The organism is Sphingomonas faeni (assembly GCF_003053745.1).
Classification (GTDB): domain Bacteria; phylum Pseudomonadota; class Alphaproteobacteria; order Sphingomonadales; family Sphingomonadaceae; genus Sphingomonas; species Sphingomonas faeni.
Genome location: NZ_QAYE01000011.1, coordinates 3,389 through 61,059 on the forward strand (window position 1 = coordinate 3,389; position 57,671 = coordinate 61,059).

Below are 57,671 nucleotides of genomic sequence, written 5' to 3' on the forward strand. Positions count from 1 at the left end.
CCTGCCTTCGAGCGCGAAGGATAGCGATCAAGCATTTCAGTCGGCATGATGACAGGAATGTAACGCAGGAGAAGCTCAACAGCGGCGAAGCGAGAGTCTCTCAATTGATGATTCAATAAAGGTTCGATTACACGTCGCACCGCCTCGCTCGCTTGATCGGCTGGTCCGTAAATCTCGCTCGACGCCCAAAATTCCACGACCGACTCCTGCAAAGCTTCCTTACCTTGTGGAAATACCCGGATGTACGCAATTGGGCGTTCCGGTATGATCCGGCTTTCTCGCGAGGGATGCTTAACTGGGAATCACCGCTTGGCAGCGGTCGCCGCATGCGGCGATAGGATGCTGTCATGATCGTCGTCGTCGAAGGTATCAGCGCGAGCGGTAAAAGCACCTGGTGCGCCCGGCATGGCGGTTCGCATGTCGTTCCAGAGAACGGCAGACTTGCCGCAGCGCCAGATCGTGTCGCCGATCCAGCAGGGGCGGCTGCATTCTGGGCTGAGCGCAATATCGATCGATGGCAGGCGGCCTTGGCTGTGGAGCATTCAACGGGCCACGCGCTATGCGATACCGACCCGCTCAAGCTGCATTATGTCTGGTGCCTATGGCGGATCGGCGAGGCGTCCGAACGCGACTGGTCGCTCGAACTCGCCGCAACTCGCCAAACGATCGCCGATGGCCGGATCGGTTTCGCTGATCGCTATCTCGTCGCAGATACCGATGTAGAGGCGGCACGGCGACAGGCGATTGCCGATCCAAGGCGGCGCAGGCGCAATTTCGATATTCATGCGCGGCTGCGTCCCGCGCTGCTCGAATGGTACGCGGCGCTCGACGTGGTGCTGCCCGGGCGCGTCCAGTTTGGTCTGCCAGCGAATCTGTCTGTCGGGAGGACAGCCGGGCAACGCTATGACATTGCCACCTTCGATGAGATAATCGCACGCCTGCCACAGTCAAAATAATTCACGGCGCCGCACGATAGCCGACTTTCCCAAAAGGATCGATTCCGGGAACGCCCGCGCTGTCTCGCCTGCCGTTCGGTTTTGGGAAGGAGAGAGCGACGGCGCATACCGACAGACAATGCTGACGCCTTGTTACTCGGCTCCCGCCGTTGCATCATCCTTCAATGATGACGTTTGGCTTTTCTACGCTACTCGACCTTTTGAGTTGGATCGTAGCCGTAACGCTGGGTACGAAAGTTCTGGCAACGATCATACTGCTCAACTTCGACAAGAGCGTCTGGGATCGGCCAGGGTGGGGGGCGATCCTTTGGTGGTCTACCAAGATTACACCGATAATCGCAGTACCTTGCGTCATTTGCATCGCGTGGTTGCAAGGCATGACCGATCAGATTTGGATTTTTGTAGGATTGATGGTGTTTGTAATGGTCGCGGTGCCGTGGAAAATCCGCCAGCGCCGAGCGCGGATAACCGATCGGGCAACCATTAAATCAAGCTCGTAGTATCAAACCATTGGAATGCTCACCGCCGCTGAACAGTCCCAAAATTCGATCGAATTTTGGGACTGGCTACGATTTCTCAAATTGCGAAGGCGGCTGCGGTTGTGGACAGATTACCGATCAGGACGTCTCGTAAAAGCGCGCTATCGGGCTATTGCTCGTTAACTGGCGGTCGCCAACGCCGACCGCCATGCCGAGGAAAAGTCTGATGCTCACCAAATCGCGCACGCTGCTTACCCTTGTGATGATTGCGTTGCCGCTTAGCGCGTCAGCAGCGCCCCCGGCGGTGACCTCGCCGAGATTGACCTTGGCCCAAGGTGCCGCCAGCCTTAACGGCAAGCGTCAGTGCGTCGCCTTCTCCTGGCTCGCGAACGACAAGGGGTCTCCACGCGGTGGCATCAGCGTACCGGTACGCATCAACGGCCGGTCCATTCCTCTGCAACTCGACACCGGCGCCAACGTGACCAGCCTCTACGGCGCTTTCCCGATCAAAGCCGGATGGGCAGCAAAAGGTAGCGAGACGTTCCGCGCCAAAGCCTTCGAGCTTGCCGGTGCGACGCTCGACCGGCCTGAAGTCTATGTTAACCCCGACATGGAGGAGGATGCTAGCTTGCGCGGGACGCTCGGGCTGCCGGCGCTGATGGGCCGGGTCGCCGTTATCGATTACCCGGGCCAGCGCTTTTGTCTGTTTGCCGAGGGCGACCTGCCCGCGCCGCTGCAAAAGGCAACGTTCGTCCGTGCAATGCTCCGTAACGCCAAGTTCCATGTGCCGATCAGGACCGGTGCGTTTACGAGCGACACAATCGTATTCGATACCGGGTCAAGCGAGATGCCACTCCACGTCGACCTCGCTGCTTGGAAGCGCATTACCGGGCGCACGACCACTGCCGCTGCACCCTCTACGATTCAAGGAACAGCTTGGGGCAAGCCTTTCACACTCGCCGGCGCTCCTGCCGCGTCGCCTGTGACAATGGGAGATTTGCCGCTCGGAGCGATCACTGTCTTTACTAACCCGGATGCCCCGAAAAGTTTTGCAGATTGGCCAGTCCCGACCGATGGAGTGCTTGGCAACGCGCCTCTATGGGACGGAATTGTGATCCTCGATCTAACCGCTCGCGTCCGATTTGGCGTGATTAGGTGAGCGCCGGCGATACCAGTCGACTTATCTAGTTTTCCCGAAAGCATCCCTCGCGAGAATGCCGGCTCGGGCAAGAACGCCCAAAAGTTGCCGTCAAGAACCGGGAAGCGCTTGCCCAAAAGCAGTAGTTCGTTCAGCGTCTTCGCATGACGGATCGAGACCCATTCGATGCCTTGATGCACGAGGTTTGCGTCGAGCGTGGTTGGTGCGGATCGGTCCTCGATGAACGCCGAATGCACGTTACCGATTTCCTACCGGCGAATGGAAGCGTAACAGCCGACCAATTCGTCGGCTGGCTATTCGCGGCCGATGGTGTCGATCCGAACGACGACCTTCCCAAATGGCAGCCGCATATTGATGCGTTACGAGACTCGTTCATTCGCCACATGGGCAGCCCCTCCGTTAATGTTGAGCGTCTTGGGTGGCTCGACAGTTAACGATCAAAAAGGATCGAAGCGTGGATGTATCGGTAGGATCAGCCAACGAATGGGATCGGCTAATTGCCGAAGGCGATCTTGACAGGAAAATTGGCTTTATCGTGAGCGATGAAAGTGCAGGCGATTTTTGCGTATCGTTGTTCAACTTGTTGGACGAAGAAGGCGCGTTTTCCAAAGCACGAGAAGATTTCGCGTATTACCGCAATCAGCCGTTTCGGACTGTCCGATTGGACGATCTTATAAAAGCGCTTTGCGATGCTCGGGACCGCCTCGTCCGCTTGTAAACCCAATTTCACACCGCGACAGCAACGATCGCTTTCCCGAAGGTCGCACCCGAAAGCAGCCAGTCCGCTTTCCTTCCCATTCCCGTCATTCGCTTACGCCCAAACCCGGACATTCCGACAAGCAATGAGGGTTTCCGATAACGGTCATTCGTTAAGCGCCCCCGTTTCTGGCTGTCCGTCTCCAAAAGTCCATTTCAAGAAGACGAATTGGGGACGAATTTTGGGAAAGGAGACGCCCCGGACGGCTTTCGGTGCGATCGTCCGAGCAACTGTCCCGCGATAGATTTGTCGCGAGCAGCAAGAGTTAGTCATATCGCATGTTAATTCCGTGCTTTAATAATCCGCATTAACTCCGGCTTCGATAGGGCAAAAGGCAATTGAGAAGACGTAGCTTTCTCGTAGGTGCAGCGGGGGTCGCTTTGTCAGGCGCGGTGCGTGGGGCAGGCGCCACGCCCAGTGGAGCCGTGGGCGTGACATGCTCGGAAGCTGGCGTGTCGGGAATTATCTCACAGGGCGAAGATGGTGCAGTTCTCGACCCGTCGTTCCGCTGGCACATCGGCTCCAATACAAAGGCGATGACGGCCGCATTATACGCTCGCATGGTTGATGTCGGGCGGTGTCGATGGGGCGCAAGCGTAGCTAGTCTCTTTCCGGCAATCGCATCGCATCCGGCATGGGCCGACATACGTGTCGAGGAACTATTGAGTCATTCAGCAGGGTTAACCGACACTTTCGTTGATGGCCGGTGGTTGGATGCGCGGCGCGCCGATGGGAAACCTGCTCGTGAACAACGGCGCGATTTGGTCAAGCGCATCCTTAGCGGTGCTCCGCCGGAAAGGCGGGGTGTCTACCGCTACGGCAATCTGAACTACGTATTGGTGGGTGCGGCTGTTGAGGAGACGGCCAACGTTAGTTGGGAGGAGGCGATGCAGGCCGAAGTCTTCGCAACATTGCGTATTGCCGAAGCGGGTTTTGGGCCCCCCCCACGAACGGGACCGTGGGGGCGGGAAGCTAAAGGTAGCATATTAAAACCCATTGACCCGTCTCTTGGTGAGGCCGACAATCCGTCGGTGCTATGGCCATCCGGCGGCGTGCACATAAGCGCCTCGGGTTACGCGCAATTTCTGGCGAATTACTTAGGTGACCGACCGCCTCTTTTTCGTTCAACGACCCTAAACCATTTACTTACCCCAGCCGCGCCGGACTTAAGTTATGCTGGAGGCTGGAGCCTTGACGGACCACCCGAGTCTCTGGCCAGTAGACTAAGTCACGATGGGTCGAACACCCTATGGTTTGCGAGCGCGGTTATCGACCGGAAATTCGGTCGTGGGTACGCGGCGCTTACGAATTGCGGCGGCGAACGCGGAGGTGCAATCACAACGCGCATCCTCGAGCGCATCTCTCTCAGATCGCCAAGCACCTAACGGCCCCCTTTCTCCTGTGACTCGCGCACGCGCAGCTAGCGCCAGCAGTGCGGCGCGCTGCCGCTCGGTCATTGGAATGCGTGCGGGCATGTTTGATCCTTCAAAAACCTCTTGCCTTTTACTCGCTTAATGAAAGAGGATTGTGAAAGGCGGAAGGCGGCGGAAACCCGTCACTCCTGTTTCTGCCTCCGGATACGGCCGTTTGTGAAAGACGCAGGATGACCCGCGAACCCTATCTTATCGGCTATGCCCGTGTGTCGAAGGGCGACGACCAATCGAATACGGCCCAGCGACGCGCTCTCGATGCGGCCGGCTGCAAGCGGGTGTTCGAAGAAACCGCCAGCGGCGGGCGGTGGGATCGACCGAAACTTCTGGAGATGATCGGCCAGTTGCGGGACGGCGACGTGGTGGTTGTCTGGAAGCTGGACCGGTTGTCGCGCAGCCTGAAGGACATGCTGCACATCATGGAGCGGATCGAAATTGCAGGCGCGGGCTTCCGCTCGTTAACCGAAGCGATCGACACCACCACGGCCGCGGGGCGCATGATGATGCAGATGGTCGGCAGCTTTGCAGAGTTCGAGCGCGCCATGATCCGCGAGCGCACCAGCGCCGGTCTTGCCCAGGCCCGTGCGGAGGGGAGGATCGGCGGGCGCCGGCGCAAGCTTGCCGACAAACAGCGTCGCGAGATCGCCGAGTCTGTGGTTTCCGGCCGCAAATCCGGCGCTGAGATGGCAAGGCTCTACGGCGTCAGCGAACCCACTGTCTCGCGCATCGTCGCTGCATACCGTCAGCAAGCCGTTCAGCCATGAGGCGCGGCCATGACGTGTCCGGCGTCTTGAAGGTCGCCTCCTGGCCCAGACGGATGGGCCGCGCAGTCGCTTTGCTGCTCCTTGCAAGCGCAGTCGGGGCAATTGCGCAGGATAGTCCACCTCGACCGCCCGATTTCGTCGCTCCTTCGCCGCTGCCCGACGCCCCGGCATCCGTCACGGCAGCGACAAAGCTACCGGTTGGTTATCTTGATGAGATAGGAAGGCGGCTCGGCCTCAATCCTTGCGATTATAGTGTCTCACGTACTGCCGGCAGACCGGTCAACGCTGTCGCGCTGGTCGAGGCGCCTGGGGCCGGCTGCGTGGTATGGGACAGCGCATCTGCGGTCGGGATTCACAGCTTTCTCGGGTCAATGAACGTTGACGGCAATCGCATCCCCGTAATCGGCTACGCAAAGAGGCTATCCGCGCCGATCACACCGCCTGTGCTGGTTCTCGACCTTGTTGGAGGGCCGGCCGGTGACATATCCCCCGGTTTGAACGACTCTATCCAAGAAGCCTTAGTTCAACGTGGTGCGATAGTAGTGAAGCCCGCTTATTCGGGTACGAGGCATCGATCGAGCTACCCCGCCCCAGATCTTGATCACGCCGTAAGAGAAATCGTCGAGATCGTCGCGAAGCTGCGCCGAGCAAGTCCGCACTCCAAGCTTATTGTAATGGGCGAGAGCTTGGGCGGGTACATCGCTGCAAAGGCAATTTTCGGGAAAGACACTATTAGTGTGAATGGATTAGCGCTGATCGTCCCATTAGTTTATAGCCCAGACCACGCAGTTCAGAATTTTAGGCGTCTCGCTCGCACTTCCGGGCAACAATTTACTCCTCTTTGGATACGTCCGGGCCGCTCATCTACAGCCGCGGGGCCGGTCAAGGACTCGCCCCACCAGCCTGTTGGCAAGTATACGGCGGTTTCGAGTATGGACCTGTTCGAGGCATATTTCCCGGCCGAAGCTCGTACAAAAAGCCTGCTTACCTACCTGACCGGAAAAAACCTCACGCCAACGCTGATCGCTTATGGCGCGACCGATCAACGTGTCGGCATCGAGGTTCTTCAGACCGCACCGTCGCTTCCCAGCAATGTCCACCTTCTCAAGCTCGACCGCAGCGGACACGCGATCGATGCTGCCGCTGCCGAGCGTGTGGCAACCATGATGTGGTCGACTTTCTCACTAGTCGGTCACGAGGGGCGGAGCAAATAAATGTCCGGGTCGGGAAGGAAAGCCGACCGTCCGCTTTGGAGGCCACACCCCAAGAAATCGGCCACTGAACGGGTATTCTAGATGCATCAATATTTTGTATCGCTGGGCCCCTGGGTTTCCTGCTGTTTTGCGTTGATGCGAAATCCGTGAGTTTTGCATCAGATGGCTGGGCCCGGCGGCTAACCGCCGCCCTCGCTCGCAGGCGTTAGCCGTTCCTTCGCATGAAAGATCAGCCATTCGACTAGAGGCAGCGGCAGGTCGGCGCGGTAGCCGGTGAACGTCATTCTATTGTCGCGGTCGCTATAGAACACCTCGGCGAGGACCGCTTTCGCAGCGTCCTCAACCTCTAAATACATGCCGTCGCGCTGGATATCGCTGCCGACTGTGATTGCGTAGCTCTGTCCCAAAATCTCGACCATGTTAGATTTGCTCAGCCCATCGGCGAAAAACACCTATGGCTGCTGACAAGTCGAGCGGACCGCAAGAGGCCTCGAATGCGCTACCTTGCACGGACGCCACCCACCAACTTCCCGTGCGTCGCCACTCCTCCAAGTCGCCGCTCGGCTCACCGTGCATCACGCGCTCAAAGGCTTGGCCGTCTAGCGCGGTGTCGGTTAGGTCGATCTTTAGCGTCCAGCCGGGATTATCGAGTGTGTCGATCTTCACACCGTAAGAGTGCTCCCAATCGTCGTCACATTGAGTCAGATACCATTGGGCCAACCAGCTGAAATTGTCGTCGCTCATAGGGCATCATCGACCAGCTAAGTTGCATCCGCAATCGGGTTGAGCCGTGCCTCGATTGATGCAAAACTTTCGATTTTTGCATCAACGAATGTCCGGGATGGGAAGGAAGCGGACCGGCTGATTCGAAAGGCTGCCCTAGCAAAGCAGACATTGCGGCAATCGTGTTTGCGATCCATCATACCCAATATGAAGCTTCGCTTAGCTCTCGTCCTAACAGTCCTGATGATTCCGGCGCTGTCGACGGCAGCCCCCACAAACCTTTCCAAAATCGACGTCTGTCGCGTTGCAGCAAACCCGACCGTATGGATCGGAAAACAACTACGCGTAGAAGGATTTATTATCGATCTTAGTAGCCATGGCGTCGTCATGGCAAGCAGCCGTAAATGTAAGACCCGTGGGCAGGTTCAATTATATGTCCAGTCTGTCTTTCGTACAACTGCGTGGAATAACGTATTCACTGCAACCGCCGGTCCCAGAAAAGCCGTCTTGATTGGCACGTTAACTTGGCAGGGAGGCGGACGGTCTCCAGCACTTGAGGTTTCCCGGGTCGAGAGTATTTCCGCAAGAGATGCGCATTGGGACGAGCTTTCATAGCCCGCTAAACGATAGGATGAAGAATATGCCCACGAATCTTTAACGTCTGAGGTTGGGCAGCATAAGAGGAATGGCTGGAATGGGAAGGAAAGCGGAACGGCAGCTTTCGGGAAGGCGGGTGGCAATAGCCGACATTGCGGGGCTGTCACTTTCTCGAAAAGGATCCAATTTCGGGAATGTCTGGGTTGGGAGGAAAGCGGTCATACCTTCATGGATTTTGCCGTAGTTGCCACCGCTGCGAGCAAATGTTCAAATTCCTCGATTTCAACAGGTGAGACGCCAAACTTCGTCAATAAGGAAGATGTGGTTCGTATGCCGCCTACGTACGCATCCACTTGGTCACCGAACTCTCCGCTGACGAATGTTTCATAATGGAGTTGCGGGGAGCAATCTAAAACTCGCTGTTTGATTCGTGCCTTCGAGCGCGAAGGATAGCGATCAAGCATTTCAGTCGGCATGATGACAGGAATGTAACGCAGGAGAAGCTCAACAGCGGCGAAGCGAGAGTTTCTCAATTGATGATTCAATAAGGGTTCGATTACACGTCGCACCGCCTCGCTCGCTTGATCGGCTGGTCCGTAAATCTCGCTCGACGCCCAAAATTCCACGACCGACTCCTGCAAAGCTTCCTCACCTTGTAGAAAACCGCGGATGTCCACAATTGGGCGTTCCGGTACGATCCGACTTTCTCGCGAGGGATCGAATTTCGGAATGTCCGGATTGGGAAGGTAAGTAGTCTGGCAGCTTTCGGGCGAGCAGGAGGTAATAACAGACATTGGCATGATTTGACGAAGCGGCTTAACACCGGGAATGGCAAAATCCGCAAACCAACCTCCCCGAAGTTTGGGCCTCGGTGGCGACGGCGACGAGATTGCCGCTATTGCGGAAGTCGAACGGCAGTTCGCAGTGAAGCTGGATTACACCGGATCGGCGCACTGGGTCACAGTTGGCGACGTTTACGCAGCACTCCAAACGGCGTTGCCACTTGATCACGGGGCTTCGCGCAATGTGTGGCCCATGTTCGCAAAAGCTATTTCTCAAGGAACTGGCGTCGATGGCAACGCGGTCACCCCAGACACCCTGCTGCTTGGTGAAGGGCGGTTCGATCGACGGGTCGCGATTGGTGTTGCTTGCATAGCTGGTGTTGCGTTTGCGGTGGCTCGCCATTGGTGGCCAGGGTAGATGAGGCGGCTTCGATGGGCGATTTACATGTTGGCGGCTATTCTCGGCATCGCTGGTGCGGCTTTGGGACTGAGCAAAGGGGTCACGCTATTGATAATCGGATCCGTTGTGGTTCCGATCGAGCTTTTCTTGCACCCTCGCCCAGACTGAACAAACGATCGCTTTGGGCATCGATTAGACACAGCCTTAATGGCTGACTCTGGGCGAGAGCGGAATGGGCAGCGAATCGGAGTGGGGAGGATTAAGGCAATTAAATGGCATATAGCCGGTTGTTGCCGCTAGGTAATTTAAGTCCGTATTAACATAGGATATATAATTGGTTTTGAATTTTGTTATTCTTTCAGAATGAAGCCCAGTAAGGTTCAAGCCTACTTCGAACGAATCTTAGCCCGGCCGCTAACCTTGGTTGAGCTTGAAGCTATGAACGGTGCCAGGGCTTCAGCTGAGGGAAAACGTGACGCGGTAAAAGCCATGCGATCGGCAATAAATTCCGCGATTAGCTACCAGATACGCGAATTAAATCCTTGAATTGCAGCTGCTCCAAGACGTCCCGATTCTGGTCCAATATCTCGATCGACGTCGATAGGCACAACTTGCCGAGTAAGATATCAGCTGCCATCATTTCGCGGGCGCCAGCGACTGCCATTTGCCGAGCGACCTCCAGTCCCGAAGCAAGAAATCCGTCATCGTCTGTGATCCGGAGACCGTGTTCGATCAGGTTTACGAAATAGCGCTGCATCGCCCGGTTATGTCGAAACGCCAACGGGCGGTCATTTACCCGTGATATTACGCCGCATCGCAACCTGTGTAAGGCTACCCATACGATGTCGGTTAGCCATCGAGCGCAGACTCTCAGAAACTCCGTATGCGATTCGTACCGATCAAGTTGAACGAAGGGTAACTATCGGGCGACCTGCATCGACATGCGAACGGCCGAAGGTGGGCGTTCCTGTCGAACTTCTGGCCTGGGAGCACTACCGTGAATCTGTGTCCGAATAATGCACAGAAGCCAAAAAGGGGAATGCCCGCCCATTCGCCAGACAACGCTTTCAGGACGAGCGGTAGCGCCAGATCTTGATCGCGCCTTGCAATACCGACGAGCGTCTCTGCTCTCACGACGTCGTTTTTGTCGTTCGCGGCCGATAGCAATGCCTCGCGAATTTCTGGTGTATCTGCGCCCTCCGACGCAAGAAGCATCGTCGCCCAATCGCGGTTAGATGGGTCATCGTCCACGTCATTGTGATGAGTTGCCGCATGTCGCGTCAGCAAAGTCCGAGCCTGAAAGCGGCACTTCATCGGCGACTACCGCCTTCAAAAAGTCGGAAACGGGCTCATAACGGTCGGTCATCGACTCAGCACATCACTAACGACGAACGGCAGCTAACCTCTTCTTCCGGCCATTCCGCTTATCGCCCATTCGTAGCCATTAGGCTTCGGTGTGCGCATTCCAGATTGCGGGCATCACTCGGCACGCTACGATCAGTGCAGCACGACAGCCGGATAAGTCCGCATCGCTAGATGGTTCCGGTTTCGGCACTGGACGGTGATGGTAGCTTATTGCCTATCTGTTCCCAAAGCCGCCGTTCGGCTTTCAAGGCATATGGCCAACATGTCGACTATTCGACATGTTAGAAAGTCGACGTCAAGCACTTTGGTTTAGTGGGCACTCGTAGGTTTGTGGAAAACACCTTAACCGTGCCGAATGTCAGGGAGCGGCACGTTCAATCACGTGATCGCGCATCACTGCGAATTGTATGACCGCCAAACCCTTTTAGCTTGCCCGCGTCGCCGGGGTTTGGCATCGGAGATCCACCCGAGAGGGGGCGATTAGCTCAGTTGGTAGAGCGTCTCGTTTACACCGAGAATGTCGGCGGTTCGAGCCCGTCATCGCCCACCACCCATTCCTGGCCTTATCAACACGCTAGCGACATTGGCGAGGTAGCGTTCGCGTGTTTAGGCAGGACCTAGGCGTCCTTGCTGATTTAGGAGCCTCATGGCCCGTTTGGTTTCGACGAATGCGTGGTCGAAAGCCTCATGGCACGTTTGGCCCCGACGAGCGCGTGGATCGCGGTTTCTAGGTCGCAAGGCCGAGCGCTTTTATATAGGCTTGATCGTCTGTCGCCTGATTTTGCGGCACGCTGGCAGATGCTGGGGGGCTTCCGACCACAGCGGTGGGCGGGCTAGGGGGCCCAGACGACGAACCGGCTAGAATCTCTTGCCAGTTCATGAGCTCCGCATTTTCTGCACGAGTCACGAGATCCAGAGCGCCAAGACGTGCGAGCAACTGCAGTTCGAGGAACGTCAGGGTAGCGCCGGTGCCGTTCTTCAGTGCGCGCCGATACTTGTGCGCTATCGTCGAGGCGGTTGTCTGGCTGGACGCCGGACCGACGGACGCTTGCGGCGTACCGACCTCTGGACTTCCCGAGTGTTTTAGCGGTCGCGTTTTCATACCAGTTCCTCTGCGCCTCAGCAGGTGCACCCTTCTACGGGACACTGAACGAAAGTGAAGGTTACGTATTCGACTGCTTCGCCTGAGCACGGGTGTCGGTGAGCGGCGTGTCAACACAGGTAGGAATCCTTCTGGAACGTCGATCACCACCTTCGTTGCTGGTGCGCCGATGTCCGTACTGCTTTCCAAGCTGCAGTCACCGGACTGCGCTTGCGGCGCTGACACCGAACCGCCGCCTGCCGACGCGATACACCACTCTCTATTGCCGCAACTACCCTGTCCGAAGATCCACCGACAATGCCCGCGCCATGCATCCCGGCCTCCAGCACCGGCATGGGGGCTGCATCAGAAAACCGCGGCGACAGGAATTCCCTTATGATTCAGCCCGGCGAGAAACCGCTCTAGTGACGCGGAGGCATCGCTCAAGCGCCGCACGCTGGCCCTTCACCGGCATAATCCGGTGGGTAGTGCTCCAGCGAGTCCTCCGATTGCTTACAGAGCGACCGCGAACTGGCGGGGGGCGTGAGAGTGCTTAGCCCCGCAGCGGTACGAACCGAGGGGTAACCGTTGCCAACTCGCTATACCGCTCTGCCTCAGGCCCCGACCTCTTGCCCGTCTTCGTCCGGATGAAGCGCGTAAGCCAAGCTACAGGCTAGCGCACAAAAAAGGGCGACCGAAGTCGCCCGAAGGTACGCTGTCGAAAGGGGGCTAACGACGTGCAGATAATAGGTTAGGTTGGCTGTCCAATCAAGGCGTCTTCGCTAGGTTTCAAACTCGGACTTCTTCGTCTGGTACAAGGCGTGCAGGTCGTAGTTGCTGTGCCGCCGGCATTTGTCGGGGAAGGGCGCGTTTTGGAACATCAGTAATCGGGTTAGGGTCGGTACCCGCTCAGAACCGGATCCGGATACAGGCTCCGTTCTCGTTCATCATCTGGAGGACCGCGATCGATCGACGCTGAGTTAATCGTCGCCCATGAACCAGATGCGTATCCGGCGACTGGTCTTCACCCCGAGAAACGACATGGCGAAAATCAGGAGGGACGCCGCCCAACACGCGAGGCTGCCGAAGATTACCGTGTGCACACAAAACGCCTTAGCCGCTCGACCTCACCAGCAGTGAAGCCGATTTGGTGTCTGCCTGACAAGTGGCAATGTCAGCCCAACTGCTGGAGAGCGGGCAAACTAAGCGATCAGCGCCATAGCTGATCAGCCGGGATTTTTGGTCACGCAACGAACGTGTTGGTCGATTCAACGATTGTGGTCACGGACTTTATGTTCGCGACCCTCATATGATCAGCATACTCAATAAGCACCGGGAGATGGATGGCGCTGTCCTGCTCTTGCAGTTATTCGGTCATAACCTCCACGATTACCTTCCGCGCGTGCTGATACGCTGCCCGAACATTGGAAAGATCCCACCTTTCCTTGTCCGCGGTCGTCTTAACGTCATTCAAGACGTTAAAGATGAATTTAACCATCCGGCATACCGGCAAAATGTTGTTCTTGATCGAAAACATCCATCAAAAATCAATTAGGTCATGCACGTCGATAGATGTCACGGCCACTGCGGGACCTGGCGCGGACGGGGCCCAAGCGTTTCACCGATCCGCGCTAGAGGGTGTGATATCCCGCTACTCCCCTGCCCTGTTGCCTAATCTTCAGGCTACACGGAGATAGTGCTCGAAAGCGGTTGGTTCAGAACTGCCGATCGTAGCCGCGCTTATGGCCGATGCTCTGGCTGCAATGCCCGAGGGCGATCGGTCGTTCGCAGCGGGCTTTCGTCCCCGCGCGGCCTCCGAATGCCTGCGTGACATCAAGTCTTCTTATGGGACAGATGTAAGGAAGCAATCCTCGCCGGACGTGACGTGAAGCCTATACGCGGTACGGAATCTGCTGATTTGGGGCGTTGCATGTTTGAGTTCCTGGCGATCGTTCCTGCGGTGGCGGCGATGTCGATCGGCGCACGGTCAATCTCAAAATCGCGCGCACGTCGACAAAGGTCCGAACGCCGCCAGCAGCGCCACAAGCGAGAAGCAGGTATTTGGTGGGCAACGATGTGGCTGTCGAAGGACAAGCGTCGGAAAAAGCTCACATACCGGCAGGACTGAAGACTGGGGTGGCCAACGCGATGAAAATACTGTGTGCGCTTATTGGCCATCGCCAGCGGAAGGCCAAAATCTGGCACGACACCGCGGATTGGCGAGCCGAGTGCTCAAGGTGCGGCATCGCAATGATACGGGATCACCGCACTAGAAAATGGCGTTCGTTTCGGGTGAGCGATGCGTCTTCCAACTGCAAGGGTGCTCCTCTTTCGGGCACCGGGCGTAATGGGGATCGACCCAAATAGGGCGGGTGATATGAACCGGGAGACATTATTGACGGATGCGTGTACCTGACCTTCTATCGGCTTTGAGTAGCCGATTTACAGGCGCGTAGGCGCCGCTTTCAAGGGTCGAGAAACATGTTCAAAAAGATCATTCTTGGAGCGGCGATCGCTAGCCAGGCGTTTATTGGTGCGGCGTATGCAGCTCCGGCACGTCCACAAGCCGTCAGCTTTGACAGCGTAAAGATGGTTGGTGCTGCGGGATCGCCGACGCGCATTGGGGCTTCGGTGAAACGGAAGAACGACATTGCCGGTGCGCCATTCCTTCTGCCGCTGCTTGGCGTTGTTGCCCTGGTGGCAGTGGTTGCGGTCGTTGCTAGCGGTGGCGACGACGACTCCAGCCCTAACTGATCGGCTGACACGTCCTCGTTTCGTGCGAGGCTGCCAAATTTAAAGGCGAGGCATTCGAACGAGTGCTTCGCCTTTGTCGTATGCTATCGGCGATCGGCCTTTGGCAGTTGCTAACGATGGCGCCCGTTTTGGTTCGACGGAGAGCCCGAGACCATTACCGAACGATTTGGTGCGTAATGGCTTGCCGACAAGCCGGTGGATAACCGGTTCGATCCCAAGGAACTGCGCCCGTTCGGTCGAGCCTATGTCTTGCGGAACAAGTGTGAGCGCCGCGGGCTCGACGCGATGGAATGGGACGTCTTGGCGGGGCAAGCGAAGCAGGCGGGACGCAAAGTTACACAGACTAACGTGCGTCACTCTCTATCTGCTGCAAGGGCGCTTACCCGTCACCGACCCGGTCAACAGGCGATCCCGCTGACAGAGTTCTGCAAATAGGCACGCGAGCCAACCGACCTCGGCAAGATGATTTGAGTTGTTTCTTCGGAAGCGAACATAAGCCAGAAAGGCGGTAGCCCCGAAGTCGGGTGAATCCGTTGGGAGTCGTAATGCAGGGTACATTCAGCGGGTCTGAACAGGCGCGCGACGACGGGATCGCGGCGGGTAAAGAGCCATCGGGAAGCCTGGACCACTGTCCATACGACGAATATGAAGACCCGATATTACGGGCAATTTGGCAAAATGCCTTTGTTACCTCGCGTCTCTACGGAGAGCCTTGATCGATTAGACCTGCTCAATTTAGAACAGGCCTTTTTGATCGAAACACCTCAATCTGCGTCAACATTACGGTCATAATGGTTGTGTTTCGGTCGCTGTGAAATACGGGCTCCGCATTTGTTTAATGACCGGATTCTAGGATGTTATACCCCCAGCGATACGCGACTACGAAGTGCTTGCTACTGCAGAATTAGAGGCTGCCGCTCGTTCGACCTCAATGGAAGAGCGCTGCTGCCATCTCGATCAGGCCGGGATATATGCAGCACTGGGCGAACATACCCGGGGTATGCGCTAAATGATCGTTAGGCAAAGCAGGTTTTGGCGGCGGAGGAGCCCTCCAGCGCAATGAGGATTTCTGACGTTTCCAAGCTCGCTTGCACCCCGGTTCACAGATGCCGATACCTTGGCGGAAACCGCCCACACCCGGACGTTCAGGCCGGCCCCGGGCATGTCCCGAAACCTGCCATGTGTTCATGTTGGTCGGACAGGAGTTCAAGCAAGAGTCTAAGCATCGGGAACGGCCATATGTCGTGAACGGAGCCGCTCTTAACGCAGGCTTCCTATGTTATTTCCCGGCAGACGCGGCAGGCCCGCTCACGCTCAATGTCATCCGCAAATTGACATTCAGCTCGGAGGTCAGTGCAGGACAGTTGGGACTGGAATAAGGTTCACCATGCCGCTGTGTGTCCGAGCTGTGGCGCGGGCCGTCCATTCGTCGCCTTCCCGCGCGTCGAGAGTACGAATCCAGATGGCGCCGCCCTCGTTTTTGGCCTGATACATCAATTGATCGGCAACTCCGACCTGAGCTTTGTCGACACCGGTTTTACTAAGGTTCAACACCAGGGCGCCCATGCTGCAGCCCAGCGCGAACGGCGTCTGCATGCAGTTCATCTGCAAATGCAGTGTCTTGGCGCGACGGTAGCCTTCAGCTTCTGTATCGACCGGCAAGAACAACAGGAATTCGTCGCCACCGATCCGGGCGAACACGTCGCTAGATCGAATCAAATCACGGACCCCGTTCGCGAAGGCCCGAAGTGCTTCGTCCCCCGCGGCATGGCCGTCTCGGTCGTTGATCTGCTTGAAGCCATCGAGGTCGACATAGGCGAGTACGCCCCAAGCCCCATGCCTCGCGGCCGCACCGGCGTTGTCAAAGAAGGCCTGCTCGTTGACGAGCCCGGTCAGGGGATCGCTGCGTGCGCGATTCCATTCGCGATCGTGCGAGCGGCGCGTGCCGGACATCAGTACGATGATGATCGTCACCGCCAAGATCCGCATGGCCATGTTCCAAGCAATCGCAGTTTGACCGAGCGGATAAGCCTCCAATCCGTTCGCAGCGAGCGATACCGCCACGCAGGCGGCGCTGGTCAACGCGGCCTCGCGCCACCCTAAGGTCCAGGCGGGAATGCAGACGATTAGCAGGTAGATCGGGCCGAACCACAGGGCATTCCCGGTCGCGCTATCGGCGAACCCGACGACAACAACGGCTGCGGCCGTCAGGGTGCCTGCCTGGACGCGAGAGAGCGCGGTCGTCCAAGCAATTAGTGCGTCCAGCCAGCCATGCCAAAGCCGAGCGGGTGGCAGCGCATGAGAAGACGAAGGAATATTCATTTTGCCACCGTAACGACATATAATTAAGCTTGTATTACGGTCGCTCTGTTACCTCGGATCGAGGTGAGAAAGTTGCTTTGACATAGCCCAAAATGGCAGCTTCTTCGTTCGGTGCGCTAGCGCTCAAGGACCGAAATTTAGGGCGCGTAGCGGAAGTCCCAAGGCGCGACAGCGAATATCCGCTTACTCAACCCGTCGCTTCAAAGCTGTCGTTCCGCTATTCTTCCCAAGGCGGACATTCACGGATCCCGATCAAGTTTCAAGAGCATCTGGGCTTGGAGAGGGGCCTGTCAATATCTGTTACCATAACAAACATATGTTAGTCCGACAACTCAAACATATGTCTTAATATAAAAGGGCAAAACTTTAACTGGCCTGTTAACAAAGACTTGTTCTGATTAATCGAATTATACATATCAATATTTGATTTTGTTAAATCATGATAGGTTGATTTGCCGCAATATTTTTACAACATTGTAGTAAATCGAGAGTGCACGCGATCCCGCCTTGCATTTGGTGGGATCGATCATGAGCATAGCAAACATCAGTCCGCTCGTTCGTATGGCCGACAAACTTGCGCTCCACGCGCCTATTTCGGTGGAAGATCGGGTCAGCCTGCTCGAACTACCGTACGCGTCACGCTTTTTCGAAGCCGGTAGTTATCTGCTTCGAGATGGCGATACGCGTGACCAATGCGGCATGTTGGTTTCGGGTTTCGCCTATCGCCATAAAATTAACGTGGAAGGCCTGCGCCAGATCGTCTCGATCCATATCCCTGGCGAGGTCTACGATTTGCAACAACTGCATCTCGCCACTGCAGACACTAATGTGCAGGCCCTGACACGGTGTGAGATCGCGACGATCCCCCACGAGGCGCTGCGCCGGCTTGCGGCGGAACGCCCTTCGGTCGCACACGCGCTCACTGTGACAACGATCGTCGAGTTATCGATGTCGCGGGAGTGGATGCTTGGTATCGGACGGCGCGACGCACGCACGCGCCTTGCCCATTTGCTATGCGAGTTCGCTTTCAGGCTCGACAAACACGGCCTGCCGCCCGGTCAGGCATACGAACTGCCGATGACGCAGGAGCAACTGGCCGATACCCTTGGTTTGACGGCTGTGCATGTCAACAGGGTCTTGAAAGGTCTCGTGAACGATGGTCTGATTGTCCACAACAGGCGCGGCGTGACTATTCCGGATTGGGCAGTGTTGGTAGCGCAAGGAGGCTTCAATAGCCGATATCTGCACATGAACCCACCGGATGCGATAGTGCGGCCACCTGACCATGCGTAGGAGATTCAGAGTTTCTTGTCGCCAACAGCATTTAGAAAATGTGCTGGTACCGCCAGGTAGATCACGGTGTCCTTGAAAAGCGCGCCGAGCCTCAGCACATCCTCCAATCCTGACCGTCGAAATGCGCCAGCGAAATGGTCTCCACTCGAAGCAGCGCTGCGCAGATCGACCGATCTGAACAAGGCCGTAGCTGCAGTCTGGCTGACCTTGATGTGGAGCGCAGTCCTAGTCGTGGATGATGCGACAGGACCGCATCTTTCTTTGAACGCTGTATATCTGGCGCCTCTGTGTTTTACCGTATGGTGCCTTGGCAGCATTGCCGGTCTCGTATTCGGCCTCATCGTGGTCGCTATAACCCTGCAGCTCAACGGCTTTGGTGATGGCCCTTCCGCACAAGCCTCGACCGTTGCGACGTCGACCGCAGCCTGGAATGTTGGCGTGAGGGTCTTCGGCGTACTGTTCATCATTCTGTTCGTCGGAGCTTTCCGCCGAACGTTTGATCAGGAGCGGGCAAACGCACAGATCGATCCTCTGACGGGGCTAGGCAATCGTCGGGCGTTCAAAAGGGAGTGCGGCAGCCTGGAACTCGCCAGTGCGCGAGATAATCGAATCCTTCTGTGCGGATTGATCGATGTGGACGATTTCAAGGCGATCAACGACCGCTACGGGCACGCCGCGGGAGACGATGTCCTGAGTATCGTGGCAGATGCCCTTCTCTCTGCCGTCCGGCCCTATGACGTGACCGCCCGCCTAGGTGGGGACGAGTTTGCATTCTGCCTTGCCGTTCGAGACGCGGCATCCGCAGAAAGGAAAAGCCGTAAAATCCACGATGCCGTCATGGCTGCGCTCAGTCGGGCAGACTATGGCGCTACCTGCAGTTTGGGAGCGGCGACAGGCGTAGACGTGGCGGAAACACTGCGCGTTGCCGATCAAACATTGTACCGCGCCAAAGACGCCGGAAAGAGCAAATGGGCATTTGAAGTGGGGCCCGCTCAGAAAGGGGTGAGCCTAGGCGCCAGCGCATCGTCAGAACGTGCCCAGAACGCAACGTTCCGTATATAGACTTATTATCGCTGTGACAGACCAACTTTGAACGGCAGACACATTAGATTTGCACTGTCCCGGATTTTAACGGACAGCCAACACCACAGATGTTCATGGTCGGAAGGTTCGACGAGCACGACCAGTGTACTGACGGCACTGTGACATAAGCTCAACGCCGTCTGCATCTCTGCTGTGTCTATCAGCGTATCTGTTGTGGCAACAGACCGGTACACCCCAATGCCCAAAGCAGAGACCTGTACAGTACCTGCTCTCGCGGATGGGGTTCGGTACATTTTTGTCGTGACGCGGCAGGCTGTCGAGACAGCGGCCGGTAGAATTCTCGATGACCTCGAGTTTCATGCATGGGCCGTTGAGAACGATGAACGCCTCCGGACAATAGGTGATCATGTTCGACCAAAGCCTACCGCTAAGGGGGCTCGCGTCTATATCAAAATTCACCACGTCACCTGAATGCGTTGAGGGCATCCGGATCCGCTATCAGCAAAGCAGCAACAGTGCCTAGACCATTGAAAGCGATCCATATCGAATCTACTTGCGGACTCCCTTGACGAAGAAATGAGATTTTGATGAGCGATGATATCAGCGCAGTTTAACTGGCTGCCGAACTGACCGCCGCATGGCTGGCAAATCCAAACACCCGAACCAGCGCGGATGACGTCCCTGCGTTCTTGATTTCGATGCATGCAGCGGTAGCGCAATTGTCGGGCACAGCGGCGCCGACACCAGCCGAAGAGCCGACGCAAACCTTCGAGCCTGCTGTTACGGCGCGCAAATCGCTTTCGTCGCCTGATCACATCATATCGATGATCGATGGTAAGCCATACAAGACGCTACGTCGCCATCTCTCGACCAATGGGCTGACCCCTAAAGAATACCGCACGCGTTACAACCTCAAGTCTGATTATCCGATGGTAGCACCGTCTTACTCGGAAGCGCGTCGGACCATGGCGAAATTCATCGGCTTGGGGCGCAAGCCTGGCCAGACCGTGCAAAAGCCCGCTGACGAGGCTTCCAAGACAGCGCGGAAGCCGCGTGCCCCCAAGGTTGCCGAAGAGGCTTGAACCCAAACAAGGGGAGGCGCGATCGCCTCCCCTTTCTGAAATTATGGTAGAACCCGGCTAGCGGCTCTCGGGAGGGTGACGTCGCCAAGCGGACGGTTGGTCACGCAGGGTCATTGGCCGCCTTTGCCATGTTCCCTTGCCACATTGCGACCGGAATACTCGACGTAAAAACGTTTGGCGCGTTCCGCGTCCGTCTCACAGAACGCGGTCTAGGCTTGTCTAGGAGCTGGTGGCCATTCAATCCGTGTTGCTCACCCCGACCTCCAGATAGCGCCGAAAGCAGGTTCGGCGCGACACCCCGCCCCTTAAACCGAGACCGTTATCCTTGTCCGTAATGAATCCGTTACCGGCGCGTATCCCCCTCGGCACCCCACGGGCGTTGCGGGCTCCGACGTCTTTCCCCGTTTGTGCGGCATGACCGAAGGTCCAGACCGAACTGAAGTAGACGATCACGCGCCCGCGCAACGCGAACCTCGCCAAAGCGTACTCCTCAGCGCGACGCTTGAATGTTTTGGAAGACCGGGGGCGACAAAACACCGCGTCCGCGATCTGTCTCCTCAAGGCATGCGTATCGAGCAAGCAGCAGGCTTACAGGTCGGGGCAACCGTACTTGTAGCGGTCGGCCAGCTTGAGGCCGTTGGCGCGGCGATCGTGTGGATCAAGAAAGCTCCGCGGGCGTAAAGTTCGCAAAAGCCATCGACCCGGAAAAGGCGCGAGGAAAAGCCGCCGTGCGTCCCAAAGCTAAGATCTTGCCTCGCCCAGAAAAACAGCGGGGGGCGACGACGGGCTGGGTTGCCGACCTCGAAAATCCCGATCGTAAATAGCGAGCCCTCTCCGGTGCGATCACTTAAATCGAGCTGGCAGCGGGCTCGATCTCTGGCCCCATTAGCGCCGGTTTCGGTCGAGGCGCCATCACGTCAGCCCGGAACCGGTTCGGTTGAAAGTATTCGGTATCGACGGCGGGACCAACTTTGGTCTTCTTCTTCACGATCCAGACAAGATACGCTGGCAGACTCATTACCGCGCCGATGTAATTTACCAGGGTAAGAGGGCGGTCAACGGCTTCTAAGGACGCGGTCAGATCCTGTAGCGCGCGGTGGTATCGCTGGAGACGCCATTTAATCGCGGTTCTAGCAATATTATTCCTCGCAAACGTCTTTGCGTGAACATACGCCTCGTCAGACCAACACATTTCGCCAAACGCGAGCATGATTTCGAAGTACGTTATGAGCATCATATTGATTTGAAGCGCCGTCACGGGCGTACGACCGACGGTTGCTAGGCGATCAGAAAAGTTTTGACCATGCCGTCGCGTATAGACGAGTGGCTCGTTAATGTAACCAAAAGATCCGCGAAGTACCATACGCACCATTGCATACGGATCTGCGCCCACCTTATGCGTCCCGAAGAACGGCTTCCCACGATCATCCGAATCAAGTCGGCCAAATAGATGTTGGTATGGTAACCAGCATATGCTCCTGTCCATTATCATTCGAGCTGCGACCTTACCATCAACGACACCATTGTTGATCGGCAGGTTTGCGCGCCTGACCATCTCACAGTATACGTCATGGCACGAGACAACCTGAACATCGGGATGCCGCTCGCTGATGTCTACGAACTTTGCAATACACGTCGCATGCATCAAATCGTCGGCACAGTGTAACTTTACGTACACAGCATCGCTTGGAACAAAGGAAAAGGCATGGTCCCAATTGTCGGTAATCGGTAATGTCGCATCGTTCCGATACACGCTTACCGGTACGGTATGCGCATCGAATGCCTCTAGTAGTGCACGCGTTCCATCGGTGCTGGCATTGTCTAAAACAATGTGGACGATATTTGGATATGTCTGCGCCTGAACCGAATCCATGGCGGCTTGCAAGAACGCTTCGCCGTTCAGCACTGGAGTGACGATTACCACTAAGGGCGGTTTAGCTGGGAATGTCGCCATAAATGCCCCTAGAATTCGACCTGTGACGGCAATCCTCCGCGTCACACCATCGCCAAGCTGCCAATCTGTTTCAGATATTCGGGGTTGCCTTCAACAATTCAGGCAAATAGCCATTGCTGTGAAACACCTGCCCCTTGTTCCCTATCGAAGCTTTGCGTTCATTGGTAAGTTCGCAACGCCAGCTCTTTGAAAACGCCTCCCGCGTGAATCGGCTTATGCCCTTCGAGAGCGCAGCCGATCGCGCCGAAAATTCGGCGTGCGACATGTTCCACAAGGCGATCATCTCCTGCGCTATTGCCAGTTCGTCTTCCGGGTCGACAACACTCGCCCCCTCCCCTGCGACTTCTTCAAGCACGCTATTTCGACTGATGATTGGCACCAGGCCTCGACCGATTGCCTCGGCAACCGGCATGCCAAAACCTTCGAGCCGACTAGGCAGGACGAACCCTTTTGCCTGTGCATAGAGCCAAGAAAGTTCGCCATCTGATACATAGGGCAGTAGATCGACCCCTGCCGTTGCCGCAGCGGCGTCCACGACCGCTTCCCAGCCGGGCTCGTGTGCGCCGCACAATACGTATCGCGCACCGTGAGCTGCTAGTCCGGACCGCGCAAACGCGCGGATTGCGGTGAGCTGGTTTTTGCGCCGTCCAAGACTCCCCACGGTAAGGAAAAAAGGCGGGCGCAATCCCAGGACAGGCGTCTGAACGCGATCATCAATATCCGCGCGTAGGTGCGGGTATATCACGCTCCTCGGACTATCAGATCCTACCAACCGCTCGAACTCGCGTTGCGAGCTCAAAGAGACGAACACCATGCGCGGCTGGACGCACCTAATCTTCTCGTACGCTCGCTCATAGAGCGTGCGTAACCAGTCCGTAAATAACTCGGGGTGCGTCAAGGGACCAAGATCGTGGCACAGAACAATGTCGCGCGGGGTTAGCTGCGACATAACAACCGTAAATGGATCGAGATATAAGGTTCTCAGGGATGCTCTGCGCAGCGGGATTCGCAGCGATCGGGAATACGCATAGAGTCTCTTCTCTAACTTCAGGCCATAGCGCAATATTGTGTTCTCAGGTTTGTCTCCGGACGTTTCGGCGCCACGCCAATATCGGACATCTGCGATCATGGATCGATTATCGTCAATAATGTCCTTGCCTAGAAAATACTTACCCGTTCTGTTTTCGAGCGCAACAGAGAAATCAACGCTCCAAAGCTGTTGGGAACTGAAGGTCATATCAGGAGATCCGTTTTCATGCACTATATCTGGCATGATGTTCTGAATGCGCATCAGGATACGAAGATAGCTGGCCAAGGAATCGCCGATATGAACTTTGTGTTGGGATGTGCATCCCATAAAGATTTATCCGAGACGATCTCGTCTTTCAAATTCCAAGGCAGGATAACGACATAATCGGGATCCGTATCATCAAAGGCGCTCGGCGACCGGATCGGAATGCGTACCCCAGGGATCATCCGGCCTTGCTTCGATACGGACCTATCAACGGTAAAGTCGATGATGTCGGGTCCGATGCCACAATAGTTGAGCAACGTCGTGCCTTTGGCCGGCGCACCATAGGCCGCGATGCTCTTTCCCTTTCCTTTTAGCCCCTTCAGCATTTGACGGAATTCATCGCGCAGTGCGCGCACGCGTGTCGCCCATTGCGCGTAGGTCTCGTCGCGATCGATTCCGTAGGCGAGTTCCTCGTCGAGTAGAGCTTGCACCGCAGGCGCGGTGCGATGCGCGGCATCTGCTCGGCAAACAAGATATCGCAGCGATCCCCCATGGGTCGTCAGTTCCTCGATATCGAATACGCGCAAGCCTGCCGTGGCAAAGACACGCATCGCAGCGAATAAGGAGTAATAGGAAAAGTGCTCGTGATAAATCGTATCAAATTGCAGACGCTCCATCAGCCTGAGGAGATGCTGCACCTCGACCGTTGCTACCGCGTCGGGATTTAGAAGCTCGTATATACCTGACGCAAAATCATTGACGTCAGGGACATGCGCAAAAACATTGTTCGCGGTGATAAGATCGGCCTTGCCGCTGCGCTCGACCATTTCAAGAGCATATTCCCGCCCAAAGAAGGCCACGTGCGTTTCGATGCCTTTTGCGATCGCAACGTCGGCAACCGAGCGGCACGGCTCTACGCCGACAGCGGCGAGGCCGCGTGCCATCGAATACTGCAATAGATAGCCGTCGTTGCTCGCGATTTCGATATGCCGCGCGCCGGGCTCAAGACCAAACCGGTCGGCCATCTTATCGACATAGAGTCTCGCATGTTCCAGCCACTCCTGCGAGGTGGAGGAAAAATACGCGTAATCATCGCGGAACAGATCAGCGGCATCTTTGTGATCGATCGTTTGCGCAAGCCGACATTCGCTACATACGACCACCTTGAGACCGACGATGGCGTCGACAGGCGGGGCGCCAACCGGGTCAACATAATCATTGGCTACGGGCATATCGCCCAGGTCAGCCAGCACGAGATCAATTGATCCTCCGCAATGACGACATCCACGTCCCTCCATAGCCGCGCCCCGTATACCAACTGGCTGAAGATCACCGTGACCTATCGCCCCCGCAATACAGATATCAGTACTGCGATCGGTAGATAGTATCTTGACGAGGTAACCCGCCGTTCGACAGCTATACTACCCGAAATACCCGCGGACATCTCAGACAGGATATGTAATCATAGGGCATTCCGGTTGTTTAGCCGCTCGCGACGCCGCCAATTGCAGCCGCACGAGGGGGTGGGGAAACCCAGCCGGAAACCATAATTCGACGCGGGCCAAGGAAGGGGTACATATGCTTATAGAGCATTACATTGTTCAAGCCCCTGCCGAAGCCGGCGTTTCGATAGCGTGCCTGGGTGGCAACGAGCAAACTTTTGTGATGGTAAGCAATGCCGTCATCGAGAAAGGCTTGGGATCGCGTCCGACGACTTCAGTGCAAAGGCGCACGTACGTTGTCGAGAATGCTGTTGCGTTCATCATGATCGCAAACGGTAAGCGGGTACGCTTTAGGCCGTCTACAAATCTAATATGGATCTTGTTGCGCGACATTCCTGCAGGATGCTGGAGAACCGGCGGTCTGGTGACGCCCGTAGCGAGGGACGCCGGCCTCGTGAACGGGAGGCAAGGTGCTTACATCCCGCCTCCCGCAGTCGCACTTATTTTGCCTTTATCAATCGTACGATACGACGATCCGGCCCGGTAATCACCCCGGCGCTGTTCGTCGCTGGAAACAGGTTCATCGTATAGGCGTCATTGGGATACGCGATATCCTGGTGCGCCGTCAGACGCAGCCCGGCCGCCCTGGCCGCTTTCAGAAAATTGTCGACGATCGGTTGCCATTCATCACGGTCTGGAGCGCCGAATTCCCCCATATGACCACGATCTGCAAAGCCGTGATTAGAAAGCCATTCGACAAAGGGTGCAATCCGTTGGGCACCTAAATTGGCATTGGCAGGCGCTTTCTCACTTCCCCCGCCATAGACCCCGGCCGAACTCGCATCGAAATACTGATGAGCAGACCATATGATCTTTTTCGAAGGGTCGTTTAGCGTGTGCAGCGTAGGATTGCGGGCTGGCCAGAACTCGGCACTTGCCCAACCATATCCGTCGATGACGATGGTAATGGACGTATTGATCTTCCGGATCGCGTCGATTGCCGCCTGACAGGCCGTTCGCCATCCGCCTTCGCCTATGGCAAGATCATGCGGTTCGTTCATCAACTCGATGCCAACGACAGCGGGATGACTTCCGAACGTCTTTACAATTTTAGCACAGTAATCGGCAAACGCCGCGATTGGCACCTGCGCCGATCCCAATTGCGCCTTGGACTTTTTACTCCAGGTGCCATCATAGCCAACATACCGCTCGCCATAGTTATGGCACAGATCAAGTATGACCCTGAGGTTGTTTTTCTGCGCGGTATCCAGGTAATATTTTACGAGTGCGACCGTGTTACGCAGAGGATTGTTGGCATCAGCGTAGTGATCCAGCAGCTGCTCACCCAGTTCTCCATTGATCCGCGGCTGCATGCGCTCCCATGACGCTTCGAGCCGGACATGATCCATACCTACGCTGGCGTAATATGCAAAATGACTGACGGGCGTAACAAAGACCTCCCCGTTGAGATGGCCTGGCAGGGTGTCGGGCGCCCCTTCCATGGTGGATAATGAAACGCCGCGCGCAAACACCGATACGGCGCCTACCGCCGTGCCAGTCTCGTTGGGCGTGGCTGCCGGCGGAACGACAGCGGGTTCTGGCGCTGTGGTCGGAGTCGGGGTCGGGGCTGGCGTAGGTAATGGCGCTGGCGTTGGTACCACTGTGATTCCGGTGTCGGCAGCACCAGCACCGGCGGACTCGCCGCCACAGCCCGCAAGGGCCGCACCGCCCAGTGTGAGCCAGGCAATGACATGACGACGATCAATAATCATGGGTGGCGCATCGCTCTCGTCTTCTGGAGCAATCGAGGCATGGGGATCGAGATCAAATGGTCGCATCGTGTAGGCTTTCGTCGATCTGTAAGTATTTCGCGGCCAAACGTCGGGGCAAGCTCCGTCTATCTCGATAGCTGGTCCGCCACCTAGCGCTGTGAAATACTATAAGTTTAACTTTACGATCAGCCACGAACTTCTCAATGAAGATGAGTGTCAGGCTTTCGGATTTTTTTAAACGCTATTCTCGTATTTTTACGAGTAATGGTGCTAAGAAAAATAAGGACCGATACTGGATAATAAATAGTTAATTTCAGCCAAGATAAGATTGGCGCAAATCCCAAATCATATCGTCGCCTTCCGTTATTCTGCGCATAGGCCCTATGCCTTACGTCGACCCTGAAATGCGTTAGGCGCCCGTTGGCTGCAAGTAGCCCAATGGGGGTAGGGGACTTACCCCCAAAGCGGTAGACCTTCATTCTGGTTTGAGATTTTAGCGATGAAGCTGAACGGTCCGGCGGGCCGACCCAAAGGATCTCGCCGGCGCCAGATCATATAACTTTTCCCCAAAAATCAATATCTTGCTCGGCCGCCAATGCAGGCCATTGTGCGATGACCTTGGTCGCAATGTGCTTGGCGATACGTCCCGACATCGACAAATGCTCGGTGCTGGAAATGCTATCGATCCAAAGTGACTTTACGCCGAGCAGCCTTCCTAGGAGGACGAATGGAAGCATAGGGGCGGATCCCGTCGTGATTATCGCCGACGGCTTTTCGTCGCGTATAATTCGAAACGCTCGAGCGACTATGGGAAGGAACGCGGCTACGCTAAATCGCGAGGCATCGGGGACCGCATGGAACCGGCTTTCAGGTACGACGCTCGCGTAATTTTCAAACGTTGAGATATATACGACGTCAAATCCCGCGAATGCCGGCCGCAACCGCAAGAGCTCGATCCAATGCCCCCCCCCCGACGCACCAGCTAGGATGACCACGCGCCGGCTCGACGTCATCAAAAGTACCGCTCGGCGACCCTGACGGTATCACCAGGGTGAAGGGGCGTCGCGGCGGTTAGAACCGTCGACACTTCTACGCCTGCGTCGTCGCGAATGATGAAGATGTTGCGTTTGTTCGCTCGGTAGGTAAATCCTTGTGCTGTTGCGACTGCCTTTACGACCGTCAACCCGTTGGTGAAGGGATATTGGCCAGGCTTTGCGACTTCTCCCAGAATATAATATGGCCGGTACTCCGTCACTTCTGCTCCCACTCGCGGATCGCGGACAAAACCCCCACCTGCCAGCTTGCCGCTGATCGATTGTTCCAGCTGAGAGGGAGTCAAGCCGACGACCTTTACCGCGCCGATCAGCGGCAAGGCGATCGATCCGTCCGCCGAGACAACAAAGTCCCCACCAAGCTCCTTGAATCCGAAAGTCGTAATCCGGATCTTATCACCGGCGCCCAATAAATAGGCCGACTGCATCGCAACAGCGTTGCCTGGCGGTAAGGCTTTGGCGACGCATCCGGACACCATCATCGCCGTCAGGCTCGCTAGCGCAATATTTCTGTTCATCAAGACCCCTCCCCTTGGTAGCGTTCATGATAGCCCTGCCCCGCAACAGTGACGCAGCTATTTGGTATGGTATCTCTATTCGCAGTTGCGTGGCGGCTTGCCCTGCCATCCCGGGGACTCGCGCAATTCCTGTAGCGCAGTGCTCGCCGGTAAATAGTTTCGATCTCGTGGAGAACGGCGGGCCACGCGAAGGAGGCGAGCAAGCCCGGTAATGATGCGGCACGATCCTTTTGCCCGGCAAAAGCCTTGAACTGAACCAGGAATGGCACCGGGTCGGGGCGTGTTTCGAAGTCGATCAGCATGCCCATCTTCAGCCGTTCGAGTGTTCGCTGGAACGCCGGTATGTTTGAGAGAACCGGGAACAATCCAGCGGCAGCAGCTTCGACTGCAGCAATCCCAAAACCTTCGTACCGCGACGCGCAGGCAAAAACGCTGCAGCGCGCGATCAATTGGCACAGTTGCCTGTCGGTCGGTGTCGCGTGGAATTCGACCGCGTCCTCGATACCCAGCCGCGACGTCAGGGCCTGGAGAGTGGCGATCCTGGTTCCCATCTCCTTGCCCGCGACAATGAGGCGCCACGCTGGCGCTGTCTGGTGAACCGCCGCAAACCAGATCAGCAGCCGGTCCACGTTCTTGCTTGGTGCCAACCGCCCGAAATAGATCATCGTCGTTGCAGTCAGGTCACCCAGGCCCTTAAATTTCTCGGTGTCGACCGCGTTTTCGACCAGAATGACCTTTTCTTGCGCAATCGGGGAAAAGGTCGCGGCATCCTGAACGCTGGATGCCAGGACGGCCTCATACCGTCTGAGACTGAGGCGCGTAACGGTCGCAAACCAGTAGCGCTTGAGCCATCCGCCGCGCGATGTGTGAAAGATGCCGCCATGGGTCGAGACGACCATCGCCCGGCGATGCCACCGCTGGGTCACGGCCAACAGGTCAACCGAAGACTCGATGCCGTGGACGTGAATGATGTCTGCATCGTCAACATGGCGAATGATGCCGGGCGCGAAGGGATATTTTTTGAAGCCGCGATACGGCACTCGAACAATTTCTACGCCGGAACAATGCTCCCTAGAAGGAAGCCTTGCTGGCTCGCCGTCAAAGATCCGATCAAGCGTGACAACGCGGACACGGTGCCCCGCCCGCGCCTGTCCAATCGCAAGCAGCGATACGAAATTTTCGATCCCGCCAATGCCAGGTAGATATTGCCGTACCACATGGACGATGGACATCGGCGAAATGGTGCTGATACTCGTCATCAGTACGCACTGCGATCGCGCACCATTTTGGGCACTGTTTGGAAGATAATTGCAATGTCGAACAACGGTGTCCACCGCCTGATATATTCCACATCGGCATCAAGACGTCGTGCCATGTAAGACAGATCATGAATTTCGCCACGCAGTCCACGCACCTGTGCCAGCCCAGTAAGGCCGGGCTTGACCAGGAAGCGATTATTATATCCATCAAGCAACGCGCTGTAGTGGCGATCATGGGCAAGGGCGTGCGGCCTTGGACCAACCAGCGACATGTCTCCTAAGAGAATATTGAACAATTGAGGAATTTCGTCGAGACTGGTGCCTCGCAGGAAACGCCCAACCGGCGTGACACGCATATCACCGCGGCACGCGTGCGCAATCATGTCACCATCCTCGATGACCGTCATAGTTCGAAACTTAATGATCCGGAACGGTCGGCCACGATATCCGGTTCGGGTTTGCCGGAAAAAAATCGGCCCATGCGTGGTCGATTTGATGAGGATGGCGATCATGACCAAGACAGGTGCGCTGACGAGCAGCGCCAGCAGTGAAACGACGATATCGATTATACGCTTCGATGACGAGTCCGATTGATTGGCACCCTTATTCAACGTTTGCGGCACCTCTCCACCGACGACTTTCACGGTACCATTATTGATGGCTGCATCGTTACTGGTGTCTGCCGACAAAAGCATAGCATAATCCTTTGCATATCATCGGCAATACATACTCTACTTGGGCATAGCTTATTGAGTTCATAAGTATAGTATAACTATTTGACGATATGACTACTTCGTAGTCTCAGGGCGCAAGTGTTACACATCAGTTGCGATAATGATCCCGAACACGGTCGTGCCCATTGCTGAAAGGCGCTGGGTAATATGATCAACCCTTGCAATTTCGGTTTTGTTACGACGGACAACCAGCACAACGCCGTCCATTACCTCGCATAACGCCGGAGGATCGCTTGTTGCGTTGCCGCCATCGACGATCAACATATCCTGCCAGTCCAGTAGCGGCATCACGCGTCGGTGGAACCGTTCTGCATCGACGTGATCTGCATCGTCGGTATCGGCCGATCCGGCTGACAGCAGCGACAGGTTGCGGACAGACGTACCGACAGGTGCTGTGCGGGCCTCGCTTACCCCCGCAAGGACAGCCGAGAGACCAATACCAGGCAGCACGCCCAGCAGGTCTTGCTGCATGGCACCGCTGACATTGGCGTCGACAATGACCGTCGTCACGCCGGTTCGTGCGTAGGATATACCAAGGTTTGCAGCAATAAAGGCGGCCTCTGCACCGGCGTCGATGCCGACTACGGCAATGGACCGTGCCGGTGCGGCGCTGGGCCGTACTAGCGCTGAGATCGACAGCCTCAGCGATCTGATCAACTGACCGATCAGATCGTCGCCGTGCAAACCGCCCGCCGCTGGAGCGGCCGGTAAACGGTCGACCGGCAGCTGATGAGCCAGTGCGTCGCCCTTGGCGTATACAAGCTCTTCTGTACCGACATTGTCATCTATCGAACGGATCCGCATTACATCCCTCCTGCCAAGATGCGTCCCGGGCGGGACGTCGCAAAATTGAATCTGCCAATCACAGAAGCATCGGTTGCCTCCATCAGTCCGGCTGAGGTGCGCACAAGCGGCCGACGAACTTCAAGAATCACCGCTGTGAGGACGCCGAGTACCAGCCCTGCAAGCGCTGCGATAAAGACAAGCAACGGTACATTGGGACTGGCTGGCAACAAAGGCGGCGTTGCGCGGTCCACCTGCTGCGCGTTCGTCGTCGGCAGTCCGCTTTGCAGCCGCATGAGGTTCAACCGCTGCGTGACCGCGTCATAGGCCTTTTGCGCGGTAGCGACGTCGTTCTGCAGTGCCTCGACTTCGCTCTGATTGCCGGACAAGGCCAACATCCGAGCGCGCTGTTGCGACACTAGGGCCTCAAGTTGGGACTCGCGGGACGATGCAGCCGAGCTGGCGACCTTCACCGATCGGCTGGCGGTCGATGTCTCGCTGCCCAATTTTGCGCGTAGCACCGCCAGTTCGGCTTGCGCGGCCAGCATATCAGGGTGGTTGGGTCCGTAATTCGATCCCAGTTGGCCAATCTTTGCTTCGCTGATCGCAGCCTGCTGCCTGAGCGACTGGATCACCGCAGTGGACTGAACATCTGGCGATTCTGTTACCCGCGTGCCTGCGCGAGCGCGCAAATCGGCAGCGCCGCCCTCGGCCTGGGCGAGCTGCCCCGACAGCGCGCTCAATCGGTCCGCCTCGAGCGCCAGCACGCTGCCATCCACTATACCGTGGCTACGCTGAAAGTCGGTGACCCGGCTCTGTGCATCTTCCAACTTGGCGCGAACCTCATTGGTCCGCTGCTGGAACCAGCTGGCATATTGCTTGGCGGTATCCGTGCTGATTTGCATCCGCATCGAGACAAAGTTCGCGGCAAAACTGTTGGCAATCCGCGCGGCAAAGTCAGGGTTGCTGGCACGGAAGCGCACGGCAAGGACATTGGTGTCGCGCTCCGGCAGCACCTCGAGCTGGGCAAGCAGGTCGGTGGTAAGCCAGCGCTCGAACGATCCTGCTTTATGACCGCCCTTGGCCCATGCGTTTGCAAGCGTGCGGTCCGCCAACAGCCTTTCCGATACAATGACGCGCCGCGCGACGGCATCGCTTTTGATAATATCGGCTTGCGTGCCGAGCAGCGATCGGTCGTCCTGCGACGCGCTCGACTCCTGCAGCGCCGGGCTTGGTCCCTTCTCGTCGAACAATAGCGAGGCGCGGGCAACATAGGATCGCTCGACGGTCGATATCCACAACATCGCCAACCCGATGGTCAGGGCAAAAATACCGAGAATGAGTTTCCAACGGGCGCGCAACGCAGCCCACATATCGGACGAAAACATTGTGTCTTACCCCTCTCTTAGATTGGCTGCCTGCGCCGCGTGCCCGATCGCCAGGATTGCCAGCAGAAATTGTGGAGCCGCGCCGTCGCGAAAATAGAAGCGATCGGGATGGCTCTCGTCGGCCAACAGCGCGGACCCCAGCACTGTCTGCATGTCACTATCGGCATGGACGCAATCGGTGACCGCCGCCTCGCGTGCGCAGTGCTCAAGACCCTCGCGTGTCTCAGGCGCTGCGGTCTCAAGACTTCTGAACAGCGTCGCATCCGGACCATTTACCATTGCCCAGGTATCGAACGCGCGCGCCATGCCTGCCTGCATGATGGTCATATCGATATTACGGGTCCCGCGGCGCGTTGCCTCGATCGCGGCAACATAGCAGAACAGCTGAAGATGATAGGGCGATCCGCACGAGATCGATGTAATCAAGGTACGGCATGCGGCGTCGAAGGTTACGCCCGCTCGAGCAGCACCGGTATCGATCAGGGCCAGCATGTCACCTTGTGAAATGCGCCCGATAGGGACTGGTACGAGATGACGACGAAGTGAGGGGTGACACCGTATAAGATCGTCCAGGGTACGGCCAATCCCGACGATCATAACCTGCACTGAGGACCGTGCGTCCGACAAAAGCTTTATCAGTGTCGCGACCTGCTCGACGACTGCGGCACTCTCGGCGCGATCGAATTCATCGAAGATCAATATTACTTGCCGGCCATCTGATAGATATGAAAATAGATCGACAATCGCACGCGCGCCAAACTCTCCGTCCAGAAGCTTCATATCACGGTCAAAATTCACCTTTTCTTTCAACGATACCGATGATTCGGGAATGAAGGCGAGATACGGGCGAATGAGTTCGGCAAACGACGTGGCGGCTTCGCAGGCAGCGTAAATGACAACGGCGCCTTGCTGATCGGCATAATCGCCAAAAACCTGAGCGAGGGAAGTTTTCCCCGACCCACGCGCGCCGTGGATGACCGCGTGCTGGCGGTTGAAGAGCACGGCGTCGAACAATGCTTCTAGCTTGTCGTCACGACCATGAAGGTTTTTGCGCTGGCGAACCGGGTGTGCGGAATCGAACGCATTCATGATCCGCACGGTTTCGTTCCGGTTTATCAGGCGACCGCCGAACGGAATTGGGGTGGCTTCGGCGCGAGCCGCAATGTCGGCGTGTTCCGGTTCAAGCGGCTGTATCACGGCGCCGTAATGCCGCTGATCAACTGGCGAGGCGACCAGCCACTGCCATAGCCCATTCCAGACCCGCAGCAGCATATTGCCGTCGGCTTTCGTTGACGCGAGACTAACGTTCATCGCACACCATTTCGCATAGGAACCCCCGGTAAACGGACATGGACATCGGCTATGACGCGGCAGGTCATGTTGCTGGCTTCAACGTCAGCGTGCCCGAGCGCGGTCGGATCGCCGGTGAGCGCCGCCACGGTGTGCTCGGGAAGAAGTCTGGCGAGCGCATGAACCCCGCGAGCAGCCATAGCGGCGCCGCGATCTTCATACTGAAGACGGCATTGCCGGCGACCAGCAGGTTGAGAAACAGGAATAAGCTTACCGACCAGGCACAGCGGCGCTGTTCAGGCGTTCGGAAGGGGACTGCCAGCGCCACGTAGAGCCAGATGGCAACAGCCCCAACGAGCGAACAGGAATATATAAGATAGGAATAGCCGCTGTCGGGAAACGCGCTGGCATCGGCGACCCGAAACCCTAGCGATGCTGGAAAGTCGGTCATCGACAGGAGGCGAACCGAGAGACCGATCCGGCCGGCCAAATCGTCTTCTTTCGAGGGGCCCATCCAGGATGATAACCCAACCGCAAGAGACAGCAGCAGCAGAGGCAAAATTAAGGTACCATAGCGCGGTAGTCGCGGATACAGGAAATACCCGAGCATCGTAATGCTCGCAAATACCGATGCCATACGCGTATTGTTCGACATCAACGCCAAAATAACAAAACTCCCGATCAATATTTTTTCGCCACGGGCCAGCGTCCGCCACATGGTCACCAGATAGATTGCGATAACGCTCGCAAAATTGGCGAGAGACGTCTGCTCGAGAAATATAGAGGACGTTCTCGGTGTCGTGAACAGGCCAAAGCTGAACCGCCCCTCAAATCCTAACGCATTGCCGAATAAGCCGACGTCGCCATAATCGACCTCGCCCAGCCCTCTGGTATTTTGATAATAGCTGAAGGGTTTAAATAGCGAACTATATTGCGATACTGCTGCTATCTCGAATATCATAACCACACCAACAACGGAAACCGCAATCAAGAACGTTGTTCTCATTGTCGAAATGTTTGATCGTATGCCTAAGGCTGTAAACAGTGCGACAATTGCAACGTTTCGCAGAGCCTCTACCAAGAGGCCGCCATTACTGAGGGAAAGAAATATCGTACCAAAAAATGTTCCGATCAAAAAGGTCAGCCATGCGGCATCGCGTGGCGTCAGCCGATGTCGGGCAACAACCAGTCCCGCTCCGCTCAAGACGACGAACTCGCACAAGGCGACCTGAGTAACCGACAGGCTCATGACGTGGCCATTTATTATGGCAAGTACAGCATTGTAGCAGATGGCCGCCAACAACAGAATGACGATTGGCCACCGCACCCCTTGTCTTTCGGATCCGCTTTCCTGCACGCTATGTATCCCCCCAGGCATAGCCGCAACATAGTTTGCATTAAGGGGTTCAAGAAATCACTATTGTGATATTACGGTAACTCAAAGGTAGTACAGACAGAACTACCGATTTTTTTGATTTTCAATCACCTATCAAATCTTACCCTGCCGCCCTTAGCCGAGCGCGTAGCGTCGTCTATTCGCCAAATGGTCCTGAAGGCCTACGCTTTGCGATCAAATACCCTCATTCACAGTGAGTAATACTGTTGCCTACTACGTTTAACGGCAAGTGCTCGCCTAAGATGATGGTCGAATCGGAAGATTAGGGGATGCGACTAATGGAAAATATCCGGAATATCGCTGTGATCGGATTAGGAAAAATGGGGATTTCCCATTTGAGCATCGCCAACGCCACGCCCGGTATGAAGGTTGTCGCCATTTGTGACAGCTCGGCAATGATTGGTGGGATGATCGGCAAATATGTAAAGGTCCCGTTTTTCGCCGACTATGCCGATGTCCTAGCGGTCCCAGGCCTGGACGGCGTGATCATCGCCACGCCAACCCGTCATCACGACACGATGATCCGCCGTGCTCTGGCGAGCGGCGTACATGTTTTTTGCGAAAAACCGCTGACGTTATCGGCCCGCATCAGCGCCGAGCTTGCCCAGATCGCCTTTGACCAAAATCTAGCGGCACAAGTCGGCTACCATAACCGGTTCGTCGGCACTTTTGCTGAAGTAAAGCGGCTGGTCGATTCTGGTACCATCGGCAAAATTCGCCACGTTCACGCCGACGCCTATGGCCCTGTTGTTCTGAAGCCCGCCGCCAAGACGTGGCGCAGCAAATCGACGGAAGGCGGCGGATGCCTGTATGATTATGCGGCTCATCCGATCAACCTGATGAATTGGTATGTTGGCAAACCCATATTTTGTTCTGGTGCACAGCTCACCAAGCAATGGTCGGAGGACGTTGACGATGCCATTTACGCAAACCTCATGTTCGCAGGCGGGGTCTCCGGGCAGGTTTCGGTGAATTGGGCGGATGAAACCATCCGCAAGATGACGACGAGTCTGACATTGTGGGGCGACGGAGGAAAGATCTGTGTCGATCGGCAGGAAATCCGAGTGTATATCGGTGATAAAGGCACGGTATCAGCGGGCTACCGTCCGAAATGGACGGTCCGCAATATAACAGACCTGACGCCCCATCCGGCATTTTACCTGCGAGGCGAAGAGTATTCGGCGCAGTTAGAGGGTTTTGTGGGAGCCATGAATGACCCGTCATCCAGCTACGTGAACACCTTTGCCAGCGGGGCTGAGACAGACCATACCCTGGCATTGATCCGTGACGGGGCAGATAGCCTTAATCAGCCAATCGTGCCCGTCGCTGTCGCAGCCGCGAAGCGTCCCAAGAGTACGATGTTCGCTCGTGCTTTCGGATATTGAACCCGTGGCACGGACCGCTTCAGAGCCCGCGCGATGATCTTTGCATCAGTGGGATCGATGCTGCCGTTCGATAGGCTGACCCGCGCCGTCGATGCATGGGCTGGTGACAACCCGCAAACACCGGTTCACATCCAAATTGGCGACGGCAGTTACGAGCCTCAGAACGCCGAATGGACGCGGATGATGCCGCACGACGTCTATCTGCAGCGACTAACCGACTGCAGTCTATTTGTCGCACATGTCGGTATCGGATCGATCCTTCAGGCGCTCGAACTTGGCCGCCAGATGCTGATGTTGCCTCGCCGCGCCAGCCTGGGCGAACATACGACCGAGCATCAGCTTGATACTGCAGCCAAGTTCCAGGAAACCGCAGGTCTGGCGATAGCGCAGGACGCTTCTGCGCTGCGATTGGCAATGAGCGCCTTGCTATCGTCGCCGCTGTCCGGGGCGACCCGCCTGTCGTGTTTTGCGCCAAAGCCCATGACTGACAAGATCCGCGAGTTCTTGCTCACGACACTCCCACGTTGAAGAAGGACGCTATTCCATGGACCGCATCTTGTTTGGCGATAATCAATTTTTCGGTATCAATCACATGTCAGAGGATAAGGCGCGCCAGCAAATGATGCAATTTGCAGAGCTGCCTGCAATCCTCGAGACGCTGGTCGCTGCGCGCGACGCTGGCATCAATGCCTTTATGTGCACAACGCATGACCGTATCAGCGAAATCGCCGATGCCGTAAGGGCAGCCCCGCAAGAGTGGCCTGACTTCCAGTTTTATCCGTGCATGCCTTATGCGCACAAATATGCTAACGCCGTTACAGATCTTGGGTATCTTGGCACCGTACGAAAATTCCTACCGAGCCAGGGACTTTTCGACTCTGCATTGCGGGGCGGTAAAGCGCTGATGACGCGCGATGTCGAAGGCATAGCAACGTTACTGATCGATGCCGAAATGAAGCCTTTTCACGGTCTCAAGACACCGATTGTCTTTGTTCAGAACGTGATAACTGACATGCTGCTTGGGCTTGGTTACGCCGACGCCTTCAAGATTTTTGCCGACCACATCCGGACACGCTACGACGCAGAACCGGGGTTCATAACGATGAATCTCCCCATGCTCCTGCCCATGCTGGCGTCCGTTGGAATTCACAATCCGATCGTTTGTGCCAACGTCAACAAGTCAGGGTTTCGGATGTCGGGAGGAATCGAAGCCTATCGGGAAGCGACCGAACGCTGGCCGGCGCGTGTCATTGCTATGTCGGTTCTCGCATCGGGCGCGATCCCGGCAGCTGAAGCAATCGAATGGGTCGTAAAGGAGCCGTATGTCCGCTCGATACTGTTCGGCGCCTCGAGCGAACGCAACATCCGCAATACCGTCGGCTTGATAGAGCGTTTCGACGCAATGGATATGATGGCTGCTTAAACGTGGCCGTAAAATGCAACGGGGGGCCTATGCATCGCTTTCGAGCGCGTTTCGTAACGGTATCGGCATTGGGCCTGATGCCCATGATCACTATGCCAGCTACGGCGCAGGAGAGTGCTTTGCCGCGACTGGATCCGGTGGGGACGTCGATCGTCGACCAGGAAGACGGCATCACGCTCGACGTGCGGCAGCGCGTACGAGATGAATTTACGCCGATGGGCCTACGCCTGGGTTCGTTCCAGGTTTATCCAACGGTTGCGGTGGGTGCCGGGTACGATAGCAACCTGTTCGCAAATCCGACCAACCGCAAAGGTGCGGCCCTGGTCCAATTCGAGCCCAGCATTTCGGCTCGGTCCGACTTTTCAAATGGCGAGATACGATTGGATGCAAGCAGTCGGCTCACTCGTTTTCCAGGAAACGGTGACGGCGATGAGACCAGCTACCGGCTCAGCGCATCCGGCCGCTATACTGTCGCGCAATCGACAGATCTTGAAGCCGGAGCGCAACGCGAGCAATTGGTCGAGCGCCGCGATTCAAGCGGCCGGCCGGATGGCGTGGTGACGCCAATCAGGTTCTTTCAGACGCAGGCCTATATGCGGCTGCGCCGAGATAATGGAACACTCCGCGCACTCGCGAATGTCGACTATACGGTTTTCGATTTTCGCAGTACCCAAGCGTTGTCGTCCACCGGCGAGATCATCGACGTTATCAATCAAAATGCCCGGGACCAGAACAGCCTGCGTGCCAGCCTGCGCGGCGAATATATGATCACGATGGGGTTATCGGTATTTGCCGAAGGCACTGGCACTAAGATTAGCTACCGGCTCGCGCAATCGTCGCCGGGAATACCCAATCTGGACGGAACGAACCTGACTGTGATTGCCGGATTGATGTTTGGCACCAATCAACTGATCCAAGGATCAGTTGGCGCCGGCTATATTCGACGAAGCTTTAAGACAAATCGTTTCACCACAATTTCCGGAATCGCCGCTAATGCCGATCTTCGGTATTTTCTTACTCCTCTTGTCACGCTGTCATTCATTGCATCACGCAGCGTAGAAGAAGCTGTACTGCAGGGATCCACCGGTTTCATCGCCAATGGTCTTGAACTACGTGCCGACTATGAGTTGCTGCGCCCGCTTATCCTGAATGTGCATGGCGCCTATCGCTACAATGATTTCCGCGATAGCCCGCGCGCCGACAAGATATTTGAAGCTGGAGGAGGCGCCCGCTATAGCGCAAACCGCCGCCTAAGCTTCGACCTTGACATGACGTATTTGCGTCGCACGGTAAAGAACGATATCTTCAGTCCGACATATAACGATGTTCGCGCAACCATAAGTACGCGCTTTAGTCTATAAAAAGCTTCGCTCTGTTGGATTTTTCAACCTGTACGCCAGGTCAGGTATCGGTACGATAGCGGCAATTGTATTATCGATGGCTGCCCGCGGCCGGGTTCTGGTTTGCTTAGGGCTCAGACTCATTCACAGCCAGATGGCGACAGCCGTTGCGAGGGCTACGGCTGAGAGGAAGTTGGCGGCGAGCTTGTCGTATCGAGGAGCGACGCGACGAAAGTCTTTCAGGCGACAGAAGGCATTCTTGACGAGGTGGCGGCCGCAATATCCTTGTCGTAGCGAATGGTTCGCTTTCGGTTGCCGCGTCCGGAAATGACGTGAACGGCGCCTGCCTCACGGAGGGAGCGGCGCAAGCTATCGGCATCGTAGCCCTTGTCACCGAGCAGGTATGGCATGCGATCCGCGTGTTCGAGGAGGGAGGGCGCGGCCTTGATGTCGCTGACGTTGCCCGGTGTCAGCATCAGCATCAGTATCAACGCTTATGGGCCTCGATGCGCACGATGAAGGAGTCTGAGGCGAATGGGTCTAGCATGACGGTGGACCATGCCGCGGATACATGAGGTCGACAACGTATGCCAACGGCTACAGCGACCGTTACGCAATGGCTTACGCAGCGGCGGTACGCCTGCGGTAGCTTTCGCTGTGTTGAATTCCAGACTGGTGACTGATGGACGTGAGCGAACCGATCTCGCAGATGCCATCTGTTCGCCAAACCGCTTTTCGCCCGCTTGAGGCGATCAAGCGGCGTTTGGGTATCGTGCCAGATGAACGCTCTTTCCAGCATAGGCGCTAGGCGAAGTGGCGCGAGCGTATGCACCGGACGTCTTTGGTTTGCTGCCCGGACAGGTGAAAACGTCCATATGCGTTACCCCAAAGTGTCATCCGGTATATCCGCTCGCATCGCGCCGTGCGTGCACATGATAGGGTTCAGCGCGGAACGCCCCGCCCCGCCGCGAACGCAACTATCCCGTCGATAGCGATCGCCCGCGGAATCGGGCGGCGATTGTAGCGATTGCCATGCGGAAAATGCCAGGCGACAATATCCGTAGCAGCAGCAGGTAGGCGATAACGCCGACTGGCACCATAATTGTCAAAATCAGCGTCGCTGGCAGTGCGGACGGTAGCAACCGGCGAACGGTAAACAGCATAATTGCCATGCCACAGGCTCCAACGAACGACGGCGCGAGTGCTTTGCCCAGGCTTCCCCATAAGATGTCGAGTTGGCGCAACGCGTACCGCATTCGGACAGGCGTCGCGGCAAACGTCGTTGCAGACACCGCAGCAGCGAGGGCGATCGGGCCAAACTGGATGGCAAACGTGTAAATCACAAGTTTGCCGATGGCGGTCAATCCCGAACTGAACGAGTCCAGATGCGATTGTTCCGATATGAGCAGAATCACCGTCGCGAACTGCGCAATCGCAAGGCAATAACCGCTCAATGCAAGTGCCGCGAGGATGGGGGCTGCCTCGATCCAGTTCTGCCCCAAAAGCAGATGAACAATTTCGGGGGCCGTTGCCGCAATTCCGGCAAATACCGGGGCCGTTACCGAACTTGCAACCGTTATACCAAGCAGGAAAGCCTGTTTACGCGGAGCGCCCTGCTCAATATCGGCGAGTGCTGGCAGCGCAACTGACGAGATCGCGTTTACTAGAACCAAGTTGGCCGCCAGCATTATGCGTTTGGCGGCATTGAAAACGCCGGCGACCGCTGGTCCTAGATATGCGGCAACGAATAGAAGATCACTGTCATTCGCAATGGAATTCCAAATTGCACTTGCTGCGATATGCCGAGTTCGCAGCACAGTTGCTCGAGTATCTGCCCAAGATAAGGCAATCTTAGGCTTCCAATCAACAAATAACCACAATGTGATGAAATTGACGATATTAATCGCGAATTGCTGCCCGACAAGACTCCACAACCCAAAGTTTGCAACCGCCATGCTGATACCGACGATGCCGCCAATAAGGACCGAAATGATCGCGCGCAAAGCTAACGCGCGGAACTGCATATGTCGTGCAAGCCAAGCACCGTGCGTCGCGGTAAGTCCAAACGCGATGAGTAATAGCGCTACGATATGCAATGTGTTCGCCGCGCCCCGCATTCCAAGCAACGTCAGGAGCGGCGTCGAAAACAGCCACAATAGAATGGAGCCAGTCACCGAGACTAGCACGAGTAGCGTCAGGCATACGTCATAGTCGTGCTCGACTATGGTCGTTCGGGCATTGAGCGCGAACGCCGCAGGATCAATACATACCCGACGGACAAACTCAACGACGGTAAGGCTTACGGCAACGAGGCCGAAGTCTTCCTTCGATATATACCGCGCTAAGGCAAGGAATATGATAAGCGATAGCCCCTGCGCTCCGCCCTGCCCAAGCACCAACCAAAGTGCATTCTTGACCGCTCCCTGCTTCTTCATAATGCCGCTCCGCTGTCAGCATGGAGGCCGGTGACGGACGGCGAGCACTTACAGTTGCTCGATCGCATTAGAGCTCCCTGACTGAGCGTGACTACACGTTTCCATGTGGGAGCACCCGCCATCGTCCCGATCCCCCATTGCCCATATTGCAGCCTGGGTCCGGTTCTGAACGCCGATCTTGCGCAATATCGCCTTGACGTGCACTTTCACAGTCGCCTCGCTTATCATGAAGCGCCGCGAAATAACCTTGTTCGGCTGACCCGCGACAAGACCCGCCAGGATTTCCTCTTCGCGTGCGGTCAACCCGGTTTCGGCCATTGAAATTCTATGGGCATGCGACGGAGTACTCGGCATGCGCGACAAGAGACTCTCCGTCAGATCCGATGGCATGATCTTTTCCCCGACCGCAACGAGATTGAGATAGGCGATCAGCGAATCCGTCGATATTTTCTTGACGATGTAGGCTCTTGCGTCGTGTTGAAAACATTCCATCATCAGCTCATACTCAAACCGATCAGTGAGTACGATCATCAGTCCGAGCGGCAGTTTTTTCTGAACATCGTCAAGAAACGCAGCGCCGTGCACCTCGACCAGACCATCAATCAAAATCAGATGAGATGATGGATTGACTACGTCGGTGGACACCTCGATCGCGGAGAGATTCCGCGCTGAATCAACGATCTTGAAATTATTCTCCGTCAGCAGCCGGCTCAGTCCGTCCAATGATACGGGATTTGCACCTAGCAGCGAGATTGTCACCTGTTCGATCATTCTACCCCCCCCCGTTCCGCATACTGTAGAGATGGCCCCCATCTCATCCGAAATATTCCTACGTTCCGCTCTGAATAACTATATTACGACATATCAGAGAGTATGAAGCCGGTTAGGTCAATACTATCAAATTGGGTACTAACTATACCTCTAAAGAATCTGAACTTTCCCGGGTTGGAACACTAAATAAAACCAAGCGAGTATCTGACACTTATGTGAATATTTGGGAGATGCTTGGTGTTCATCCAACAGGTCAAATTGTTGTTTTATTACAATTGCAGCGCCGTCACACGTTAGCGCAATGTTAACCAAGCTAACTCGTAAGTATGGTGTCCGTAAGATTATAGGACAGGCGATCTTCAATCGTGCGACGCTCCTCTTATCAGCAGTAGAGTGTTCGATGCGGGGGTCGCAGACGATGAAGATACTCATTACCGGCAATATGGGTTATGTCGGCCCCTCAGTGATCAAGCAAATTCGGGGCTCATATCCCGACGCCACAATAGACGGGTTTGATACGGGATATTTTTCCCACTGTTTGACTAGCATCGATAACTTTCCCGAGAAGATATTGAACCGTCAGATCTTTGGTGATGTCCGGTCAATCAAGCATCGCGACATTGAAGGATATGATGCCGTCGTCATGTTGGCAGCAATCTCCAATGACCCGATGGGTGCACGATTTGCCAAAGTTACCGGACAAATTAACCAAGATGCGGCAACAGCAATCGCGATCACCGCGAGCGACGTCGGTGTACGCAACCTCGTCTTTGCCTCGAGCTGCAGTGTTTATGGACTCGCCAGCGGTGAGCCACGACGCGAGCACGACCCTGTAAACCCGCTTACGGCCTACGCTGCGTCGAAAATCGGTACGGAGCGCGCGCTAGCGGCCATACAAAGCGACATGACGATTACCAGCTTGCGGTTCGCAACCGCCTGCGGAATGTCGGATCGGCTGCGTCTTGACCTGGCTCTCAACGATTTCGTTGCCGGGGCATTATCGGACGGCCAAATCTCTATCCTGTCCGATGGAACGCCGTGGCGCCCGCTTATCGATGTTGCCGACATGGCCCGGGCGATCGAGTGGGGGGTGACCCGGACGGCCGACAATGGCGGTCGCAACCTCGTTGTGAATGCCGGGCACGTATCGGGCAACTACCAGGTTCGCGATCTCGCCGAGGCTGTCGCGCGGGCAGTGCCCGGATGCACGGTGTCCATCAACAAGAATGCTCCTGCGGATTCCCGATCGTACAAAGTCGACTTCAGTCTATTTGCCGAACTGGCACCTAACTATCTTCCGCGTATGGGAATTGGCGACTCAATCAATGCCTTGGTTACAGGGCTGCAGGCGCTTGGCTTTACAGACCGACATTATCGCCAATCGTCACATTTTATTCGTCTCGAGACGCTCAAGAACCTGATGAATCAAGGTCAATTATCCGAAACATTGAATTGGTCGGTCGAAGGCGACCTGAACCAGGTCTACTCAAGGGGGTTGGCAGCATGAAAGCGGTGTTTCTGGCGGGGGGTTTTGGTACGCGATTAAGCGAAGAAACGGCAGTGATGCCAAAGCCGATGGTCGAGATCGGCGGCCGACCGATCATGTGGCATATCATGAAAATGTACGCACATTTCGGCATTCGCGAATTCGTCGTTCTCGGCGGATACAAGGTCGATTTTATCAGGTCCTACTTTCTGAACTACCGCGCACGGTCCTGCGACGTCTCGATCGATTTGACGTCCGGCAATGTGGAGTGGCTTGACGCCTGCACAGACGATTGGCGGATCACGATCCTTGATACCGGGGCTGATACGATGACCGGTGGACGCATGCTTCGCGCACGCCATTTGCTGGCAGAGGCGCCGTTTTGCCTCACGTATGGCGACGGCGTAAGCGATGTGAATATCGGCGAAGTGATCGCATCGCACAACCGATCGGACAAATGGTGCACGTTGACCGCGGTTTCGCAACCGGGTCGCTATGGGGCGCTACGCATCGGCACCGATCTCGAGACGGTACAAGGCTTTAGTGAGAAGGGGGCCAGCGAGGGCGGCCTTATAAATGGTGGCTTCTTCGTCTGCGATCCTATGGTTCTTACCCAGATTGATGGCGACGATAGCGTATTCGAGGCAGAGCCGATGAACCGCCTGATCGAACGCAACAAACTGGGGTGCCATATTCACACAGGCTTTTGGCAAAGCATGGATACGCTCAGGGACAAGCATGTCCTCGAGCAACATTGGGCGAGCGGCACACCGCCATGGAAGATCTGGAGCGAGGCGCCCAGGGATACGATCGCACAATGGCGACGGTCAGCCTGACCGGGATGAACGGACGCCGCCAAATCCGCTCCGGGCGCGCACTGACGCCAGCCTATCACAAGAATGCCAGCCCTCGAGTCGCGGCAATGCCGCCTCGGATTGCGACAATGAACTTTGTACCAACGGCGCTGCCGGATGCTTATGTGATCGAGCTTGACGTTCACGAAGATGAACGCGGATCCTTTACGCGCACGATGTGCCAGGAAGAGTTTCAGACGCACGGGATCACCGAGCCGTTCGTTCAGCAAAATATCTCGTTTACCAAGGCGAAGGGTACAATTCGCGGCATGCACTTCCAGTGCGAGCCTCACAGCGAAGGTAAATTGGTCAGGTGCACGCGTGGCGCGATCTTTGATGTGATCGTCGACCTCCGCCTCGAGTCGCCAACATACCTTTCCCATATCGGCTTTTGGCTGGATGAATCGACGCCTTCGCAGATTTACGTTCCGCCAGGGTTCGCGCACGGCTTCCAGACACTGACCGATGACGTCAAGATGTCCTACCTCCTGTCCCACCGCTATGTACCTGCTGCACAAGGCGGCCTTTCGTACCAGGATCCGATACTCGATATTACCTGGCCACTTACAGTTACGACGTTGTCGGAACGCGATGCGACATGGCCTCGCATTGAACCACTCGTACCCCCTTCGCTGTGACAAATCATAACACCGTCGATGTCGTCGTCATTGGCGCGGGCGTTATCGGGCTTGCCATCGCGCGCCGCCTTGCCATTGCCGGCAGGAGCGTTGTTATTACCGAGCAAGAAGCCGCGATCGGTACCGCGACCAGTGCACGAAACAGCGAAGTCATCCACGCAGGGATTTACTACCGCGATACGCCTCTCAAGGCACAGCTTTGCATAGCCGGACGCCATGCCCTCTATGCGTATTGCAAGGCGCGCCGCATACCGCATCGCCGGACCGGTAAGTTGATCGTGGCCTTTACGCCGCAAGAAGTGCCTGTTCTAGATCGGATCCGCGCAGACGCAGTGGATGTTCGTGTTGATGACCTTGTCATGCTCTCGGGGGATGATGCCCGTGTTCTCGAACCTGCCCTCCTATGCGCTGCAGCTCTTTTCTCACCCTCGACGGGTATTATAGACAGCCATAGTTACATGACGGCACTTCTAGCCGACGCCGAAGCTGATGGCGCCTTACTCGCGCGGCGGACCAAGGTCACCCGGCTGACACAATACAACGACAGCCATTGGGGCGTTCACATCGAAGGGGCGGGCGAACCCATAGTCTTTGCCGAGCATATTGTCATTGCTTCGGGACACGGTGCGCAGCCGCTCGCCAAGGCGACGCAAGGCATGCCCGCAAGTTCGATTCCGCCGCAACATTTCGCGCGCGGCCATTACTTCGCCTATCATGGGCGGCATCCCTTTACGCGGCTGATCTATCCTGTGCCGGTGCCGGGGGGGCTTGGAACGCATTTGACGCTCGACTTGGCAGGACACGCGCGTTTTGGGCCCGATGTCGAATGGATCGACGGCGTCGACTACCGGTTCGGGCCGGACCGTGAACAGGCCTTTGCTACAGCCGCGCGTCGGATCTGGCCTGGGCTTGATCCGTCTCGGCTGCGCCCAGACTATTGCGGGATCCGTCCCAAATTGAGTGCTGCAGGCGAAAGTACGGCTGACTTTTCCATTTGCGGCAAGAGCGAGCACGGACTGAAGGGCGTGGTTGCATTGTACGGCATGGAATCGCCGGGTCTTACTGCGTCCCTAGCGATAGCAGATCGGGTTGCGCACGAATTCGGCATTGCCAATTAAATACGGCATCGGCCTATGATATTTTGAAATGGGTTAAATTAACACCATTGCATTAGCAAGATCATATAAGAAGATTATAGATAATATATATGCGGAACTAACTCCGAGTATGCGCATAATCCTACATTGGCGATGTAGAAGATGCCGGCGGTCCCTTCGAAATTCTATGATCAGTTCGTACGTTGGATCGATGGTACCAAATCCCTGTCGCCTACGGGTTGCTTGTAGATACGCAGCGTGATCGCCTGTTTTCCTCGCCGGCCTTCGTTGAAATCGGAGATAGGTATCCCGTTCACTCTCCAGACCCGGCACAAGCCTTCGCCCCCGCATATTGCCGACATGGCAGAACCGCGCACTCGGTGGCTTGATGCCGCTCGGGGTGCTGGTGCCGTTCTGGTCGTGGTTGGCCATGTGGAGCGCGGACTCACCGGCGCCGGCCTGGCCGAGGGTGAAGCCTTTCAGCGCTTCGATCTTGCGCTCTACACGTTCCATATGCCGCTGTTTTTCCTGCTTGCCGGGATGAATAGTGGACGGTCGATCGATCGATCCTGGCTCATTCTTCTGCGACGCAAGATCGTCACGATCATATACCCCTATATTTTGTGGTCGCTGGTCCAAGGTTCGGTTGTTGCTATGATGGCAAAATCGACGACGGGTATGCACAACTGGCATGACCTGCTGCTCATCGCATGGCGACCGATGGCACAATTCTGGTTCCTCTACGCGCTCTTCGTCTACGCGATCGGGGCCGCTGTACTCCGGGGCAATGCGGTATTGATCTTGGCGATTGGCATGATTGCGGTCGTTGCGGCGGACCATGTTGATCCCGGCTCCCCTATCGATCTCGGCCTGCACCACACGATCTTCTTCGGCGTTGGGATGGCCTTTTCGCGGCGGATCATTGCGTGGCGTCCGCCACGAATATTGTGGGTGGCAGGAGCGGCTGCGGCCGTATGGGTTCTGGGATGGCAGATCGTGCCCCATGGTCAGCGGTTCGCGTATCTTACGGTTCGCGCGCTGCCGTGTGCCTTTGCCGGCTCGGTTTGTGTCATGGCAGCCGTGCAATCGGTAGGCGTTCTGCCACAAACCCTGCTGGCGTGGCTGGGAAAAAGAGCCATGGCGATTTTCGTTCTACACATTCTCGCCGCCTCTGGGGTGCGGATCGGCCTCGTCCTGGCCGACGTCCCATTGTCAGCAACGCAGCACATGATCCTTGGCACGGTCTGCGGCCTGGCTTTGCCGTGCGCCGTTCAAACCATTGCCGAGCGCCTCGGGATCGCCCGGGTGCTGGCGCTCAAGGCGTGAGGTACGGCCGATCGTTATCAGGTTGGTTATGGAGAGCAGCGGCAGAACGCCGCTGCGGCCCGTCCCGACGGCTTGAAGCCAGTATTGTACGGCAGCCTTTGGGCAGCGCGATCGTCCGGCATGGATGCGACCGCAGGCAGCCTCGTCGATGCGATCATATCGCGGTGTCAACGGCGCCGGTCCGATCCCGAGACGAAGATCCAGATCATTCCCACCTGATGCCATCCCCCGCCCGGGGTGCCTCCCACACGGCCTAGCGTTTCGGTATCCGGCTCTGAGAGCCGTGCAGGGGGCCAACAATGCCGATCAGGCCTGTTGAGTAGCTCTTTGCTTTTTTATGCCGGTGACGGGGGCTCGGATGGCGCTACCTGGTACAAGGCCACCTGTGTCACGACGCCTGCCGAAGAAATCGGCGCTGTAACGCGTCCTCCTTCCAATGCCAGGCTCTGAGGGTGGGTATGGCCATGCAGGACGCCCTGAGCATAGGCTAGGACAAGATCGATTTCGGCGCGTTCGTGGATGTACGACACCAAGACCCCCAACAAAAGCACCTTGAGGTACGCGGAGGCAACGATCCACCACGGCCACGCAAAATCGCCCAATTGGGCTCGCCGCATGATCGAAATGCCCTCCCAATAGGCTCTTTCCCTGGCCCAACTCCGTTCGAGCCGTTCAGCCTCAACGATATGGTCGACGCGTATCTTGTCAGAATGCCAGATCTGCCAACCACAGCGGAGCAGGATCTCGACGAGATGGGACTCCTCACCGCTGAGCAAAGATGCGCCGTGGCGACCTAGACTTGTATCGAACTCGCCAGCAGCCATCAGCGCATCGCGACGGATGACGGAATGACCTATGCCAAACCTGGTCTTGCGCTTTTGATCAAATTCGCCGGCGCGCTGAAGCATGCTGAGATACGCAAGCCACCGCTGGCCTACCGCCTGGGGCCGGGCGCCTGGCCATTTTGGCGCGACATTGCCGCTACACGCAGCGCAGTTAGAGGGTAGTCGCTCGATCAGCTGTAGCGCCTCTTGCGCCCAATCCGGTGATGGGACTTCGTCATCGTCCATATAGCCGATCCACGGTGTCTGACATTCGTGCAGTGCTGCGTTTCGGGCGCGCGAAATACCCGCTGTATCGAGGCGCACAAACGTCAACAGATCACCGTAGCGTGCAACATATTCCGAGCGCAGCGCGGCTGGCGGACAACTTGCACTATCAACGACAATCAAGCGAATACGAAGCTGCTCGAGCTGGGGTAACAGCACCGACAAAAGGCCGTCCAGCAAATGCGGGCGGTTGTGGGTACACACCGCCACGGTGAACAGTGGATCAACATCTGCCAAAGCCGGTGTCTGCCGGTAGTCGAGGACCTGCATCTAGCGTACCGCCTTGAAGCGGACGAAGCGTGACAAGGTCGAGCAATCTGTCGACGCGGAGATCGTGGTTGTTTTGATGCCGTACCGGGCGATGCCTCGTAGCAGCGCCGCGAGGAGCAATGGTGCAATCGCTCCCGACAAGGCGGAGGCGCTACCAATTGCATCTTCGTGAAGCAAGAGGATAGACCCGCCAAACCCTCGATCTGCCAAGGCGGTGACTATCGCATCGTCGCAGCGAATCTGGAGCGTTGCGTGGCTGTCGCAGTTGTCTGCCAACGTCCAATCTTCAAACGAATGGCTCCAATGCGCGATCTGGACATCGTCGCGCCAAGAGCGCAGCTGGGCATGGACCCGCGCACTGTCATGGCCGGATCCGTAGGGCAGCCGAAGAATATAGGGACTGGGCGTTGGTCGAAATCGTGCCAGCACGGCTTCAGTCCGCGCCAGGTCGCGCGCAAATGCGTCGGGCGACATTTCATCCATCCGCTGATGCCAATAGCCATGTGAATAGATCGCATGACCCTGTGCAGCGATATCTTCCACAAGACTTGGATAGCGCTCGGCGCGCTCGCCACACAAAAAGAACGCAGCAGTAGCGTCAAAGCGGGCAAGTAAGTGAAGAATAGTAGGCGTGGTGCATGGCGATGGCCCATCATCGAACGATATTGCAATAGCATTCTGACCGCCCACCGTCGTACAGATTGGCAGCCAGTCCCCGTCGGACAGTCTATTGCGCAGTTTACGGTTAAGATTGCCTATCATAGCCCCCCCCGATAGCAGCGTCGATTGGCGTAGCGCCCCCGCTATACACCGTACCCAAGGCTAAAATCTGGATGAACCACAGGCAATCGCGATTATGGCGTACATCCATTGCTTACGGCGCATCGCCGTGATTCGGCGTGAGTGACGATCCGTTATCTTGATCAAAAGAGACGATAGTTCGATTCGACATAGTCATCGCTATGGGTATTAGACCTGACACCAAGGCATACTCATATCAATATACTCCGTTTTCTCCACGCTTATACTTATACCACTGAATATGTTCGTCACTAATCGTTATACAAAAATAAAATGTCACGCGTTTTACCGTGTGACACCGAAATGGGGGATAGTATAATGCCGGCATCTAGTGCCATGCCCTTGCCGCATCGATCCGATACGGATGAGCGAGTCGATGTCGGCTTCGACTGCATGGCCTTCGTCAAGGCATTGTTTCCGCTTGCACGCAGCTTGACAGGCGACGGTGTCCGCAAGACTCTTCAGGAGATTGCACAATACATTCCCGTTTCGATCAGCGAAGTTACAACTGGAACGCCAGTTCTGGATTGGCATGTTCCAAAGGAATGGAACATACGATCGGCATCGATCCGGTCGCTGTCTGGCGAAACACTGATCGACTTTGCTTATTCCAATCTTCATGTCGTCGGATACAGCCGGCCGATCAGCGCGGTTCTGTCGCGCGAAGAGCTTGCGCGTCATGTGTACACACTCCCCGATCAGCCGGACGCCATCCCGTATCGGACGGGATATTATGCCGATGACTGGGGCTTTTGCATGCAGGATAGCCGCTGGCGTGCCATGCAGGATGACATGTACGCGGTTGAGATCGACAGCGATCTGAAAGCCGGCCACCTGACCTATGGAGAATTGCTGGTTCCAGGACTTACTGACAACGAGATCCTGATCAGCGTTCATATCTGCCACCCAAGCCTCGCCAATGACAACCTCTCCGGGATCGCGGTTGCCACCGCGCTTGCCCGTCAGCTGCTCCTTACGCCGGGCCGAATGGGTGTGCGCTTCCTGTTCATCCCCGCGACGATCGGAGCGGTCACCTGGCTGGCGCGCAACGAAGCGATACTTGGACGCATCAAGCATGGCATGGTTCTCACGTGCCTAGGCGATGCAGGCGGGTTCCATTACAAATCCAGTCGGCGAGGCGCCGAGATCGACAGCGTGGCAAGCCATGTGCTCGCACGCTCGCCATTCGCGTCTACCCTGCTCCCCTTTACGCCTTACGGGTATGACGAGCGGCAATATTGCTCGCCGGGCTTCGATCTCCCGATCGGTTGCCTGATGCGCGGCGTACACGGACAATTTCCAGAATATCACACGTCGCTCGATGACTGCAGTTTCGTCGGCGCGGCCGCGCTCGATGAATCGCTGGTGATCGTCTCAGAAATCGTGAGCGTACTTCAGCGCAACGTCGTTTACGAACGGATCGACGGGCGCGGGGAACCGCAACTAGGAGAGCGCGGCCTGTACCGCGCGATCGCAGGGCAGAAGGAAGCGGGTGGGGCTAACCAGATGGACCTGCTGTGGCTCCTGAACCTCGCAGACGGCCACCATTCGCTGCTCGACATAGCCAGACGCGCCGATACGCCCTTCGACCGCATCGATGCCGCGGCCGCGCTAGCTCTGACCGCAGGACTTGTCCGCGTATCCGGATCATGACGCGACACATCCCTTTACCATCACCGCCCCTGGGCTGGCTTCTCGCTGCGGAGATTTCCGAATGATCGACACCGGCATCGTTATCCTGGGATCGGGTATGGCGGGATTTGGCGCCGCCAATTATCTGGCAGAGCAAGGCTTGTCGGCACGGATTTACGATCAGCGATCGCGGCCCGGTGGGCTTACATCGAGCTTTGGATCGGGTGACGGCTTCATCTTTGACGAAGGCGTGCACATTTCCTTCACGAAAAGCGAGCGCGTCAAGGATCTGTTCGCACGGTCCGCGGAAAACGTCGAGGTTGGCCGAGTTTACTGCAACAATTACTGGAAAGGCCACTGGATCAAGCATCCAGCGCAGGTCAATCTTCACGGTCTACCGAAAGACTTGATCATCGATTGCATCAAGGACTTTGCGGCAGTAAATTCGGTCGCCGAACCTGTAACTGCTAATTATGCCGAATGGTTGCTCGCTGCCTATGGTGCGACCTTCGCCAATACCTTCCCTATGGTCTACACGCGCAAGTATCACACCACCGATGCGTCGAACATGTCGACTGATTGGTTAGGGCCGCGGCTATACCGCCCCAGCCTTGACGAGGTGTTGCGCGGCGCACTGGAGCATGAACCCCTCGATGTCTTCTACGTCGACGAGTTTCGCTACCCCTCGGAAGGCGGGTTCGAAGGCTTCATCAAGGGGTTTTATGGCAAGGCGAGGGTTCATAACAACCATGAGGTCATCCAGATCGATCCGATCAGCCAGACCGTTCAATTTGCAAATGGCGCAACGGCTGCATTCAGCACGCTAATTTCCTCCATTCCTCTTCCAAAGCTTGTTCCGCTCATCAAGGGCGTGCCGGACGAAGTCCTGGACGCTTCAAGGCGTCTGGCTTGCTCTCAAGTGGTTGTCGTCAACATCGGCGTAAACCGGCCTGTCGAAACCAAGGCACAATGGTCGTATTTTTACGACGAAGACATTCCGTTTGCACGCGTCAGCTACCGTAACAAGCTGGCGCCGAAATCGTGCCCGCCTGATTGTGGTGCCTTCCAGGCCGAGGTCTATTTCAGCGACAAGTATCGCCCGCTTACCGGTACACCGGACGACTGGATCGAACCTGTCATCGACGCACTCATTTCTTGTGGCCTTATACAGAACCGCGGTGAAATCATTCATCAAAGTGCCATCTGGATACCGTTCGGCAATGTCATTTTCGATCTCGAACGGCGCGCAGCCGTTGATGTCGTCCAGGGATATCTTGATGACATTGGCATCCGGTATTGTGGCCGGTTCGGACAATGGGGCTATATATGGACGGACGCCGCATTTCTCAGTGGCGAGCAGGCAGCGCGTCGAACGCTTGAAGCGCAAGGTACAGCTGCCCCAAAGCTGAGGCTGGCAGGGTGACGCCCGTAATACGAGCGCCGAAATGCCGCTGCAGTCTGTGCGCTGACGCTTTTCGCGTGTGGCAAAGAGACGGCGGGCAGGTTCATCGTCCGGCATCATCTCGGCCGCGAACTGCGCTCAGATACCCTCATCGATAGCGAGATGATCATGGCTCATGAAACCACGTCGGTCGCGTTAGCGGTCGAACTGACTGCGGCCTGGCTCGCAAACCCTAGCACGCGCGCAAATGCTGACGAAGTACCGGAATTCCTACGTTTGATGCGTCGGGCTATATCGCAACTGGCCGGAACCTCGACGCCCGCCCCTCTCGAGGATCCAGAGCAGATATTTGAGCCAGCGGTAACGGTGCGAAAGTCGCTGGCGTCACCCGATCAGATCATCTCGCTTATAAACGGCAAGCCCTACAAGACATTGCGCCGCCACCTCGCAAATCATGGCCTGACGCCAGTGGAATACCGAACGCGCTATAATCTCGAGCCAGATTACCCGATGGTTGCCCCGTCCTATTCAGATGCCCGTAGAGCAATGGCCAAGTCGATCGGTCTGGGACGCCAAACAAGAAAGAAGGTCCATAACTCCCCACAAGCCACGTCTAAAAACTATCGGGGTCCTCAAATATCAAAGAATTCCGGAAAAAAATAGGACCTTCTGCCTATCATTGATATACCTCACTATCGTACCAAACAAAGACCTCATAAATCAAAAGATATTTATACACCTACCGACATAGTGTGGATCTTGTGATTAAGCACAAATTATTACTTATAGAAACTAAAACATGATTACGGACTAAATATTATTAGTGTATTATAAATGGGAAAAATTAAGATATACTAATGAGATCATGTTAATTAATAACTACCTGTGATCTAGGTTTATTGTAGAAAGCGGGGTTGATGAAAAAACCAGACCTCTCAACAATGATAAAAAGATCACCTCAAGGTATTCTTAGCCGTACGATATTGGCCATAGTTTGGGTGGGTGCAATGTTGTCTGCCCTAACGAGGGCGTTGCTGATATTGGCAGCTTTAGCTACGGTATTCATATTGTTGATGATCATTTGCGTTTTTAGCGTTCGACATAAATCCGAAATGACATGTCGCGTTATTGCCCGCTGGGAGTTAGAGGATGACCTTCAACATATATACAGTGCTGAAGCAGCGGCGCATGCGACGCAGACCTAATATTTATAACCCAAAGATTTACCTGCTATTATGCCTGAAATAGGTAGATATAAAGTATTTCGGCGAAGAAATCGCCGACGTATACTTTATCAAATTTACTTTAATCCACTGATACATATATCTTATTGTAAAGGCGACCAATGTTAGGATCGATGCCCTTGTTAGTGCTGATCATACATAAAAATAACTAGGTCGAGGCGAGGTCGAATGAGAATGGCTACTGTCGGCTATAGCTAAGGCAGCCTTTTCTGCAGCCGCAATGTTGCTAACACCCTAATATATACTGAGTGCTTGTGGTGAAAAGCCAGCCGCCTTACTGTTCCCAACCGTACTGCCACTGCTACAGCAAAAGACGTCATCATAGGTGGCTCGGCAAATCTGCACAGGCAGCTAAGTGGAGTTTCTGCCTGAAGGCTGTGGATCGGCGTCGAAAGCGGTACCCCGCTGTGAGCGAGGCAACCGCCTGATATCTTTTAGAAAGTATGGGTTAGGGAGGGGGCCCGATCAGCGCCCGGCCATATAGCTCAGGCTCGCGCCTCACTTTCGCTGACATAGCGACGCAACACACGGTTGATCTGGGTCTGGTAGCCGCGATCATCAGCATGTTCTTTGAACCATGTCACGATATCGGCGTCTAGGCGAAGCGTGACAGGCTTCTTGATTGGGCGATACAACGCCGGCCGTTTGGCATGTTGCCATGCTTCGGCCGTCACTTCCGGGATGTCGGCTGTGTTAATCTGATCATCTGGCAAGGCCGCGAGACGGTCCAGCTGATCCTGCAGTTCGGGGCCAAGCGCTTTCTTGCTCATAGCGTCTCCTTTCGTGTGCCGTGGCCTTTCGGGCGCTGATAATCCGGACCCGATACTCGTTGTCCGGCTCGGGGTGGCTGTGAACGATGACCAAACACGACGGCGCCGATCATGCCGGTCGCGTGCCAACGCTGCTCACCAGCCTCTACGCGATCAGGTAGGACAACGTAGAAGGGATCACTCCAAACCTCCTGCGCCGACTCGAACGACACTCCGTGTTTGGCAAGGTTCGATGTGGCCTTCTGATTATAACATTCAAATAGCACGTCGCCCCAATGTTGACAAAAACGTATGTACGCTTGGGGCGGGGCTACAGCAAGGGTCCCGGAGGAAAGCGTCAGCGTTCACCCAGGTTAGCTCATCGTTTTGGATCGCTAAGATCGTCCGGAAACACCCATTTGTCGGTCATCGGAAAAATCGACAGGGTTTCCCGCCGCCGTTCGAACATCTCGACCAGTTGCTAGACCAGGCGGAGGCTGTCCTCGTCTTGAAACCGGAGCCGCACCGGCAGTCGCGCCTCGACCGGTGTCAAGAGGTTGACTGCGCTCACCCGTGCGGTGACGAGGCCCGAGATGTCGCTAGAGTCGTCGCCCCAGATCCGGAAACGGAACGGCTTTTCGTCGCGTCCGTGCCGCCAGACCCTGCATTCGAGCGACAAGGTCTCGACCGGCGACCTTTTGCCCTCGCGCCAGTAGAAGGCGTCGCCCTGCCGGCGGTTGATCAAATTCCCGATCGACCGGAATGGCCTGATCACCGGCATCTCTCGGCCTGCGAAGTTCTTTAAAGATTCGGCGATGCTTAACGCGCCGTGGGGCCGGAGGTTCAGGCAGCGTGAGAGAGACGCGGCTTGGAAGGCGCGTCGCTCTCGTCGTCATCCTTGGGGTACCCAAGGCAGCGCTCACACTCCTGGTTGGAGCGCCGCAGGAGGCGGCGACATGGCACCGACGTCCAACGACATGCTGATCGTAAGCGGACAAGCGCTGGACGACGTCTATTCGCGCGCGCTTACCGCTTTTCGGCTGCAAAAGGGCGGTCGATCATCCTACGATGGCGGCTCGCCGAGAGTCTCCAAGCGATCAGCCCTTGGATGTCTGACGCTACCATGTATCTGTTTTCGAATAGCTCGAATAGCTCGAATAGCTCGAATAGCTCGAACGGCATGATGCATACGCGAGTGATGCTATACATGTCGACACATCGACACGTCAACGCTACCGCTTGTTGGATGCCGTTCATCACCCAGACGTCCGCCTGGCCTGCAATATTGTTCATCGGCGGACATAGGTAGCGTCGACATCGCCGGCTCGAATGATCGCAAACCACTAGCGGCTTGGAGGCTGACGGGGTTTTCCGTGTAATAGCACGAAGTCTCCTCCGCCGGTCGTCGGGCTCATGCCACAGCCCAGCGTTTTCCTCGTGAAAGCACGCAGAACCAGACGGTATTGGACCGGAATCGCTATGCTTTGCCAGGATAGGCCGTCCGTATGCGTCGAGCGTCGGCCTAACCCCGTTAATGTTCGTGCTATCACACGGAAAACCCCCTTTCCGTTGGACAAGCATGAGGCAGCGACACAGGTTGATCGCTGATAAAGGCGAGTTTGGGATCATGGGCGACGTTTCGGTTTTTCAGGGTGACCTGTTTTCGGTGCACAGCCCGCTGTACGGCGATGTGCAGGGTGAGCGGACCGTGGCTGAGTTTCCGTTTTTCGCCCTGTCGAAAAAGGCCCATATGACCCCGATGGTTTTTGAATCGGGCGAAGCCCGGATCGAGATCAATCCTAGCAAGACCGGTGTCGCAACGATCTACGACAAGGAAATCCTGCTCTATATCGCCAGTCTGATGGCGGAGCGGGCCGAAAAAGGCGAAAAAGCCGACCGGATCATGACGTTTACCGCCAACGATCTCTTCCGCGTTACCGGTACGAACTCGTCCGCGCGGTCTTACACGTCGCTCAAAGCTTCATTGAACAGGCTGCAGGGCACGCAGATCGTCACAAATATTGAGACTGGTGGCGAAGGATCGGACAGCTCGTTTTCCTGGCTGCTCAAGGCCGACATCAAGTACATCAAGACGTCGACGGGTGAGCGTCGTGTAAAATGGGTCGAAGTCATGGTGTGTGACTGGTTGTATCGCGCGATTCTGACGGATCAGCGGATCGCTGCATACCATCATGACTTTTTCAAGCTTGGCCCTATCGAACGGCGTCTCTACGAACTTGCCAAATTTAACTGCAAGGACGACGGTTTTACACTTGATATTGGTGAGCTGGCGGCGCGCGTCGGCTGTGCTTCGGACCGACGTGGCCTCGAATATTTTAAGAAGCAGCTGCGCGACGTATCTGAACAGGATAGTCTGCCCGAATATACTCTCAACGTCGTTGAAACGAAAATCCCCTCCGGCCGCGGTGGTCGGCCGCGGTTGCATACGACGATCGGCTTTCGACCCAAAAGAGATCCCGAAATTCTTGAAGACGGCACCGACACGTAATCGGTTTGCAGGCTGGCATGGGGTTTTCCGTGTAATAGCACGAACTCAAATTCGGCACTCTAAGTCCCGACCGGCTAAGCTACCGGGCCCCGGCAAGGGGTTTTCCGTGTGATAGCACGAACATTTCCCGAGTTTTCCGTGCGAAAGCACGAACCTTGCCGCTTTGCCCTGCCTCC

General features: G+C 56.2%; 54 protein-coding genes and 1 tRNA gene. 29 read left to right on the top strand and 26 right to left on the bottom strand.

The genetic code is table 11. The features are described 5' to 3' along the window. Positions 1 to 197 (bottom strand): hypothetical protein (locus C8J25_RS20955; RefSeq protein WP_208622632.1); only part of this gene is annotated, 197 nt, incomplete at its 3' end. A 150-nt stretch (positions 198 to 347) separates the two neighbouring features. Here C8J25_RS20955 and C8J25_RS17720 point away from each other — a divergent pair. The 7 genes from C8J25_RS17720 (at position 348) to C8J25_RS17755 (ending at position 6,759) form a co-directional block, all read left to right on the top strand. Then, positions 348 to 956 carry a hypothetical protein gene (locus C8J25_RS17720; protein WP_107955698.1) on the top strand — a complete coding sequence of 203 codons (609 nt, stop codon included), beginning with the start codon at positions 348 to 350 and terminating at the stop codon, positions 954 to 956. Positions 957 to 1,661: 705 nt separating this feature from the next. Continuing rightward, positions 1,662 to 2,594 carry a pepsin/retropepsin-like aspartic protease family protein gene (locus tag C8J25_RS17730; protein ID WP_146173373.1) on the top strand — a complete coding sequence of 311 codons (933 nt, stop codon included), beginning with the start codon at positions 1,662 to 1,664 and terminating at the stop codon, positions 2,592 to 2,594. Positions 2,595 to 2,824: 230 nt separating this feature from the next. Beyond that, entirely contained in the window at positions 2,825 to 3,028 is a 204-nt protein-coding gene (locus C8J25_RS17735; protein WP_146173374.1) for a hypothetical protein, read from the top strand. 20 nt (positions 3,029 to 3,048) lie between these two features. Continuing rightward, a complete protein-coding gene (locus C8J25_RS20365) occupies positions 3,049 to 3,312 on the top strand; it encodes a hypothetical protein (protein ID WP_146173375.1) in 264 nt (87 codons plus the stop codon). A 431-nt stretch (positions 3,313 to 3,743) separates the two neighbouring features. Then, positions 3,744 to 4,736 carry a serine hydrolase domain-containing protein gene (locus C8J25_RS21405; RefSeq protein WP_425275482.1) on the top strand — a complete coding sequence of 331 codons (993 nt, stop codon included), beginning with the start codon at positions 3,744 to 3,746 and terminating at the stop codon, positions 4,734 to 4,736. A 218-nt stretch (positions 4,737 to 4,954) separates the two neighbouring features. Next, positions 4,955 to 5,545 carry a recombinase family protein gene (locus tag C8J25_RS17750; protein ID WP_107955704.1) on the top strand — a complete coding sequence of 197 codons (591 nt, stop codon included), beginning with the start codon at positions 4,955 to 4,957 and terminating at the stop codon, positions 5,543 to 5,545. A 371-nt stretch (positions 5,546 to 5,916) separates the two neighbouring features. Continuing rightward, a complete protein-coding gene (locus C8J25_RS17755; RefSeq protein WP_167397748.1) occupies positions 5,917 to 6,759 on the top strand; it encodes an alpha/beta fold hydrolase in 843 nt (280 codons plus the stop codon). A gap of 179 nt (positions 6,760 to 6,938) precedes the next feature. Here C8J25_RS17755 and C8J25_RS17760 read toward each other — a convergent pair whose 3' ends face one another. The 3 genes from C8J25_RS17760 to C8J25_RS20370 all read right to left on the bottom strand — a co-directional run bounded on the left by C8J25_RS17760 (position 6,939) and on the right by C8J25_RS20370 (position 8,873). Next, positions 6,939 to 7,178, bottom strand: a complete 240-nt coding sequence (locus C8J25_RS17760) for a hypothetical protein (protein WP_107955706.1) — start codon at positions 7,176 to 7,178, stop codon at positions 6,939 to 6,941. A gap of 1 nt (position 7,179) precedes the next feature. Next, positions 7,180 to 7,503, bottom strand: a complete 324-nt coding sequence (locus tag C8J25_RS17765) for an immunity 53 family protein (protein WP_107955707.1) — start codon at positions 7,501 to 7,503, stop codon at positions 7,180 to 7,182. Between the two features lie 794 nt (positions 7,504 to 8,297). Then, complete coding sequence (locus tag C8J25_RS20370; protein WP_146173376.1) at positions 8,298 to 8,873, bottom strand: hypothetical protein; 576 nt, start codon at positions 8,871 to 8,873, stop codon at positions 8,298 to 8,300. Positions 8,874 to 8,907: 34 nt separating this feature from the next. On the opposite strand from C8J25_RS20370, the gene C8J25_RS20375 reads away from it, so the two are divergent. Then, entirely contained in the window at positions 8,908 to 9,279 is a 372-nt protein-coding gene (locus tag C8J25_RS20375) for a hypothetical protein (protein WP_146173377.1), read from the top strand. Between the two features lie 496 nt (positions 9,280 to 9,775). On the opposite strand, the gene C8J25_RS17770 is transcribed toward C8J25_RS20375, so the two are convergent. Further along, positions 9,776 to 10,018 (bottom strand): DUF6894 family protein, encoded by a 243-nt coding sequence (locus C8J25_RS17770; protein ID WP_107955708.1) that lies wholly within the window; start codon positions 10,016 to 10,018, stop codon positions 9,776 to 9,778. Positions 10,019 to 11,100: 1,082 nt separating this feature from the next. Between C8J25_RS17770 and C8J25_RS17780 the strand changes: the two genes are divergently transcribed. From C8J25_RS17780 to C8J25_RS17785, 4 genes are all read left to right on the top strand, one after another. Continuing rightward, positions 11,101 to 11,176: transfer RNA gene (locus C8J25_RS17780), tRNA-Val, on the top strand. 1,840 nt (positions 11,177 to 13,016) lie between these two features. Continuing rightward, a complete protein-coding gene (locus C8J25_RS20960) occupies positions 13,017 to 13,262 on the top strand; it encodes a hypothetical protein (RefSeq protein ID WP_208622633.1) in 246 nt (81 codons plus the stop codon). 375 nt (positions 13,263 to 13,637) lie between these two features. After that, positions 13,638 to 13,835, top strand: coding sequence for a hypothetical protein (locus tag C8J25_RS20380; protein ID WP_146173378.1), 198 nt, complete (start codon positions 13,638 to 13,640; stop codon positions 13,833 to 13,835). A 353-nt stretch (positions 13,836 to 14,188) separates the two neighbouring features. Then, entirely contained in the window at positions 14,189 to 14,461 is a 273-nt protein-coding gene (locus C8J25_RS17785) for a hypothetical protein (protein WP_107955709.1), read from the top strand. Positions 14,462 to 15,811: 1,350 nt separating this feature from the next. Here the strand turns inward: C8J25_RS17785 and C8J25_RS17790 are convergent. Further along, the gene (locus C8J25_RS17790) at positions 15,812 to 16,783 is read right to left on the bottom strand and encodes a GGDEF domain-containing protein (protein WP_107955710.1); all 972 of its coding nucleotides are present in this window, start codon (positions 16,781 to 16,783) and stop codon (positions 15,812 to 15,814) included. 528 nt (positions 16,784 to 17,311) lie between these two features. Here C8J25_RS17790 and C8J25_RS17795 point away from each other — a divergent pair. The 4 genes from C8J25_RS17795 (at position 17,312) to C8J25_RS21410 (ending at position 20,883) form a co-directional block, all read left to right on the top strand. Then, the gene (locus C8J25_RS17795; RefSeq protein ID WP_107955711.1) at positions 17,312 to 18,076 is read left to right on the top strand and encodes a Crp/Fnr family transcriptional regulator; all 765 of its coding nucleotides are present in this window, start codon (positions 17,312 to 17,314) and stop codon (positions 18,074 to 18,076) included. Between the two features lie 72 nt (positions 18,077 to 18,148). After that, on the top strand, positions 18,149 to 19,138 hold the full coding sequence (locus C8J25_RS17800; protein WP_146173379.1) for a GGDEF domain-containing protein: 990 nt from the start codon (positions 18,149 to 18,151) through the stop codon (positions 19,136 to 19,138). 596 nt (positions 19,139 to 19,734) lie between these two features. After that, complete coding sequence (locus C8J25_RS17805) at positions 19,735 to 20,202, top strand: Ros/MucR family transcriptional regulator (protein WP_244187199.1); 468 nt, start codon at positions 19,735 to 19,737, stop codon at positions 20,200 to 20,202. A gap of 414 nt (positions 20,203 to 20,616) precedes the next feature. Continuing rightward, entirely contained in the window at positions 20,617 to 20,883 is a 267-nt protein-coding gene (locus tag C8J25_RS21410) for a PilZ domain-containing protein (RefSeq protein ID WP_425275481.1), read from the top strand. Positions 20,884 to 21,049: 166 nt separating this feature from the next. Here the strand turns inward: C8J25_RS21410 and C8J25_RS17815 are convergent, their stop codons facing one another. From C8J25_RS17815 to C8J25_RS17870, 12 genes are all read right to left on the bottom strand, one after another. Further along, positions 21,050 to 22,156 (bottom strand): glycosyltransferase family A protein, encoded by a 1,107-nt coding sequence (locus C8J25_RS17815; protein ID WP_107955714.1) that lies wholly within the window; start codon positions 22,154 to 22,156, stop codon positions 21,050 to 21,052. A gap of 70 nt (positions 22,157 to 22,226) precedes the next feature. After that, complete coding sequence (locus C8J25_RS17820; RefSeq protein WP_167397749.1) at positions 22,227 to 23,471, bottom strand: glycosyltransferase; 1,245 nt, start codon at positions 23,469 to 23,471, stop codon at positions 22,227 to 22,229. Then, positions 23,447 to 24,688: a class I SAM-dependent methyltransferase gene (locus C8J25_RS17825; protein ID WP_107955716.1), complete on the bottom strand. Its 1,242-nt coding sequence runs from the start codon at positions 24,686 to 24,688 to the stop codon at positions 23,447 to 23,449. The genes C8J25_RS17820 and C8J25_RS17825 overlap by 25 nt, the downstream gene beginning before the upstream one ends. A gap of 644 nt (positions 24,689 to 25,332) precedes the next feature. Then, positions 25,333 to 26,670 carry a glycoside hydrolase family 5 protein gene (locus C8J25_RS17830; protein ID WP_107955717.1) on the bottom strand — a complete coding sequence of 446 codons (1,338 nt, stop codon included), beginning with the start codon at positions 26,668 to 26,670 and terminating at the stop codon, positions 25,333 to 25,335. Between the two features lie 485 nt (positions 26,671 to 27,155). Then, positions 27,156 to 27,617, bottom strand: coding sequence for a glycosyltransferase family protein (locus C8J25_RS17835; RefSeq protein WP_107955718.1), 462 nt, complete (start codon positions 27,615 to 27,617; stop codon positions 27,156 to 27,158). Continuing rightward, entirely contained in the window at positions 27,617 to 28,174 is a 558-nt protein-coding gene (locus C8J25_RS17840) for a polysaccharide biosynthesis/export family protein (protein ID WP_107955719.1), read from the bottom strand. Before C8J25_RS17840 ends, C8J25_RS17835 begins: the two co-directional genes overlap by 1 nt. Beyond that, positions 28,174 to 29,433: a glycosyltransferase family 4 protein gene (locus tag C8J25_RS17845; RefSeq protein ID WP_107955720.1), complete on the bottom strand. Its 1,260-nt coding sequence runs from the start codon at positions 29,431 to 29,433 to the stop codon at positions 28,174 to 28,176. The genes C8J25_RS17840 and C8J25_RS17845 overlap by 1 nt, the downstream gene beginning before the upstream one ends. After that, positions 29,433 to 30,128 carry a sugar transferase gene (locus tag C8J25_RS17850; protein WP_107955721.1) on the bottom strand — a complete coding sequence of 232 codons (696 nt, stop codon included), beginning with the start codon at positions 30,126 to 30,128 and terminating at the stop codon, positions 29,433 to 29,435. Before C8J25_RS17850 ends, C8J25_RS17845 begins: the two co-directional genes overlap by 1 nt. Before the next feature lie 120 nt (positions 30,129 to 30,248). Further along, on the bottom strand, positions 30,249 to 30,971 hold the full coding sequence (locus tag C8J25_RS17855) for a tyrosine-protein kinase family protein (RefSeq protein WP_107955722.1): 723 nt from the start codon (positions 30,969 to 30,971) through the stop codon (positions 30,249 to 30,251). Then, positions 30,971 to 32,338 (bottom strand): hypothetical protein, encoded by a 1,368-nt coding sequence (locus C8J25_RS17860; RefSeq protein WP_107955723.1) that lies wholly within the window; start codon positions 32,336 to 32,338, stop codon positions 30,971 to 30,973. Before C8J25_RS17860 ends, C8J25_RS17855 begins: the two co-directional genes overlap by 1 nt. A 6-nt stretch (positions 32,339 to 32,344) precedes the next feature. After that, positions 32,345 to 33,649, bottom strand: a complete 1,305-nt coding sequence (locus C8J25_RS17865; protein ID WP_107955724.1) for an ATP-binding protein — start codon at positions 33,647 to 33,649, stop codon at positions 32,345 to 32,347. 64 nt (positions 33,650 to 33,713) lie between these two features. Next, positions 33,714 to 34,877 (bottom strand): hypothetical protein, encoded by a 1,164-nt coding sequence (locus C8J25_RS17870; protein ID WP_146173380.1) that lies wholly within the window; start codon positions 34,875 to 34,877, stop codon positions 33,714 to 33,716. Between the two features lie 425 nt (positions 34,878 to 35,302). Here C8J25_RS17870 and C8J25_RS17875 point away from each other — a divergent pair, with 425 nt between their 5' ends. From C8J25_RS17875 to C8J25_RS17890, 4 genes are all read left to right on the top strand, one after another. Beyond that, on the top strand, positions 35,303 to 36,409 hold the full coding sequence (locus C8J25_RS17875; protein ID WP_167397750.1) for a Gfo/Idh/MocA family protein: 1,107 nt from the start codon (positions 35,303 to 35,305) through the stop codon (positions 36,407 to 36,409). A gap of 33 nt (positions 36,410 to 36,442) precedes the next feature. Further along, entirely contained in the window at positions 36,443 to 36,937 is a 495-nt protein-coding gene (locus C8J25_RS17880) for a glycosyltransferase (RefSeq protein ID WP_107955727.1), read from the top strand. A gap of 16 nt (positions 36,938 to 36,953) precedes the next feature. Next, entirely contained in the window at positions 36,954 to 37,832 is an 879-nt protein-coding gene (locus C8J25_RS17885) for a hypothetical protein (RefSeq protein WP_107955728.1), read from the top strand. A 77-nt stretch (positions 37,833 to 37,909) separates the two neighbouring features. Further along, positions 37,910 to 39,193, top strand: a complete 1,284-nt coding sequence (locus tag C8J25_RS17890) for an outer membrane beta-barrel protein (RefSeq protein WP_167397752.1) — start codon at positions 37,910 to 37,912, stop codon at positions 39,191 to 39,193. Positions 39,194 to 39,411: 218 nt separating this feature from the next. Here the strand turns inward: C8J25_RS17890 and C8J25_RS17900 are convergent, their stop codons facing one another. The 3 genes from C8J25_RS17900 to C8J25_RS17910 all read right to left on the bottom strand — a co-directional run bounded on the left by C8J25_RS17900 (position 39,412) and on the right by C8J25_RS17910 (position 42,378). Next, positions 39,412 to 39,654 (bottom strand): transposase, encoded by a 243-nt coding sequence (locus tag C8J25_RS17900; protein WP_107955729.1) that lies wholly within the window; start codon positions 39,652 to 39,654, stop codon positions 39,412 to 39,414. Positions 39,655 to 40,149: 495 nt separating this feature from the next. Further along, positions 40,150 to 41,607 carry an oligosaccharide flippase family protein gene (locus tag C8J25_RS17905; RefSeq protein ID WP_107955730.1) on the bottom strand — a complete coding sequence of 486 codons (1,458 nt, stop codon included), beginning with the start codon at positions 41,605 to 41,607 and terminating at the stop codon, positions 40,150 to 40,152. A gap of 48 nt (positions 41,608 to 41,655) precedes the next feature. Further along, on the bottom strand, positions 41,656 to 42,378 hold the full coding sequence (locus C8J25_RS17910; RefSeq protein WP_167397753.1) for a LuxR C-terminal-related transcriptional regulator: 723 nt from the start codon (positions 42,376 to 42,378) through the stop codon (positions 41,656 to 41,658). A 418-nt stretch (positions 42,379 to 42,796) separates the two neighbouring features. Here C8J25_RS17910 and C8J25_RS17915 point away from each other — a divergent pair, with 418 nt between their 5' ends. The 5 genes from C8J25_RS17915 (at position 42,797) to C8J25_RS17935 (ending at position 47,779) form a co-directional block, all read left to right on the top strand. Beyond that, the gene (locus C8J25_RS17915; protein WP_107955770.1) at positions 42,797 to 43,885 is read left to right on the top strand and encodes an NAD-dependent epimerase/dehydratase family protein; all 1,089 of its coding nucleotides are present in this window, start codon (positions 42,797 to 42,799) and stop codon (positions 43,883 to 43,885) included. Then, entirely contained in the window at positions 43,882 to 44,700 is an 819-nt protein-coding gene (gene rfbF, locus C8J25_RS17920; protein ID WP_107955732.1) for a glucose-1-phosphate cytidylyltransferase, read from the top strand. The genes C8J25_RS17915 and rfbF overlap by 4 nt, the downstream gene beginning before the upstream one ends. Continuing rightward, positions 44,682 to 45,356 carry a dTDP-4-dehydrorhamnose 3,5-epimerase gene (gene rfbC, locus C8J25_RS17925; protein ID WP_244187191.1) on the top strand — a complete coding sequence of 225 codons (675 nt, stop codon included), beginning with the start codon at positions 44,682 to 44,684 and terminating at the stop codon, positions 45,354 to 45,356. The genes rfbF and rfbC overlap by 19 nt, the downstream gene beginning before the upstream one ends. After that, the gene (locus tag C8J25_RS17930; RefSeq protein WP_107955733.1) at positions 45,353 to 46,474 is read left to right on the top strand and encodes an NAD(P)/FAD-dependent oxidoreductase; all 1,122 of its coding nucleotides are present in this window, start codon (positions 45,353 to 45,355) and stop codon (positions 46,472 to 46,474) included. The genes rfbC and C8J25_RS17930 overlap by 4 nt, the downstream gene beginning before the upstream one ends. 237 nt (positions 46,475 to 46,711) lie before the next feature. Beyond that, positions 46,712 to 47,779: an acyltransferase family protein gene (locus C8J25_RS17935; RefSeq protein WP_146173381.1), complete on the top strand. Its 1,068-nt coding sequence runs from the start codon at positions 46,712 to 46,714 to the stop codon at positions 47,777 to 47,779. A gap of 335 nt (positions 47,780 to 48,114) precedes the next feature. Here C8J25_RS17935 and C8J25_RS17940 read toward each other — a convergent pair whose 3' ends face one another. Continuing rightward, positions 48,115 to 49,158: a glycosyltransferase gene (locus C8J25_RS17940; RefSeq protein WP_107955735.1), complete on the bottom strand. Its 1,044-nt coding sequence runs from the start codon at positions 49,156 to 49,158 to the stop codon at positions 48,115 to 48,117. Then, a complete protein-coding gene (locus tag C8J25_RS17945; RefSeq protein ID WP_107955736.1) occupies positions 49,159 to 49,920 on the bottom strand; it encodes a polysaccharide deacetylase family protein in 762 nt (253 codons plus the stop codon). Between the two features lie 432 nt (positions 49,921 to 50,352). Between C8J25_RS17945 and C8J25_RS17950 the strand changes: the two genes are divergently transcribed. The 3 genes from C8J25_RS17950 to C8J25_RS17960 all read left to right on the top strand — a co-directional run bounded on the left by C8J25_RS17950 (position 50,353) and on the right by C8J25_RS17960 (position 53,656). Further along, entirely contained in the window at positions 50,353 to 51,612 is a 1,260-nt protein-coding gene (locus tag C8J25_RS17950; protein ID WP_208622635.1) for a DUF4910 domain-containing protein, read from the top strand. A 61-nt stretch (positions 51,613 to 51,673) separates the two neighbouring features. After that, the gene (locus C8J25_RS17955) at positions 51,674 to 53,014 is read left to right on the top strand and encodes a protoporphyrinogen/coproporphyrinogen oxidase (protein ID WP_107955738.1); all 1,341 of its coding nucleotides are present in this window, start codon (positions 51,674 to 51,676) and stop codon (positions 53,012 to 53,014) included. A gap of 147 nt (positions 53,015 to 53,161) precedes the next feature. Further along, positions 53,162 to 53,656 (top strand): Ros/MucR family transcriptional regulator, encoded by a 495-nt coding sequence (locus C8J25_RS17960; protein ID WP_107955772.1) that lies wholly within the window; start codon positions 53,162 to 53,164, stop codon positions 53,654 to 53,656. A 1,066-nt stretch (positions 53,657 to 54,722) separates the two neighbouring features. On the opposite strand, the gene C8J25_RS17965 is transcribed toward C8J25_RS17960, so the two are convergent. The 3 genes from C8J25_RS17965 to C8J25_RS17975 all read right to left on the bottom strand — a co-directional run bounded on the left by C8J25_RS17965 (position 54,723) and on the right by C8J25_RS17975 (position 55,761). Further along, positions 54,723 to 55,007 (bottom strand): BrnA antitoxin family protein, encoded by a 285-nt coding sequence (locus C8J25_RS17965; protein WP_107955739.1) that lies wholly within the window; start codon positions 55,005 to 55,007, stop codon positions 54,723 to 54,725. After that, a complete protein-coding gene (locus C8J25_RS21190; RefSeq protein ID WP_341871545.1) occupies positions 55,004 to 55,273 on the bottom strand; it encodes a BrnT family toxin in 270 nt (89 codons plus the stop codon). The genes C8J25_RS17965 and C8J25_RS21190 overlap by 4 nt, the downstream gene beginning before the upstream one ends. 194 nt (positions 55,274 to 55,467) lie before the next feature. Beyond that, on the bottom strand, positions 55,468 to 55,761 hold the full coding sequence (locus tag C8J25_RS17975) for a hypothetical protein (RefSeq protein ID WP_146173382.1): 294 nt from the start codon (positions 55,759 to 55,761) through the stop codon (positions 55,468 to 55,470). A gap of 852 nt (positions 55,762 to 56,613) precedes the next feature. Here C8J25_RS17975 and C8J25_RS17985 point away from each other — a divergent pair. Next, entirely contained in the window at positions 56,614 to 57,495 is an 882-nt protein-coding gene (locus C8J25_RS17985) for a replication initiator protein A (protein WP_107955742.1), read from the top strand. Positions 57,496 to 57,671: the final 176 nt, after the last annotated feature.

Coding starts and splice junctions, on each gene's coding strand:
- C8J25_RS17720 (WP_107955698.1), top strand. CDS start 348: ATGATCGTCGTCGTCGAAGGTATCAGCGCGAGCGGTAAAAGCACCTGG.
- C8J25_RS17730 (WP_146173373.1), top strand. CDS start 1,662: ATGCTCACCAAATCGCGCACGCTGCTTACCCTTGTGATGATTGCGTTG.
- C8J25_RS17735 (WP_146173374.1), top strand. CDS start 2,825: ATGCACGTTACCGATTTCCTACCGGCGAATGGAAGCGTAACAGCCGAC.
- C8J25_RS17750 (WP_107955704.1), top strand. CDS start 4,955: ATGACCCGCGAACCCTATCTTATCGGCTATGCCCGTGTGTCGAAGGGC.
- C8J25_RS17755 (WP_167397748.1), top strand. CDS start 5,917: ATGAACGTTGACGGCAATCGCATCCCCGTAATCGGCTACGCAAAGAGG.
- C8J25_RS17760 (WP_107955706.1), bottom strand. CDS start 7,178: ATGGTCGAGATTTTGGGACAGAGCTACGCAATCACAGTCGGCAGCGAT.
- C8J25_RS17765 (WP_107955707.1), bottom strand. CDS start 7,503: ATGAGCGACGACAATTTCAGCTGGTTGGCCCAATGGTATCTGACTCAA.
- C8J25_RS20370 (WP_146173376.1), bottom strand. CDS start 8,873: ATGTCTGTTATTACCTCCTGCTCGCCCGAAAGCTGCCAGACTACTTAC.
- C8J25_RS20375 (WP_146173377.1), top strand. CDS start 8,908: ATGGCAAAATCCGCAAACCAACCTCCCCGAAGTTTGGGCCTCGGTGGC.
- C8J25_RS17770 (WP_107955708.1), bottom strand. CDS start 10,018: ATGCAGCGCTATTTCGTAAACCTGATCGAACACGGTCTCCGGATCACA.
- C8J25_RS20960 (WP_208622633.1), top strand. CDS start 13,017: ATGATCAGCATACTCAATAAGCACCGGGAGATGGATGGCGCTGTCCTG.
- C8J25_RS20380 (WP_146173378.1), top strand. CDS start 13,638: ATGTTTGAGTTCCTGGCGATCGTTCCTGCGGTGGCGGCGATGTCGATC.
- C8J25_RS17785 (WP_107955709.1), top strand. CDS start 14,189: ATGTTCAAAAAGATCATTCTTGGAGCGGCGATCGCTAGCCAGGCGTTT.
- C8J25_RS17790 (WP_107955710.1), bottom strand. CDS start 16,783: ATGAATATTCCTTCGTCTTCTCATGCGCTGCCACCCGCTCGGCTTTGG.
- C8J25_RS17795 (WP_107955711.1), top strand. CDS start 17,312: ATGAGCATAGCAAACATCAGTCCGCTCGTTCGTATGGCCGACAAACTT.
- C8J25_RS21410 (WP_425275481.1), top strand. CDS start 20,617: ATGACCGAAGGTCCAGACCGAACTGAAGTAGACGATCACGCGCCCGCG.
- C8J25_RS17815 (WP_107955714.1), bottom strand. CDS start 22,156: ATGGCGACATTCCCAGCTAAACCGCCCTTAGTGGTAATCGTCACTCCA.
- C8J25_RS17825 (WP_107955716.1), bottom strand. CDS start 24,688: ATGGAGGGACGTGGATGTCGTCATTGCGGAGGATCAATTGATCTCGTG.
- C8J25_RS17830 (WP_107955717.1), bottom strand. CDS start 26,670: ATGCGACCATTTGATCTCGATCCCCATGCCTCGATTGCTCCAGAAGAC.
- C8J25_RS17835 (WP_107955718.1), bottom strand. CDS start 27,617: ATGACGTCGAGCCGGCGCGTGGTCATCCTAGCTGGTGCGTCGGGGGGG.
- C8J25_RS17840 (WP_107955719.1), bottom strand. CDS start 28,174: ATGAACAGAAATATTGCGCTAGCGAGCCTGACGGCGATGATGGTGTCC.
- C8J25_RS17845 (WP_107955720.1), bottom strand. CDS start 29,433: ATGACGAGTATCAGCACCATTTCGCCGATGTCCATCGTCCATGTGGTA.
- C8J25_RS17850 (WP_107955721.1), bottom strand. CDS start 30,128: ATGCTTTTGTCGGCAGACACCAGTAACGATGCAGCCATCAATAATGGT.
- C8J25_RS17855 (WP_107955722.1), bottom strand. CDS start 30,971: ATGCGGATCCGTTCGATAGATGACAATGTCGGTACAGAAGAGCTTGTA.
- C8J25_RS17860 (WP_107955723.1), bottom strand. CDS start 32,338: ATGTTTTCGTCCGATATGTGGGCTGCGTTGCGCGCCCGTTGGAAACTC.
- C8J25_RS17865 (WP_107955724.1), bottom strand. CDS start 33,649: ATGAACGTTAGTCTCGCGTCAACGAAAGCCGACGGCAATATGCTGCTG.
- C8J25_RS17870 (WP_146173380.1), bottom strand. CDS start 34,877: ATGAGCCTGTCGGTTACTCAGGTCGCCTTGTGCGAGTTCGTCGTCTTG.
- C8J25_RS17875 (WP_167397750.1), top strand. CDS start 35,303: ATGGAAAATATCCGGAATATCGCTGTGATCGGATTAGGAAAAATGGGG.
- C8J25_RS17880 (WP_107955727.1), top strand. CDS start 36,443: ATGATCTTTGCATCAGTGGGATCGATGCTGCCGTTCGATAGGCTGACC.
- C8J25_RS17885 (WP_107955728.1), top strand. CDS start 36,954: ATGGACCGCATCTTGTTTGGCGATAATCAATTTTTCGGTATCAATCAC.
- C8J25_RS17890 (WP_167397752.1), top strand. CDS start 37,910: ATGCCCATGATCACTATGCCAGCTACGGCGCAGGAGAGTGCTTTGCCG.
- C8J25_RS17900 (WP_107955729.1), bottom strand. CDS start 39,654: ATGCTGATGCTGACACCGGGCAACGTCAGCGACATCAAGGCCGCGCCC.
- C8J25_RS17905 (WP_107955730.1), bottom strand. CDS start 41,607: ATGAAGAAGCAGGGAGCGGTCAAGAATGCACTTTGGTTGGTGCTTGGG.
- C8J25_RS17910 (WP_167397753.1), bottom strand. CDS start 42,378: ATGATCGAACAGGTGACAATCTCGCTGCTAGGTGCAAATCCCGTATCA.
- C8J25_RS17915 (WP_107955770.1), top strand. CDS start 42,797: ATGAAGATACTCATTACCGGCAATATGGGTTATGTCGGCCCCTCAGTG.
- rfbF (WP_107955732.1), top strand. CDS start 43,882: ATGAAAGCGGTGTTTCTGGCGGGGGGTTTTGGTACGCGATTAAGCGAA.
- rfbC (WP_244187191.1), top strand. CDS start 44,682: ATGGCGACGGTCAGCCTGACCGGGATGAACGGACGCCGCCAAATCCGC.
- C8J25_RS17940 (WP_107955735.1), bottom strand. CDS start 49,158: ATGCAGGTCCTCGACTACCGGCAGACACCGGCTTTGGCAGATGTTGAT.
- C8J25_RS17945 (WP_107955736.1), bottom strand. CDS start 49,920: ATGATAGGCAATCTTAACCGTAAACTGCGCAATAGACTGTCCGACGGG.
- C8J25_RS17950 (WP_208622635.1), top strand. CDS start 50,353: ATGGCCTTCGTCAAGGCATTGTTTCCGCTTGCACGCAGCTTGACAGGC.
- C8J25_RS17955 (WP_107955738.1), top strand. CDS start 51,674: ATGATCGACACCGGCATCGTTATCCTGGGATCGGGTATGGCGGGATTT.
- C8J25_RS17960 (WP_107955772.1), top strand. CDS start 53,162: ATGGCTCATGAAACCACGTCGGTCGCGTTAGCGGTCGAACTGACTGCG.
- C8J25_RS17965 (WP_107955739.1), bottom strand. CDS start 55,007: ATGAGCAAGAAAGCGCTTGGCCCCGAACTGCAGGATCAGCTGGACCGT.
- C8J25_RS17985 (WP_107955742.1), top strand. CDS start 56,614: ATGGGCGACGTTTCGGTTTTTCAGGGTGACCTGTTTTCGGTGCACAGC.